49 protein-coding genes (1 of these 49 only partly in view) are annotated in these 57,283 nt (G+C 72.9%); 27 read left to right on the top strand and 22 right to left on the bottom strand.

From position 1 onward, the window contains the following. The 8 genes from ACFV9J_RS20230 to ACFV9J_RS20195 form a co-directional block, all read left to right on the top strand. A protein-coding gene (locus ACFV9J_RS20230) for an AraC family transcriptional regulator (protein ID WP_385356047.1) crosses the window boundary here: on the top strand, positions 1-655 show its 3' portion. It extends 287 nt beyond the left edge of the window; only the last 655 of its 942 coding nucleotides appear in the window; its start codon lies off the left edge, out of view; the stop codon is at positions 653-655. 107 nt (positions 656-762) lie between these two features. Further along, positions 763-2,172: a phytoene desaturase family protein gene (locus tag ACFV9J_RS20225; RefSeq protein WP_385356046.1), complete on the top strand. Its 1,410-nt coding sequence runs from the start codon at positions 763-765 to the stop codon at positions 2,170-2,172. Further along, complete coding sequence (locus ACFV9J_RS20220; protein WP_385356045.1) at positions 2,169-2,678, top strand: O-acetyl-ADP-ribose deacetylase; 510 nt, start codon at positions 2,169-2,171, stop codon at positions 2,676-2,678. Before ACFV9J_RS20225 ends, ACFV9J_RS20220 begins: the two co-directional genes overlap by 4 nt. A gap of 88 nt (positions 2,679-2,766) precedes the next feature. After that, positions 2,767-4,413 carry an ABC transporter substrate-binding protein gene (locus tag ACFV9J_RS20215; RefSeq protein ID WP_385356044.1) on the top strand — a complete coding sequence of 549 codons (1,647 nt, stop codon included), beginning with the start codon at positions 2,767-2,769 and terminating at the stop codon, positions 4,411-4,413. A 32-nt stretch (positions 4,414-4,445) separates the two neighbouring features. Continuing rightward, positions 4,446-5,414, top strand: a complete 969-nt coding sequence (locus tag ACFV9J_RS20210) for an ABC transporter permease (protein ID WP_385356043.1) — start codon at positions 4,446-4,448, stop codon at positions 5,412-5,414. Continuing rightward, positions 5,414-6,316, top strand: a complete 903-nt coding sequence (locus ACFV9J_RS20205; RefSeq protein ID WP_385356042.1) for an ABC transporter permease — start codon at positions 5,414-5,416, stop codon at positions 6,314-6,316. Before ACFV9J_RS20210 ends, ACFV9J_RS20205 begins: the two co-directional genes overlap by 1 nt. After that, positions 6,313-7,320 carry an oligopeptide/dipeptide ABC transporter ATP-binding protein gene (locus ACFV9J_RS20200; protein WP_385356041.1) on the top strand — a complete coding sequence of 336 codons (1,008 nt, stop codon included), beginning with the start codon at positions 6,313-6,315 and terminating at the stop codon, positions 7,318-7,320. The genes ACFV9J_RS20205 and ACFV9J_RS20200 overlap by 4 nt, the downstream gene beginning before the upstream one ends. Beyond that, on the top strand, positions 7,313-7,981 hold the full coding sequence (locus tag ACFV9J_RS20195) for an ABC transporter ATP-binding protein (protein WP_385356040.1): 669 nt from the start codon (positions 7,313-7,315) through the stop codon (positions 7,979-7,981). Before ACFV9J_RS20200 ends, ACFV9J_RS20195 begins: the two co-directional genes overlap by 8 nt. 22 nt (positions 7,982-8,003) lie before the next feature. Here ACFV9J_RS20195 and ACFV9J_RS20190 read toward each other — a convergent pair whose 3' ends face one another. Beyond that, positions 8,004-9,398, bottom strand: coding sequence for a ricin-type beta-trefoil lectin domain protein (locus ACFV9J_RS20190; RefSeq protein WP_385356039.1), 1,395 nt, complete (start codon positions 9,396-9,398; stop codon positions 8,004-8,006). A 293-nt stretch (positions 9,399-9,691) separates the two neighbouring features. On the opposite strand from ACFV9J_RS20190, the gene ACFV9J_RS20185 reads away from it, so the two are divergent. After that, positions 9,692-13,615: a glycoside hydrolase family 2 TIM barrel-domain containing protein gene (locus ACFV9J_RS20185; protein ID WP_385356037.1), complete on the top strand. Its 3,924-nt coding sequence runs from the start codon at positions 9,692-9,694 to the stop codon at positions 13,613-13,615. Between the two features lie 27 nt (positions 13,616-13,642). On the opposite strand, the gene ACFV9J_RS20180 is transcribed toward ACFV9J_RS20185, so the two are convergent. Further along, positions 13,643-14,005: an ArsR/SmtB family transcription factor gene (locus ACFV9J_RS20180; protein WP_385356036.1), complete on the bottom strand. Its 363-nt coding sequence runs from the start codon at positions 14,003-14,005 to the stop codon at positions 13,643-13,645. 101 nt (positions 14,006-14,106) lie between these two features. Here ACFV9J_RS20180 and ACFV9J_RS20175 point away from each other — a divergent pair, with 101 nt between their 5' ends. The 4 genes from ACFV9J_RS20175 to ACFV9J_RS20160 all read left to right on the top strand — a co-directional run bounded on the left by ACFV9J_RS20175 (position 14,107) and on the right by ACFV9J_RS20160 (position 19,198). Beyond that, positions 14,107-16,029, top strand: a complete 1,923-nt coding sequence (locus ACFV9J_RS20175; RefSeq protein ID WP_385356129.1) for a heavy metal translocating P-type ATPase — start codon at positions 14,107-14,109, stop codon at positions 16,027-16,029. A gap of 79 nt (positions 16,030-16,108) precedes the next feature. Further along, on the top strand, positions 16,109-17,593 hold the full coding sequence (locus ACFV9J_RS20170; protein WP_385356034.1) for an AlkA N-terminal domain-containing protein: 1,485 nt from the start codon (positions 16,109-16,111) through the stop codon (positions 17,591-17,593). A 58-nt stretch (positions 17,594-17,651) separates the two neighbouring features. Then, positions 17,652-18,146, top strand: coding sequence for a methylated-DNA--[protein]-cysteine S-methyltransferase (locus ACFV9J_RS20165; protein WP_385356032.1), 495 nt, complete (start codon positions 17,652-17,654; stop codon positions 18,144-18,146). A 182-nt stretch (positions 18,147-18,328) separates the two neighbouring features. After that, complete coding sequence (locus tag ACFV9J_RS20160) at positions 18,329-19,198, top strand: LLM class flavin-dependent oxidoreductase (protein ID WP_385356030.1); 870 nt, start codon at positions 18,329-18,331, stop codon at positions 19,196-19,198. 34 nt (positions 19,199-19,232) lie between these two features. Here the strand turns inward: ACFV9J_RS20160 and ACFV9J_RS20155 are convergent, their stop codons facing one another. Together ACFV9J_RS20155 and ACFV9J_RS20150 are read right to left on the bottom strand one after the other, a co-directional pair. Beyond that, complete coding sequence (locus ACFV9J_RS20155; RefSeq protein WP_385356028.1) at positions 19,233-19,958, bottom strand: Sir2 family NAD-dependent protein deacetylase; 726 nt, start codon at positions 19,956-19,958, stop codon at positions 19,233-19,235. Positions 19,959-19,998: 40 nt separating this feature from the next. Next, positions 19,999-20,493 carry an NUDIX domain-containing protein gene (locus tag ACFV9J_RS20150; protein WP_385356027.1) on the bottom strand — a complete coding sequence of 165 codons (495 nt, stop codon included), beginning with the start codon at positions 20,491-20,493 and terminating at the stop codon, positions 19,999-20,001. A gap of 187 nt (positions 20,494-20,680) precedes the next feature. Between ACFV9J_RS20150 and ACFV9J_RS20145 the strand changes: the two genes are divergently transcribed. After that, the gene (locus ACFV9J_RS20145) at positions 20,681-21,823 is read left to right on the top strand and encodes a glycerate kinase (RefSeq protein ID WP_385356128.1); all 1,143 of its coding nucleotides are present in this window, start codon (positions 20,681-20,683) and stop codon (positions 21,821-21,823) included. A 269-nt stretch (positions 21,824-22,092) separates the two neighbouring features. On the opposite strand, the gene pssA is transcribed toward ACFV9J_RS20145, so the two are convergent. The 9 genes from pssA to ACFV9J_RS20100 form a co-directional block, all read right to left on the bottom strand. Beyond that, positions 22,093-22,911, bottom strand: a complete 819-nt coding sequence (pssA, locus tag ACFV9J_RS20140; protein ID WP_031037634.1) for a CDP-diacylglycerol--serine O-phosphatidyltransferase — start codon at positions 22,909-22,911, stop codon at positions 22,093-22,095. Positions 22,912-22,933: 22 nt separating this feature from the next. Then, on the bottom strand, positions 22,934-23,590 hold the full coding sequence (locus ACFV9J_RS20135) for a phosphatidylserine decarboxylase (RefSeq protein ID WP_104631952.1): 657 nt from the start codon (positions 23,588-23,590) through the stop codon (positions 22,934-22,936). Between the two features lie 170 nt (positions 23,591-23,760). After that, positions 23,761-24,966, bottom strand: coding sequence for an acyl-CoA dehydrogenase family protein (locus ACFV9J_RS20130; RefSeq protein WP_385356026.1), 1,206 nt, complete (start codon positions 24,964-24,966; stop codon positions 23,761-23,763). Further along, positions 24,967-25,479 (bottom strand): MaoC family dehydratase, encoded by a 513-nt coding sequence (locus tag ACFV9J_RS20125; protein ID WP_385356025.1) that lies wholly within the window; start codon positions 25,477-25,479, stop codon positions 24,967-24,969. It lies immediately after the preceding gene. A 5-nt stretch (positions 25,480-25,484) separates the two neighbouring features. After that, positions 25,485-26,447, bottom strand: a complete 963-nt coding sequence (locus ACFV9J_RS20120; protein WP_385356024.1) for an HpcH/HpaI aldolase/citrate lyase family protein — start codon at positions 26,445-26,447, stop codon at positions 25,485-25,487. Further along, a complete protein-coding gene (locus tag ACFV9J_RS20115) occupies positions 26,444-28,471 on the bottom strand; it encodes a protein meaA (protein ID WP_385356023.1) in 2,028 nt (675 codons plus the stop codon). The genes ACFV9J_RS20120 and ACFV9J_RS20115 overlap by 4 nt, the downstream gene beginning before the upstream one ends. Before the next feature lie 18 nt (positions 28,472-28,489). Next, positions 28,490-29,833, bottom strand: coding sequence for a crotonyl-CoA carboxylase/reductase (gene ccrA / locus ACFV9J_RS20110; RefSeq protein WP_385356022.1), 1,344 nt, complete (start codon positions 29,831-29,833; stop codon positions 28,490-28,492). A gap of 335 nt (positions 29,834-30,168) precedes the next feature. Next, positions 30,169-30,984 carry a TetR family transcriptional regulator gene (locus ACFV9J_RS20105; RefSeq protein ID WP_385356021.1) on the bottom strand — a complete coding sequence of 272 codons (816 nt, stop codon included), beginning with the start codon at positions 30,982-30,984 and terminating at the stop codon, positions 30,169-30,171. Between the two features lie 136 nt (positions 30,985-31,120). After that, positions 31,121-32,926 carry a 3-hydroxyacyl-CoA dehydrogenase family protein gene (locus tag ACFV9J_RS20100; RefSeq protein WP_385356019.1) on the bottom strand — a complete coding sequence of 602 codons (1,806 nt, stop codon included), beginning with the start codon at positions 32,924-32,926 and terminating at the stop codon, positions 31,121-31,123. Positions 32,927-33,309: 383 nt separating this feature from the next. Here ACFV9J_RS20100 and ACFV9J_RS20095 point away from each other — a divergent pair, with 383 nt between their 5' ends. Next, entirely contained in the window at positions 33,310-33,903 is a 594-nt protein-coding gene (locus ACFV9J_RS20095; RefSeq protein WP_385356018.1) for an adenylosuccinate lyase, read from the top strand. A gap of 48 nt (positions 33,904-33,951) precedes the next feature. On the opposite strand, the gene ACFV9J_RS20090 is transcribed toward ACFV9J_RS20095, so the two are convergent. The 5 genes from ACFV9J_RS20090 to ACFV9J_RS20070 form a co-directional block, all read right to left on the bottom strand. After that, positions 33,952-34,497 (bottom strand): GNAT family N-acetyltransferase, encoded by a 546-nt coding sequence (locus tag ACFV9J_RS20090; protein ID WP_385356016.1) that lies wholly within the window; start codon positions 34,495-34,497, stop codon positions 33,952-33,954. Next, positions 34,494-34,892, bottom strand: coding sequence for a RidA family protein (locus ACFV9J_RS20085; RefSeq protein ID WP_385356014.1), 399 nt, complete (start codon positions 34,890-34,892; stop codon positions 34,494-34,496). The genes ACFV9J_RS20090 and ACFV9J_RS20085 overlap by 4 nt, the downstream gene beginning before the upstream one ends. Positions 34,893-34,962: 70 nt before the next feature. Then, positions 34,963-36,552 (bottom strand): alpha/beta hydrolase, encoded by a 1,590-nt coding sequence (locus ACFV9J_RS20080; protein WP_385356013.1) that lies wholly within the window; start codon positions 36,550-36,552, stop codon positions 34,963-34,965. Positions 36,553-36,731: 179 nt separating this feature from the next. Next, positions 36,732-37,031 carry a putative quinol monooxygenase gene (locus tag ACFV9J_RS20075; protein ID WP_385356012.1) on the bottom strand — a complete coding sequence of 100 codons (300 nt, stop codon included), beginning with the start codon at positions 37,029-37,031 and terminating at the stop codon, positions 36,732-36,734. A gap of 64 nt (positions 37,032-37,095) precedes the next feature. Continuing rightward, positions 37,096-38,142 carry an Rv2578c family radical SAM protein gene (locus tag ACFV9J_RS20070; RefSeq protein WP_385356011.1) on the bottom strand — a complete coding sequence of 349 codons (1,047 nt, stop codon included), beginning with the start codon at positions 38,140-38,142 and terminating at the stop codon, positions 37,096-37,098. 159 nt (positions 38,143-38,301) lie between these two features. Between ACFV9J_RS20070 and ACFV9J_RS20065 the strand changes: the two genes are divergently transcribed. From ACFV9J_RS20065 to ACFV9J_RS20055, 3 genes are all read left to right on the top strand, one after another. Then, on the top strand, positions 38,302-38,745 hold the full coding sequence (locus ACFV9J_RS20065; protein ID WP_385356009.1) for an SRPBCC family protein: 444 nt from the start codon (positions 38,302-38,304) through the stop codon (positions 38,743-38,745). 150 nt (positions 38,746-38,895) lie between these two features. Further along, positions 38,896-41,370, top strand: a complete 2,475-nt coding sequence (locus ACFV9J_RS20060) for an MFS transporter (RefSeq protein ID WP_385356008.1) — start codon at positions 38,896-38,898, stop codon at positions 41,368-41,370. A gap of 145 nt (positions 41,371-41,515) precedes the next feature. Beyond that, the gene (locus ACFV9J_RS20055; protein ID WP_385356006.1) at positions 41,516-44,020 is read left to right on the top strand and encodes a SpoIIE family protein phosphatase; all 2,505 of its coding nucleotides are present in this window, start codon (positions 41,516-41,518) and stop codon (positions 44,018-44,020) included. Here ACFV9J_RS20055 and ACFV9J_RS20050 read toward each other — a convergent pair. Further along, positions 44,017-44,268 (bottom strand): hypothetical protein, encoded by a 252-nt coding sequence (locus ACFV9J_RS20050; protein ID WP_385356005.1) that lies wholly within the window; start codon positions 44,266-44,268, stop codon positions 44,017-44,019. The two genes, ACFV9J_RS20055 and ACFV9J_RS20050, sit on opposite strands and share 4 nt — an antisense overlap. 208 nt (positions 44,269-44,476) lie before the next feature. On the opposite strand from ACFV9J_RS20050, the gene ACFV9J_RS20045 reads away from it, so the two are divergent. From ACFV9J_RS20045 to ACFV9J_RS20020, 6 genes are all read left to right on the top strand, one after another. Next, positions 44,477-45,199, top strand: coding sequence for a class I SAM-dependent methyltransferase (locus ACFV9J_RS20045; RefSeq protein ID WP_385356003.1), 723 nt, complete (start codon positions 44,477-44,479; stop codon positions 45,197-45,199). A gap of 123 nt (positions 45,200-45,322) precedes the next feature. Then, positions 45,323-46,156: a M55 family metallopeptidase gene (locus ACFV9J_RS20040; RefSeq protein WP_030178507.1), complete on the top strand. Its 834-nt coding sequence runs from the start codon at positions 45,323-45,325 to the stop codon at positions 46,154-46,156. Further along, entirely contained in the window at positions 46,149-47,474 is a 1,326-nt protein-coding gene (locus ACFV9J_RS20035; protein WP_385356001.1) for a M20/M25/M40 family metallo-hydrolase, read from the top strand. The genes ACFV9J_RS20040 and ACFV9J_RS20035 overlap by 8 nt, the downstream gene beginning before the upstream one ends. A 41-nt stretch (positions 47,475-47,515) precedes the next feature. Continuing rightward, positions 47,516-49,522: a prolyl oligopeptidase family serine peptidase gene (locus ACFV9J_RS20030; RefSeq protein ID WP_385355999.1), complete on the top strand. Its 2,007-nt coding sequence runs from the start codon at positions 47,516-47,518 to the stop codon at positions 49,520-49,522. Next, the gene (locus ACFV9J_RS20025; RefSeq protein ID WP_385355998.1) at positions 49,519-50,460 is read left to right on the top strand and encodes an LD-carboxypeptidase; all 942 of its coding nucleotides are present in this window, start codon (positions 49,519-49,521) and stop codon (positions 50,458-50,460) included. The genes ACFV9J_RS20030 and ACFV9J_RS20025 overlap by 4 nt, the downstream gene beginning before the upstream one ends. 9 nt (positions 50,461-50,469) lie before the next feature. Continuing rightward, on the top strand, positions 50,470-51,069 hold the full coding sequence (locus tag ACFV9J_RS20020; protein WP_385355997.1) for a GNAT family N-acetyltransferase: 600 nt from the start codon (positions 50,470-50,472) through the stop codon (positions 51,067-51,069). Here ACFV9J_RS20020 and ACFV9J_RS20015 read toward each other — a convergent pair. Further along, complete coding sequence (locus ACFV9J_RS20015) at positions 51,041-51,403, bottom strand: DUF6204 family protein (protein ID WP_385355996.1); 363 nt, start codon at positions 51,401-51,403, stop codon at positions 51,041-51,043. The two genes, ACFV9J_RS20020 and ACFV9J_RS20015, sit on opposite strands and share 29 nt — an antisense overlap. Before the next feature lie 156 nt (positions 51,404-51,559). On the opposite strand from ACFV9J_RS20015, the gene ACFV9J_RS20010 reads away from it, so the two are divergent. Then, positions 51,560-53,524, top strand: coding sequence for a DUF5107 domain-containing protein (locus tag ACFV9J_RS20010; protein WP_385355994.1), 1,965 nt, complete (start codon positions 51,560-51,562; stop codon positions 53,522-53,524). A gap of 35 nt (positions 53,525-53,559) precedes the next feature. Here the strand turns inward: ACFV9J_RS20010 and ACFV9J_RS20005 are convergent, their stop codons facing one another. After that, positions 53,560-53,907 carry a VOC family protein gene (locus tag ACFV9J_RS20005; RefSeq protein WP_385355993.1) on the bottom strand — a complete coding sequence of 116 codons (348 nt, stop codon included), beginning with the start codon at positions 53,905-53,907 and terminating at the stop codon, positions 53,560-53,562. A gap of 80 nt (positions 53,908-53,987) precedes the next feature. Here ACFV9J_RS20005 and ACFV9J_RS20000 point away from each other — a divergent pair, with 80 nt between their 5' ends. Then, positions 53,988-54,521 (top strand): phage holin family protein, encoded by a 534-nt coding sequence (locus ACFV9J_RS20000; protein WP_385355992.1) that lies wholly within the window; start codon positions 53,988-53,990, stop codon positions 54,519-54,521. 69 nt (positions 54,522-54,590) lie between these two features. Here the strand turns inward: ACFV9J_RS20000 and ACFV9J_RS19995 are convergent, their stop codons facing one another. Beyond that, the gene (locus ACFV9J_RS19995; RefSeq protein WP_385355990.1) at positions 54,591-55,553 is read right to left on the bottom strand and encodes an LLM class F420-dependent oxidoreductase; all 963 of its coding nucleotides are present in this window, start codon (positions 55,551-55,553) and stop codon (positions 54,591-54,593) included. A 185-nt stretch (positions 55,554-55,738) separates the two neighbouring features. Here ACFV9J_RS19995 and ACFV9J_RS19990 point away from each other — a divergent pair. After that, positions 55,739-57,283, top strand: a 1,545-nt coding sequence (locus tag ACFV9J_RS19990) for an NAD(P)/FAD-dependent oxidoreductase (protein WP_385355988.1), incomplete at its 3' end; no start/stop codon positions are given.

Raw genomic sequence — 57,283 nt, 5'->3', positions numbered from 1 at the left:
CTTCACCGCGGACCCCGAGTGCACCGCCCAGGACCTCGGCGGCATCCGCTGGGGCACCGACCCGGACGGCGCGACGGCGCTGATCGTGGGCGCCTACCGCGCCTCGGGCCACCGCCACGAACGGCTCCTGCGCACCCTGCCGCCCGTCCTGGTCGTCAACGAGGACGTCGAGGTCTGTGCCTGGCTGGAGACGGCCGCGGCCGACGCCGCCCGGCTCTCGGCCGGTTCCCAGGCACTGATGGACCGGCTCCTCGACTGGGCCCTGGTCTGCACGCTGCGCAACTGGTTCGACCAGGCCGGCGCCGACGCGCCCAGCTGGTACCGCGGTCTGGCCGACCCGGTCCTCGCCCCCGCCCTTCAGGCCTTCCACGACCGGCCCGCCCAGTCCTGGACGGTGGCGTCGCTCGCCGGCCGGGCGGGCGTCTCCCGGGCGCTGTTCGCCAAACGCTTCACCGAGCTGATGGGCCGCCCGCCCCTCGCCTACCTCACCGAATGCCGGATGGCCGACGCCGAGGCGCTGCTGGCCGACACCGACCTCAGCATCGCCCGGATCGCCAGGTCCGTCGGCTATGCCGACGCCTTCGGCTTCAGCGCCGCCTTCAAACGCCACCGGGGCCAGAGCCCCAGCACGTTCCGCGCCGCGGCGGCGGCCTGAACCCCGGCGCGCGGTCCCGCCCACCCGAGACCGTGCGCCGTCGGACCCCGGGCATATCCTGATCCCCAGTGGCCATCGGCTGACGAAGGGGTCCGAAGGTGCCGTCGATGCTCGATGCGGTCGTAGTGGGTGCGGGGCCGAACGGACTGACCGCCGCCGTGGAGCTGGCCCGCCGCGGCTTCTCGGTCGCCGTGTTCGAGGCGCGGGGCACCGTGGGCGGCGGGGCGCGCACGGAGGAGCTGACCCTGCCCGGCTTCCGGCACGACCCGTGCTCGGCCGCGCACCCGCTCGGTATCAACTCGCCCGCCTTCCGCGACCTCCCCCTGGAGCGGTACGGCCTTCAGTGGCTGCACCCCGGGCTGCCCATGGCGCACCCCTTCCCCGACGGCTCGGCCGCCGTGCTGTCCCGCTCGGTCGGCGAGACCGCCGCCTCCTTCGGAGCGCGCGACGCCGGCCCGTACCGCAGGCTGGTCGAGCGCTTCCTGCCCAGGTGGGACACGCTGGCCCGGGACTTCATGTCCCTGCCGCTGACCGCGCTGCCCCGCGACCCGGTCACCCTGGCCCGGTTCGGTCTGGTCGGTCTGCCCCCGTCGACCTGGCTGATGCGCCGCTTCCGCGACGAGAAGGCCAAGACCCTCTTCGCCGGGCTCGTCGCGCACGTCATGGCCCCGCTCGGCGGCTTCGCCACCGGCGCCATAGGCCTGGTCTTCGCCCTGGCCGCGCACGCCCGCGGCTGGCCCGTCGCCCGCGGCGGCTCCCAGTCCATCTCCGACGCCCTCACCGCGTACCTCCAGGACCTCGGCGGCGCCGTCCACACCGACTACGAGGTCAAGCGCCTCGACGACCTGCCGCCCGCGCGCGCGTACGTCTTCGACACCTCGCCCACGGCCCTGGCCCGCATCGCCGGCCTCGGCAGCCACTACGCGAACTACCGCTACGGCCCCAGCGTCTTCAAGATCGACTACGCGCTGGACGGGCCCGTCCCGTGGACGGCCGAGGAGCCGCGCAGCGCGGGCACCGTGCAGATCGGCGCCGACAGCACGGAGATCGGCGCAGCCCTGCACGCCGCCTCCGGCACGGACCGCGCACCCGAGCGGCCGTTCCTGATCACCGTGCAGCCCAGCGTCGCCGACCCCACCCGCGCCCCGGCCGGCCAGCACGTCTTCTGGGCCTACGGCCATGTCCCCAACGGCTGGAGCGGCGACCTCACCGACGCCATGGAACGCCAACTGGAGCGCTTCGCCCCCGGCTTCCGCGACCGCGTCCTCGCCCGAGCCACCGCCGGACCGGCCGAACTCGCCGCCCGCAACGCCAACTACGTCGGCGGCGACATCTCCTCCGGCGCGGTCTCCGGCCTCCAGCTGCTGCTGCGCCCCAAGATCTCCCTGTTCCCGTACTCGACCCCGCACCCGGCCGTGTTCATCTGCTCGTCGGCCACCCCGCCCGGCCCCGGCGTCCACGGCATGTCGGGCCACAACGCGGCGAAGGCCGTCTGGCGCAGGCTGAGGCAGACATGACCGGCATCACCCTCGTCCAGGGCGACATCACCCGCCAGAGCGCCGACGCGATCGTCAACGCCGCCAACTCCTCCCTCCTCGGCGGAGGCGGCGTCGACGGCGCCATCCACCGGCGCGGCGGCCCCGCGATCCTGGCGGAGTGCCGCAGGCTCCGCGCGGGGCACCTCGGCAAGGGCCTGGCCACGGGCCGTGCGGTCGCCACCACCGCGGGCGAGCTGGACGCGCGCTGGGTGATCCACACCGTCGGTCCCGTCTGGTCGGCCACCGAGGACCGCTCCGGCCTCCTCGCCTCCTGCTACCGCGAATCCCTGCGCACCGCCGACGAGTTGGGCGCCCGCACGGTGGCCTTCCCCGCCATCTCCACCGGCGTCTACCGCTGGCCGATGGGCGACGCGGCCCGCATCGCCGTGGAGACGGTGCGGGCCACCCGGACATCGGTCGCCGAGGTCCGCTTCGTCCTCTTCGACGCCCCGGCGTACCAGGCGTTCGCGGCACGGACGGGCTGAGCGCCGCCGGCACCCTCCCCACCTGGCTTGACGCTTTATTGCGAGTCATGTGCAATAGCTGCGCATCGACAACAAGCGTGGGGGAGACATGACAGCCCGTCGGACCAGTTGGACCCGTCGGACCCGTTGGACCCGTCGGACCGCCCGGAGCCTTCCGATACGGAGTGCCGCCGTCGCGGTGGCGTTCGCCGCCGGTGCGACCGCCTGTTCCGCGCCCTCGGGCGAGGGAGGGGACGGCGGCGGCGAGTCGGCCGAATCCGTCGTCATAGGCGTGGCCTCGGAACCGGACACCCTCAGCCCGCTGCTCGGCTACGGCAAGGACGGAAACTCCAAGATCTTCGACGGGCTGCTCGCCCGCGACACCGACCTGGAGCTGAAGCCCGCCCTCGCCGCCGCGCTGCCGAAGGTCACCGACGACGGCCGGACGTACACGTACACCCTGCGCGAGGGCGTGAAGTTCAGCGACGGCGAACCGCTGACGGCCCAGGACGTCGTCTACACGTACCGCACCGTCCTCGACGAGAAGACCAACAACACCGCCCGCAGCGAACTCGACGCCGTCGAGGACGTCCGCGCGAGCGGGGACGACACCGTCGTCTTCACCCTCAAGTACCCCTACGCGCCCTTCGCTGCCCGCACCGTCCTGCCCATCGTCCCCGAGCACGTCGCGGGCAAGCAGGACCCCAACACCGGCGACTTCAACACCGAGCCGGTCGGCACCGGACCGTACGTGCTCACCAACTGGAGCAAGGGCGAGAAGCTCGGCTTCAGGGCCAACCCGCACTACTGGGGCGACAAGCCCGCGGTGAAGTCGTTCACCATGGCCGTCATAGCCGACGACAACGTGCGCGCCACCCGGCTGCGCTCCGGCGACCTCGACGGCGCCGTCCTGCCGCCCAACCTCGCCGCCACCTTCGAGAAGGACGACGGCAGGCGCACCTACCGGGCCAGGTCCTACGACTTCCGGGCGGTCACCCTGCCCAGCGCCGGCAAGGTCACCGGCGACCGCGCGATCCGCCGGGCCCTGGACGCCGCCGTGGACCGGCAGGCCATGGTCGACAAGATCCTCGACGGCGCGGGCCGGCCGGCGTACGGGCCGCTGCCCGTCGACGACCCCTGGTACGAGCGCGCCATCGAGCGCCCGCGCGACCTCGCGAAGGCCGGGCGCATCCTGGACGAGGCCGGGTGGAAGCCCGGCTCCGGAGGCATCCGCGCCAGGGACGGACAGCGCGCCTCCTTCACCCTCTACTACCCCTCCGGCGACAAGGTCCGCCAGGACCACGCGCTCGCCTACGCCTCCGACGCCAAGAAGGCCGGCATCGAGGTCAAGGTGGAGGGCGCCACCTGGGAGGTCATCGAGCCGCGGATGAAGACCGACGCGGTCCTCGCGGGCTTCGGCAGCGTCGGCGACCCCGACTTCGGCCTCTACACCCTGCTGCACTCCTCGCTCGCGAACGACGGCTTCAACAACATGGCCGGCTACGACAACGAGGCGGTCGACGAAGCGCTCGACGCCGGGCGCCGCAGCCAGGACCCGAAGGTGCGCGCCGCCGCCTACGAGAAGATCCAGAAGGCGCTCGTGGCGGACCCGGGATACACCTTCCTCACCCACATCGACCACCTCTACGTCCTCGCCGACCGCTGGGACGGGCTGACCACCCAACTGGAGCCGCACGAGCACGGCTTCGCCAGCGGGCCCTGGTGGAACATCGAGGACTGGCAGCCGAAGAAGTGACCCGACCGGCCCGACGGCTGCCCTGGGGGGCGATGGCACGGCTGGCGGGGCGGCGCGCGCTGTTCGCCGTCCCCGTCGTCCTCGTCGTCACCTTCGGCGTGTTCGCGATCGCCGCCGCCTCGCCCTTCGACCCCGTCAAGGCCTACGCCGGCACCGCCGCGCTCGGCGCCGACCAGGAGACCCTGGACCGGCTGCGCGAGAACCTCGGCGTGGACGAGTCCTTCGTCGCCCGCTGGTGGCACTGGCTGACCTCCGCACTCACCGGCGACCTCGGCCACTCCAGCGTGCTGCGGCAGCCGGTGACGCAGGTCATCGGTGAACGGCTGGTCTGGTCCGCGCTGCTGTGCGCCGTCGCCTTCGCCGTCGCCGTCACCCTCGGCATGCTCCTCGGCGTGCTGGCCGCCCGCCGGCCGGGCTCGGTGCTCGACCGGGCCGTCACCTCCCTCGCATACACCCTGGAGGCGGCGCCGGTCTTCTGGATCGCGCTGCTCGCCGTGTGGCTGTTCGCCCTCCAGTGGGACGTGCTGCCCGCCGGCGGTCTGACCGACACCGCCAGCCAACACGTCACCCCGGGACAGGTCGCGGGCCACATCGTGCTGCCCGCCGGGGTGCTCGCCGTCTCCCAACTGCCCTGGTTCACCCTCTACGTGCGCCAGGGCGTCGGCGACGCACTCGCGGAGGACCCGGTGCGCGGTGCCCGGGCCCGCGGACTGGGGGAGGGCACCGTCCTGGTCGGACACGCGCTGCGCTCGGGGCTGCTGCCCGTGCTCACCCTGATCGGCTCCCGCGTTCCCGAACTCATCACCGGCGCCCTGCTGGTGGAGAGCGTCTTCAGCTGGCCGGGTATCGCCGCGGCCACCGTCGAGGCCGCCACCGCCGTCGACTTCCCGCTGCTCGCCGCCCTGACCGTACTGGCCACCGTCGCCGTACTCGCCGGCAACCTGCTGGCCGACCTGCTCTACGGACTCTTCGACCCGAGGGTGAAGCTCAGTGAGATGTGATGTTCGTGGCTGAGACCGCCGCCGAGAAGACGGAGGCTCCCGCACCGGCCTGGCGCTCCCGCGGCGGCGACCGCCGCTCCACCCGCACCCTGCGGCTGCGCACCTCCGCCGTGCTGCTGACCGCGACCGTGCTCGCCGTGCTGCTCGTGCCGCCGCTGGTGCAGCTCGACCAGCAGGCCGTCGACCTGGCCGCCAAACTGGAAGCACCCGGCTGGGCCCACCCCTTCGGCACCGACGACGTCGGCCGCGACCTGCTGCTGCGCTGCGTGTACGGCCTGCGCGTCTCCCTGCTCGTCGGGGTGGCCGCCGCGCTGACCGCGACGGTCGTCGGCACCGCCGTGGGCGCCACCGCCGGTGCGCTCGGCGGCTGGGTCGACCGGGGCGTCATGCGGGTCGTCGACGCCCTGTCCTCCGTGCCGCACCTGCTGATGGGCATCTTCATCGTCGCGATGTTCCGGCCGGGCGTCTGGCCGGTGGTGGCCTCCGTCGCGCTCACCCACTGGCTGTCCACCGCGCGCATCGTCCGCGCCGAAGTGCTGTCGCTGCGCGCCCGCCCCCACATCGACGCGGCCGTCTCCGGCGGCGCGTCCCGGTGGCGGGTGGCCGTGCGGCACCTGCTGCCGGGCGTGCTGCCGCAGGCCGCGCTGGCCGCCGTACTGATGGTGCCGCACGCCATGTGGCACGAGTCGGCGCTGTCCTTCCTCGGCCTCGGACTGCCCACCCACACCGCGAGCCTGGGCAACCTGATCCAGGAGGCGCGGGGTTCACTGCTGGCCGGGCAGTGGTGGCCCACCCTCTTCCCCGGCCTGTTCATCATCGTGCCCACCCTCGCCGTCGCCGGTCTCGCGGGCGCCTGGCGGGAGCGGATCAACCCGCGCCGCCGATCGGAGCTGATGCTGTGACCGGGCGAGCCCCCGTGCTGTCGGTGCGCGGACTGTCCGTGCGGTTCCTGATGCCGGGCGGGCGCCGTGTCGCCGCCGTCACCGACGCCCACTTCGACGTGGCGCCCGGCGAGTGCCTGGCCCTGATCGGCGAGAGCGGCTGCGGCAAGTCCGTCCTCGCCTCCGCCCTGCTCGGCCTGCTGCCCGGCAACGCGCAGACCGCGGGCCGCGCGCTCCTCGGCGACCTGGACCTGCTCGCCGCGGACGAGCGGACCTTCGCCCGCACGGTGCGGGGACGGCTGATCGGCCTGGTCCCGCAGAGCCCCGCCGCCCACCTCACCCCGGTCCGCACCGTCCGCTCGCAACTGGAGGAGACGGTCGCGGAACTCACCGGCGTCCGCGGCGGACGCGGGGCCCTGCGCGAGGCCGCTCAGGCCGCCGCCGAGCGCGCCGCGTTCCCAGCGGACCACCTCGACCACCATCCGCACGAACTCTCCGGCGGCCTCGCCCAGCGCGCCGCCACCGCCCTCGCCCTGGTCGGCGACGCCCCGCTGCTGCTCGCCGACGAGCCGACCACCGGGCTCGACCGGGACCTGGTCGACCGCACCGTGGACGAGCTGCGACGACATGTCGACAACGCCGAGGGCAAGAGCGCCCGGGGCGACGCCGGGAGCCGCGCCCTGCTGATGATCACCCACGACCTGGCCGCCGCCGCACGCATCGCCGACCGCATCGCCGTGATGTACGCCGGGCGCATCGTCGAACTCGCCGACGCCGGCGCGTTCTTCGGCACCCCCGGCCCACGCCACCCCTACAGCCGCGGCCTGCTCGACGCGCTGCCCGACCGTGCCTTCACCCCCATCCCCGGCCTGCCGCCCGAACTCGGCGCCCTCCCGGCCGGCTGCGCCTTCGCCGCCCGCTGCGACCGGACCACCGACGCCTGTGCCGACCTGCCCCCGCTGCGCCACGCGGTGGCCTGCCACCACCCGCACGCCGCGCTCACGGAGGCCGCCGACCGTGCTTGAACTGCGCACCGTCACCGCCGGATACGCGAGGAACGCTCCGGTGTTCCGGGACGTCTCCCTGTCCGTCGCGCCGGGAGAGGCGGTCGGCCTGCTCGGCCCCAGCGGCTGCGGCAAGTCCACCCTCGCCCGCGTCGCGGCCCTGCTGCACCAGCCCGACGCGGGAGCGCTGCACCTCGACGGCACCCCCGTACGGCGCTGGCGGCACCGCGCACCACGGGAACAGCGCACCGCCTTCGGCGTCGTCTTCCAACAGGCCCGGCTCTCCGCGGACCCCCGGCTGCGGCTGGCCGACCTGATCGCCGAGCCGCTGCGCGCCACCGGCCGCCGGGAGGGCGCCGCCGACCGTGTCGCCGAACTGTCGGCGACCGTGGGCCTGACCGCCGACCTGCTGACCCGGCGCCCGCACGAGGTCAGCGACGGCCAGTTGCAGCGCGCCTGCCTGGCCCGCGCCCTGGTGCTGCGCCCCCGCTGGCTGGTGTGCGACGAGATGACGGCGATGCTCGACGCCTCGACCACGGCCGCCCTGGTGCGGGTCGTGGAGGACTACCGGGCCGCCACCGGCGCCGGCCTGCTGGCCGTCGGCCACGACCGGGTCCTCCTCGACCGCTGGTGCGACCGCACCGTCGAGTGGGCGTCCCTGGTTGCCGCGGCGGAGCGCTGACCCGCGGCCCGCCCCGGGGCCGTCAGCGCGTGCTCCACTTCTGGTTGTCGCGGCCGCTGCACTCCCAGAGCTGGAGCCTGGCGCCGTTGCCCGTCTTCTCGTCGACGACGTCCACGCACTTGTTGGCCTGCACATTGACCAGGTCCCGGGGGCCGGCCAGGATGAACTGCTGCGCCGGGTTGCCGCTGCACACCGCCACCTGGACCACCGTGCCGTTGGCCGTGCCGCCCCAGGTCGCGTCCATGCACAGGCCCAGCGAGCGGATCGTGCCGTCGGGACGGAAGTCCCACTTCTGCCAGTTCTTGCCGGTGCAGTCCGCGATCTGCAGCGGCGCACCGTCCCGCCACTTGTGGCCCGCCACCTCGATGCAGCGGTTCGAGGCGTGACCGTAGATGGTCGTGCCCGGGGCGACGGGCTCAGACGCCTCGGCGTCCGGCTTCTCGTCGCCGCCGCCCCCGCCCGACGTCTCCTTCTCGGGCTTCTCGCGCTTCTCGGGAGCCGGTGCCTCACCGCCACCGGCTCCGCCGTCGTCCTGTGGCTCCCGGGTGGGCGGCTGCTGCGCCTGCGGCTGCTCGGCGGGCGCGGACCCGGCGGTGCTGGGCAGCAGCTCCGGGGTCGCGCTGGGACTGGGTGCCAGCGCGGCGCCCGCCTGCTGGGTCTGCTCGGTGGCACTGGTGCGGACCTGCGGCTTGTAGGCGATCCAGACCATCACGAAGGCGATGGCCAGCGCCATCGCGATGCCCAGGAACGTCGCCAGCCAGCGGGGCAGGAACCCGCGCTGCACAAAGGTCCCCTCGACATCGGTCGGTTCCACCCCCGACCGGCGCACCGCCAGCTTGTACGGCCGCTCCTGCTTCGCCCCGAACCAGGTGATCTGCCGCGGCTTGAGCGTCGTCTCGACGAACGCCGCACGCCCCGGCTCGATCTGCACGTTCGAGGGCCGGATCTCGTACGAGAGGTGGTCGCCGGTGTCGCTTCCGGTGAGCGACGCCGTCACCTTCGTGTTGCCGAGGTTGTCGACCGCCAGCCGCGGCCGGCCCCGGAACCGCCCCTTCACCGTGACCGGCACCAACTCGGCGCGCACCTCGGAGAACGCCGTGATCGTCAGGTTCCCCTCCGGAACCGTCACCGCGTCGGGGTGCTCCGTCGGCGTGATCCGCACCGCGTACGGATGGGGGCCCGCCACCGCGTCCGGCGTCCGCGGCGGGGCGAAGGTCAGCTCCACGGTGCCGGTCGTGCCCGGATACAGGCGCAGCGTCTGCGGCTCGACCGTCGTCCAGGGCGCCATGTCCCCGACCGGTTCGAACCGGTACTCGTCCACCACGTCACCGGTGTTGCGCACCCGCAGTCGTACGCGCGCACTGCTGCCGGGGTCCACGGTCGCGGACGCGGGCTCCAGGGAAGTCCACAGGCTCACGGGGGGACGTTACGTGGTGATCCGGTCACCGTCAGGAGCCCCAGGGGCAGACCCGGGTGCCCCAAAGGCCCGGACCACGTGACCGATCGTCCCGAGGGCCGTCCCGACGACCCCGTGTTCACCAGGAACAAACAAACTCCGACGGGGTAATTGATTCGGTTGTGTTCGGGTTCTAGGGTGACCCGTGACTCAGTAGTCGCCGCGTCACCGGCAGTTGCGTTCCACCCCCAAGGCAACTGCTCTCCCAGCACCGTGCGTTGAGCCGCCCCCGAAGCCCACGGAAGGCCACGGTCATGCCGCACTCGCCCGTGTCACCCGCCGGATCCCCCGCCCCTCAGCCCCGCCGGCCCCGCCCGGTCGTCAGCCGCCGCCGTCTCCTGGAGGGCGGTGCCGCCGTCCTCGGCGCCCTCGCGCTGTCCGCGTCGCCCCTCACGGCACAGGCGGCCGTACGGCGGGCGGCGGCCGACGAGCCGCCGGAGTGGAACGACTTCGGCGTCTTCCGGCTCGGCACCCAGCCGCCGCACGCCACGCTCACGCCGTACGAGGACGTCAAGCAGGCCATCGACGGTGACCGCGCCCGCTCGCCCTACCGGCTGAGCCTGGACGGCACCTGGAAGTTCGCCTACGCCGACCGCCCCGAGGACCGGGACGCCGACTTCCACCGCACCGACGTGGACGACGGGGACTGGGAGACCATCCCGGTCCCCTCCGTGTGGCAGCTGCACGGCCACGACTTCCCCATCTACCTGAACATCACCTACCCGTACTGGGGTCCCAACGGCCTCGGCGAGGAGCCGCGGCCGCCCGCCGCGCCGACCCGCTACAACCCGGTCGGCCAGTACCGGCGCACCTTCACCGTCCCCCGTGACTGGACGGGCCGTCGCACCTTCCTCCACTTCGAGGGCGTGAAGTCCGCGCACTACGTCTGGATCAACGGCGAACTGGCCGGTTACGACGAGGACTCCTACACGCCCTCCGAGTACGACGTCACCGACCTGCTCAAGCCGGGCACCAACCAGATCGCCGTCGAGGTCTACCGCTACTCCGACGGCGACTGGATGGAGGACCAGGACATGATCCGGCTGAGCGGCATCTTCCGCTCGGTCCACCTCTACTCCACCCCGGCCGTGCACCTGCGCGACTTCAAGCTCGACACCCCGCTCGACGACACCTACACCGGCGCCGAACTGGCCGTCACCGCGAGTGTGCGGGCGTACGGAGAGGGCGGCACGGGCCGCTACACCGTCGAGACCCAGCTGTACGACGCGCGCGGCCACGCCGTCTGGTCCCGGCCGTTGCGGCAGCCCGTCGACGTCGGCGAGGCCCGCGCGGGCGAGGACGTCACGGTACGGGCCGCGAAGGCGGTGCCGAAGCCCCGGCTCTGGTCGGCCGAGCACCCGAACCTCTACACGGCCGTACTGCGCCTCAGGGACCCGGCGGGCAAGGTGACCGAGACCCTGTCGCACCGAGTGGGCTTCCGCGAGTTCGCGCTCAAGGACGGACTGATGCGGATCAACGGCGAGCCGGTGTCCTTCCGCGGCACCAACCGCCACGAGATGCACCCCTCCCGCGGCACCGCGCTCACCCGCGAGGACATGGTCGAGGACGTCAAAATCATCAAGCGGATGAACATCAACAGCGTCCGCACCTCGCACTACCCCAACAACCCGTACTGGCTGGAGCTGGCCGACGAGTACGGCCTCTACCTCGTCGACGAGACCAACCTGGAGACCCACGGCATCCGCGACGAGTACCCCGGCGACCATCCCGACTGGACCGCCGCCTGCGTGGCCCGCGCCCAGAACATGGTGCACCGCGACAAGAACCACGCCTCGGTCGTCATCTGGTCGCTGGGCAACGAGGCGGGCGGCGGCTCCACCTTCACCGCCATGCACGACTGGATCCGCTCCTACGACGACACCCGCGTCATCCAGTACGAGGGCGACGACCGCCCCGGCGTCAGCGACATCCGCTCGGAGATGTACGACAGCCCGCAGTGCGTCGAGCAGCGCGCGAAGGACACCTCCGACACCCGGCCGTACGTCATGATCGAGTACGCCCACTCGATGGGGAACTCCACCGGCAACTTCAAGAAGTACTGGGACATCGTCCGCCGGTACGAGGTCCTCCAGGGCGGCTGGATCTGGGACTTCGTCGACCAGTCCCTCTACACACCCGTCCCCGCCCGCACCCTGCTCACCGAGGCCGGGCCCGCCGGGCTGCGCGGGGAGATCCTCGCCACCCGCGGCACCCTCGACCGGGACAAGGGCCTGTCCGGCATCACCGTCTTCGAGCGCCACGACAGCCTCGACCTCACGGGCTCACTGACCCTGGAGGCCTGGGTCACCCCGCACGTGACGGGCTACCACCAGCCGATCCTCGCCAAGGGCGACACCCAGTACGCGCTGAAGCAGAACGGCCGGACCCTGGAGTTCTTCATCCACTCCGACGGCCAGTGGATCACCGCGAACTGGACCGTGCCGGCGGACTGGACCGGCCGCGAGCACCATCTCGCGGGCGTCTTCGACGCGGACGCCGGGACCCTGACCCTCTACGTCGACGGCGTCGAACGGGCCACCCGCACCACCGACCGGCGCCCCAGCAGCAACACCGCGCCCCTCGCCCTCGCCTCCGACGCCGACAACCAGGTACGGGAGTTCAGCGGCACCGTCCGCCGCGCCCGCGTCTACGCCCGCGCCCTCGACGCCGCCGAACTGGCCTCCGACGGCCGCGGACCCGGCGACGACGGCGTGCGGTTCTGGTTCGACGCGGCCACGGTGAAGACCTCGACGCGGCGCCCCCGGGACAAGACGTTCCTCGCCTACGGCGGCGACTGGGGCGACAACCCCAACGACGGCGCCTTCGTCGCGGACGGCATCGTCACCGCCGACCGCGGCCACACCGGCAAGGCCGCCGAGGTCAAGCGCGTCTACCAGGCGATCGACGCCGCCCGCACCCCGGGCGGTGGCCCCGGCGCCGTCACCCTCACCAACGAGTACCTCTTCACCCGCCTGCGCGAGTTCGACGGCCACTGGGAACTCGTCGCCGACGGCGAGGTCGTACGGCGCGGGAGGCTGACCCGGGACCAACTGGACGTGGCGCCGCGCTCCAGCAAGGACATCACCGTCCCCGTCAGGCTGCCGGGCCGCCCCGGCCCGGGTACCGAGTACTTCCTCCAGCTCTCCTTCACCACCAAGGAGTCCACCCCGTGGGCGAAGGCGGGCTTCGAGGTGGCCCGCCGACAGCTCCCCGTCGAGGCCGACGTGCCGGCGGTGACCCCGGCCCGCCCGGCGAGCGTGCCGGTCCTGCGCCACGAGGACCGCGACCAGGACGTCGAGGTCACCGGCAAGGGCTTCTCGGTCACCGTCGACAAGCGCACCGGCACCATCACCTCCTACGAGGCCAGGGGCACCCGGCTGATCACCTCCGGGCCGGTGCCCAACTTCTGGCGCGCGCCCACCGACAACGACAAGGGCAACGGCCAGCACACCCGCAACCAGACCTGGCGCGACGCGGGCGCCCGCCGCAAGGTCACCGGCGTCGCCGTGCGCGCGCTCGGCGACCGGGCCGTCGCGATCAAGGTCACCGGCACGCTGCCCACGTCGGTGGAGTCCACGTACGCCACCACCTACACCGTGTTCGGCAACGGCGAGATCAAGGTCGACAACAGCCTGCACCCGGGCGCCGCGAACCTGCCCTACCTCCCCGAGGTCGGCACGATGCTGTTCCTGCCGAGCGGCCTGGACCGCGTGCACTGGTACGGCCGCGGCCCCGAGGAGAACCACTGGGACCGCAACGACGGCACGGACGTCGGCCTCTACTCCGGGACCGTCGCCGAGCAGTGGACGCCGTACATCCGCCCGCAGGAGAACGGCAACAAGACCGACGTCCGCTGGATCGCCCTCACCGACCGCCACGGCGTGGGCCTGCTCGCCTCCGGCGAACCCCTCCTGGAGGCCAACGCGTCGCACTTCACGCCGGAGGACCTGTCGGCCGGGGTGCGGCACGACTACCAGCTCACCCCTAGGGACGAGGTCGTCCTGCGCCTGAACCACCGGCAGATGGGCGTCGGCGGCGACAACAGCTGGGGCGCGCACACCCACGACGAGTTCAAGCTCTTCGCCGACCGGGACTACGCGTACACCTACCGGCTGCGCCCGCTCACCGACGTGCGCGACGCGACGCGCGCCGCACGACGGCCGACGGCGGCGGAGTAGCGGACGGGAGCCGGGGGAGCGGCGCCGTCAGCCGGCGGCGTCGCTGATCCCCAGCCGCAGGTGCTCCACGTGGTAGACGGCCTGGTCGAGCAGCCCGGCGACATGGTCGTCGTGCAGGGCGTACACCACCGAACGGCCCATGCGCTCGCCGACCACCAGACCGAGGTTGCGCAGCAGCCGCAGCTGGTGCGAGCAGGCCGACTGCTCCATGCCGACCTCCGCCGCCAACTCGGTGGCGGGCAGCGGCCCTTCGCGCAGCCGGGCGAGGATCAGCAGCCGGGACGGGGTGGACAGGGCCTGGAGGGTCGTGGCGACCTTCGCGACGTTGTCCGCGTCCAGGCGCACCCGCTCGGCGGCGTCCTGCGCGGTGGTGGCGGCTCCGTGACCCATGCCGTCATCTTACGCATCCACCTGGAGGGCTCCCCGGTAACACATGAACACATGAACGGATGAACGAATGAATTAATGAACGAGTCTTCATGTGTTCCTGTATGGTGTGCCGCGTGTCCACCACCCTCGCCCCAGCTCCGCGGACCGCGCCCGCCACCGCACCGCCGCCCCGCCGCCGCACCCGCGTCCTCGCCCTGCCCGAGGCCCGCTGGGCGCTCGTCTCCCTCGTCGCCTTCCTCGCGGCCCTGCCCCTCGACCTCGGCTCGGCCCCCGCCTGGACGTACGGCCCGCTGTACGTGCTCGCCTACGCCGCCGGCGGCTGGGAGCCCGCACTCGAAGGACTGCGGGCGCTGCGCGAGAAGACCCTGGACGTCGACCTGCTGATGATCGTCGCGGCGCTCGGCGCGGCCGCCGTCGGGCAGGTCCTCGACGGCGCCCTGCTGATCGTCATCTTCGCCACCTCCGGCGCCCTGGAGGCCCTGGCCACCGCCCGCACCGCCGACTCCGTGCGCGGCCTGCTCGACCTCGCGCCCACCACCGCGACCCGCCTGCGGGAAGGCGGCGAGGAGACCGTCCCGGCCGCCGACCTCGCCGTCGGCGACCTGGTCCTGGTCCGGCCGGGAGAGCGGATCGGCGCCGACGGCACGGTCGTCGAGGGCGCCGGGGAGGTCGACCAGGCCACCATCACCGGCGAGTCCCTGCCCGTCCTCAAACGCCCCGGCGACGACGTCTTCGCCGGCACGCTCAACGGCACCGGCGCCCTGCGCGTCCGCGTCGGGCGCGACCCGGCCGACTCGGTCATCGCCAGGATCGTCACCCTGGTCGAGGAGGCGTCCCGCACCAAGGCGCCGACCCAGCTGTTCATCGAGAAGATCGAGCGGCGCTACTCGGTCGGGGTGGTCGTCGCCACCCTCGCGGTCTTCGGCATCCCGCTCGGCTTCGGCGCCGACCTCACGGACGCCCTGCTGCGCGCCATGACCTTCATGATCGTCGCCTCGCCGTGTGCGGTCGTCCTGGCGACCATGCCGCCGCTGCTCTCGGCCATCGCCAACGCCGGCCGGCACGGGGTCCTGGTCAAGTCGGCGGCCGCCATGGAACGCCTCGGCGAGACCGACACCGCCGCCCTCGACAAGACCGGCACCCTCACCGAGGGGACCCCCGAGGTGACCGCCGTAACCCCCGTGGCCGGTGGCGATGCCGACGAGGACGCCCTCCTAGCCCTCGCCGCCGCGGCCGAGTACCCCAGCGAACACCCGCTGGCCCGCGCGATCGTGGCCGCCGCCCGCGCCCGGGGACTGCGCATCGCGCCCGCCGGCGACTTCCGGGCGGCCCCCGGCCGCGGCGTGACGGCCGTGATCGACGGCCGCACGGTGCAGGTCGGCCGCGCCGATCCCACCGAGGCCGCCGCGGGCGCCGAAACCACCGTCCGCGTCACCCGCGACGGCGCCCTCCTCGGCACCCTCGCCCTCACCGACCGCCTCCGCGCCGACGCCGCCCGGGCCACCACCCGGCTCACCGCTCTCACCGGCACCGCCCCCACCCTGCTCACCGGCGATCACGCGCCCGCCGCCGCCCGCGTGGCCGACGCGACCGGCATCACCGACGTCCGCGCCGGACTGCTGCCCGAGGGCAAGGTCGAGGCCGTACGGGAACGGGAGCGGGCCGGCCGCAAGGTGCTCTTCGTCGGCGACGGCGTCAACGACGCCCCCGCGCTGGCCGCCGCACACGCCGGCGTCGCCATGGGCGGGGCAGGCTCCGACCTGGCCCTGGAGACCGCCGACGCGGTCGTCGTGCGCGACGAGCTGACGGCCGTACCCGCCGTCGTGGACCTCTCCCGGCGTGCCCGCCGGCTGGTCGTCCAGAACCTGGCCGTCGCCGGGGTCTGCATCATGGTCCTCGTCCTGTGGGACCTGATCGGCCACCTTCCGCTGCCGCTCGGTGTCGCGGGCCACGAGGGCTCGACCGTGTTGGTCGGCCTGAACGGCCTGCGGCTGCTGCGCGAGTCGGCCTGGCGCCCGGAGTGATCCGCGGGACCCCAGCACGCGGCACCTCCATGTCGGATTCCCGCCAGCCCCGGCCCGGCCGGTGCACCATCCTGGACGCATGCAGACGGGAATGCACACCGACACCGAGCGCTGCGTGCGCGCCGTCCGGTCGAAGGACGCGCGCTTCGACGGCTGGTTCTTCACGGCCGTCCTGACGACCCGCATCTACTGCCGGCCCAGCTGCCCGGTGGTGCCGCCCAAGCCCGAGAACATGACCTTCTACCCGAGCGCGGCGGCCTGCCAGCAGGCCGGGTTCCGGGCGTGCAAGCGCTGCCGCCCGGACACCAGCCCCGGCTCGCCCGAGTGGAACCTGCGCGCCGACCTCACGGCCCGCGCCATGCGCCTGATCGCCGACGGCGTCGTGGACCGCGAGGGCGTGCCCGGCCTCGCCGCCCGCCTCGGCTACAGCACCCGCCAGGTCGAACGCCAGCTCCTGGCCGAACTGGGCGCGGGCCCCCTCGCCCTCGCCCGGGCACAGCGCGCCCAGACCGCCCGGCTGCTGATCGAGACCACCCCGCTGCCCATGGCGGACCTCGCCTTCGCGGCCGGCTTCTCCTCCATCCGCGCCTTCAACGACACGGTCCGCGAGGTCTACGCCCTCTCCCCGAGCGAACTGCGCACCCGCGCCCCCAGGAACCGCCCCGCCCCCACCACCCCCGGCGCCCTGACCCTCCGCCTCCCCTTCCGCACCCCCCTCAACCCCGACAACCTCTTCGGCCACCTCGCCGCCACCGCCGTACCCGGCGTGGAGGAGTGGCGGGACGGCGCGTACCGGCGCACCCTGCGCCTCCCGTACGGTCACGGCATCGTGGCCCTCACCCCGAACCCCGACCACATCGCCTGCCGCCTCACCCTCAGCGACCTGCGCGACCTGACCGTCGCCATCAGCCGCTGCCGGCGCCTGCTCGACCTGGACGCCGACCCGACGGCGATCGACGACCAGCTGCGCGCCGACCCGCTGCTCGCGCCGCTCGTCGACAAGGCCCCCGGGCGGCGGGTGCCGCGCACGGTGGACGAGGCGGAGTTCGCCGTACGGGCCGTGCTCGGCCAGCAGGTCTCCACCGCCGCCGCCCGCACCCACGCCGCCCGCCTGGTCACCGCGCACGGCGACCCGGTGGACGACCCCGAGGGCGGCCTCACCCACCTCTTCCCGTCCACCGAGGCGCTGGCGGCGGTGGACCCGGAGACCCTGGCGATGCCCAGGACCCGCCGCACCACCTTCACCACCCTGGTCGCCCACCTGGCCGACGGCTCCGTCAACCCGGGCGTCGAGAGCGACTGGGCCGAGACCCGCGCCCGGCTCCTGGCCCTCCCCGGCTTCGGCCCCTGGACCGCCGACGTCATCGCCATGCGCGCCCTCGGCGACCCCGACGCCTTCCTCCCCACCGACCTCGGCATCCGCCGCGCCGCCGCCGAACTGGGCCTGCCCTCCACCCCGGCCGCGCTCACCGCCCGCGCGGCGGCCTGGCGGCCCTGGCGGGCGTACGCCGTCCAGTACTTGTGGGCGACCGACGACCACCCGATCAACTTCCTGCCGGTATAAGTCGGCATTAGCCCGTATTGGCCCGTATCAGCCCGTTCGAGGAGCCGGAGCGAAACCCGTGAAACAGCACACCGTGATCGACAGCCCCTACGGCGCACTCACCCTCGTCGCCGAGGACGGCGCCCTGTGCGGCCTCTACATGACCGACCAGCGCCACCGCCCGGCGGAGGAGACCTTCGGCGCACGCGACGAACGCCCCTTCGCCGAGACCGAGGAGCAGCTGGAGGCCTACTTCACCGGTGAACTGAAGGACTTCACCCTCGGCCTGCGGCTGAACGGCACCCCCTTCCAGCGCACGGTCTGGGCACAGCTCCAGAAGATCCCGTACGGCGAGACCCGCACCTACGGCGAACTCGCCGCCGACCTCGGCAACCCGGCCGCCTCCCGCGCCGTGGGCCTCGCCAACGGCCGCAACCCGATCGGCATCATCGTCCCCTGCCACCGCGTCATCGGCGCCGGCGGCGGCCTCACCGGCTACGGCGGCGGCCTGGAGCGCAAGCAGCGGCTGCTGGACTTCGAACGCGGGGCGGCGGGACCTCAGGCCCTGTTCTAGCCGCGCGGGCCCCGGGCGAAAACGCGTTGCCCGCGCGCCACGGGGCCCGTTACGCTCACCGGACTTCGAAGACCACGCTCTCCCGAACGATGCCGCAGATGGGGAGCAGGCCCGCGCACAGCAGCCCGGGACCACGGAGGGGCGGCGCCACTTATCGGCATGCCCTCCGGAGGACCGCACCCATGCATTCCACGCACCGCCCGCACATCGGCCTCGGCCTGCCCGTCGACGACCCCGCCCTGCTGCCGGCCTGGGCCCGGCGCGCCGACGCGCTCCCGTTCAGCACGCTCGGCCTGCTCGACCGGCTCGTCTACGACAACCCCGAACCCCTGATCACCCTCGCGACCCTGGCGGGCGCCACCTCCCGCATCCGCCTGCAGACCGAGGTGCTGATCGCCCCCGTCCACAACACCGCGCTGCTCGCCAAGCAGACCGCCACCCTCGACCGCCTGTCGGACGGCCGCTTCACGCTCGGCATCGGAGTCGGCGGGCGGGCCGACGACTGCCTCGCCGCCGGCATCGACCTCCACCGCCGGGGCCGCCGCCTCGACGAGCAGCTGACCCTGCTGCGCCGCACCTGGGACGGCGAGCCCTACGGCCGCGACGTCGGCCCCATCGGGCCCCGCCCCGCCACGCCCGGCGGACCGCGGGTGCTGTTCGGCGGCTTCGCCCCGGCCGCCCTGGAACGGGTCGGCCGGTTCGGCGACGGCTTCCTCGGCGCCGCGCTGCCCGCCGCGCACATGGACGGCCTGTTCCGCCAGGTCGAGGCGGTCTGGCGGAAGTACGACCGCCCGGGCCGGCCGCGCCTGGTCGCCCAGGCGAGCGTCGCCCTCGGCCCCGACGGCACGGTGGAGCGGGCCCGGCGCAACCTCGGCGACTACTACGCCTTCACCGGGCGCGCCGAGTACATGACCAAGGGCCTGCTCACCACCGCGCGGGAGATCCGCGCCGCCGTCGACGCCTTCCGGGACATCGGCGCCGACGAGGTCGTGCTCTACTGCTGGTCCTCGGACCCCGACCAGGTCGACCGCCTCGCCGACACCCTGTTCTGACGGGCCTGCGGCTCCCGGTTCCCGCCGCCGCGGCTCAGCCCAGCCCGCGCAGCAGCTCGGGCAGGGCCGAGCCGATCGGCTCCCGGACCACCTCGTCGGCCAGCTCGTCGTACGGCGTCGGTTCGGCGTTCACGACGACCAGCCGGGCCCCGTGCGCGACGGCGACGCCGGCCAGCCCGGCGGCGGGCTCCACCCGGAGACTGGTGCCGACCGCGACGAACACCTGGCACGCCTTGCTGATGGCGGCCGCCTCGCCCAGCACCACCGGGTCGAGGCGCTCGCCGAACATCACGGTGGCCGACTTCAGAATGCCGCCGCACTCCAGACACGGCGGGTCGGCCTCACCGGCCTCGATCCGGGCCAGCGCGTCCGCCATCGGCCCCCGGGCCCCGCAGCCGGTGCACACGTAGGCGCGCGCGGTGCCGTGCAGTTCGAGGACCTTGCGGGCGGAGAGCCCGGCGAGCTGGTGCAGACCGTCCACGTTCTGCGTGAGCACACGGACCGGTACCCCGCGCCGCTCCAGGTCGGCCACCGCGCGGTGCGCCGCGTTCGGCTCGGCGTGCAGCGCGGCGCTGTCCCGCCGCATCAGCCAGGAGCGCCGCCTGATCTCCGGATCGCCCATGTAGTACTCGTACGTGACGAGCTTCTCGGCCTCCGGGTCGCGCCGCCACAGACCGTTCGGACCGCGGTAGTCGGGAATGCCGGAGTCGGTGGAGACGCCGGCACCGCTGAGGACGGCGACGAGAGGCTTGCCGGTCATGCGGTCGAGGGTAGGGCGCCCAGGTGCGGTCGGCGAACGGTTATCGGTCGACCCGCACACCGTCCTCCAGCTCGGCCGTGCCGGAGCCGTCCGCCAGTACGTCCAGCGCGGCCAGCACCCGGCCGTGCAGGGAACCGAGCAGGTGGTCGCCGAGTTCCCCGCGCGGCACCAGCCGCCAGGACAGCAGCTCCTCCTCCTGCAGCCGGATCGCCTTGAGGTCGTCCTCCGACAGGACCCCGCCGTCGTACAGGTACGCCACGATCGGTGGCCTGCCCGGCCCGTTCGACCAGTCCACCGCGAGCAGCCGACCGATCCGCGCGTCGAGTCCGATCTCCTCCAGGGTCTCCCGCCGCGCGCCCTGCCGCGGACTCTCCCCGTCCCCGGACTCGATCGTCCCGCCGGGCAGCGCCCACCCCTCGCGGTAGTTGGGCTCGACGAGCAGCACGCGCCCCGCGGCGTCCCGGAAGACCGCGGCGGCACCGGCGAGGACGCGGGGCAGTCCGGCGATGTAGGCGGCGTAGTCAGCAGTGGTCATCCCGGAAGCGTAACGAGCGGCCCGGCCCCGGGCCCGGCGCACTCCCGGAGCGGGTGCACGGCGGGTTCCACGGTGTGGGCAGGGCATGACGGCGCGGGCGTCCTCCGGTTAGGGTCGCAGCGGCGCGACTGCCTTGACGTGCGCAAGGCTCGAAGAGCAAGGGGAGAGCAAGGTGGCTGACGCTGCTGTGGACGGGACCCGCCGGGTACTCGTCGCCGCGGACAAGTTCAAGGGCTCGCTGACGGCCGTCGAGGTCGCCGAGCGCGTCACGGCCGGACTGCGCCGCGTCGTGCCGGACGTCCTGGTCGAGGCGCTGCCCGTCGCCGACGGCGGCGACGGCACGGTGGCCGCCGCGGTCGCGGCCGGGTTCGAACGCCGGGAGGTACGGGTCGCCGGTCCCCTCGGCGACGAGGTGACGGCGGCGTACGCGCTGCGCGAGGACACCGCCGTCGTGGAGATGGCCGAGGCCAGCGGCCTCCAGCGGCTCCCGGAAGGCGTCCTCGCACCGCTGACGTCGTCCACGTACGGCTCGGGCGAGCTGCTGCGGGCCGCGCTGGACGCGGGCGCGCGGACGATCGTGTTCGGGGTCGGCGGCAGCGCCACCACGGACGGCGGCGCCGGGATGCTGGCCGCGCTGGGCGCGCGGTTCCTGGACGGGGACGGCGAGCCGGTCGCGCCCGGCGGGGGCGGTCTCGCGGGGCTGGCCTCGGCCGACCTGTCCGGTCTCGACCCGCGCCTGTCGGACGTGGAGCTGGTGCTCGCCAGCGACGTCGACAATCCGCTGACCGGGCCGAAGGGCGCCCCGGCGGTCTACGGGCCGCAGAAGGGTGCCTCGCCGGACGACGTGACGGCCCTGGACACCGCCCTCGCGCACTTCGCGAAGGTGCTGGAGCGGACGGAGGGCGTGGGCGCGCGTGCCGCCGGGTACGCCGCGTCGCCGGGCGCGGGTGCGGCGGGCGGCATCGGGTTCGGCGCGATGCTGCTGGGTGCGCGGTTCCGGCCCGGCATCGAGGTGATGCTGGACGTGCTGGGCTTCGCGCCTGCGCTGGCGCGGGCGGACCTGGTGATCACCGGGGAGGGCTCGCTGGACGAGCAGACCCTGCACGGGAAGGCGCCGGCGGGCGTCGCGGCGGCGGCGCGGGCCGCGGGCAAGGAGGTCGTCGCGGTGTGCGGGCGGCTCGCGCTGCCGGCGGAGGTGCTGGGGCGGGCCGGGATCCGGCGGGCGTATCCGCTGACGGATGTGGAGCCGGACGTCGCGAAGTGCATCGCGGACGCGGGGCCGATCCTGGAGCGGGTGGCGGAGTCGATCGCCAGGGACTTCCTGGCCTAGGGGAGTCTCGCCCCCGCCGCCCCTTCCCATTCCCGACCCTGGGGGCTCTGCCCCCAGACCCCCGTTTTCGGCCCTGAACGGGCCTCGTCCTCAAACGCCGGACGGGCTGGGAGGCTCACCCCTCTCCCCACCGAGTCGGGCGGTGGGTGGGCATAGGCCCGGGGGTCTGGGGGCGGAGCCCCCAGGGACGCCGACACCGACGCCGGGCGCGCACAAACAGAAGGGCCCCGAACCCAACCCGGGTCCGGGGCCCTACCGACGTTCACACGTCACGGAAGCTGCGCGGCCCGCGCCTCCCGCCGATTGTCACGGAAGTTGTTCACCCTGCGAGCCGTGGCGAACAGGGGGATCACCGCCCCCATCACCAACTGCAGCGCACACCCCGTCTGCAGCAGCAGCTGCCCGCTCGGCGCGTCGAACGCCCAGCCGGCCAGCAGCCCCATCGACAGGACGATCCACGACAGCATCGCCACCGCGAGCCGCCCCCGCGGCTTCGGGTACTCGACCCGGCTCACCATCAGCCAGGCCGTGCCGATGATCGCCAGCAGCGTCGCCACGAACGGCAGCTCCAGCAGCACGATCGACACCACCGTCAGCGCCCCGAACGGCGACGGCATGCCCTGGAAGGTGCCGTCCTTGACGGTGACGCAGGAGAACCGCGCGAGCCGCAGCACCACCGCCAGCAGCACCACGATCGCCCCCACCGCCGCCACCCGCTGGTAGGCGTCGTCCGCGACCATGCCGTAGACGAGGACGAAGTACGCCGGTGCGAGGCCGAAGCTGATCAGGTCGGAGAGGTTGTCCAGCTCCGCGCCCATCGGCGAGGACCGCAGCTTGCGGGCGACCAGACCGTCGAACAGGTCGAAGATCGCCGCGCACAGCATCAGGATGACCGCGGTGGCCGCGCTGTGCCGGGCCATGCCCGACTCGTCGCTGCCCATGAGGTGCGGGATCAGGATGCCGGTGGTGGTGAAGTACACCGCCATGAAGCCGCACGTGGCGTTGCCGAGCGTGAGCGTGTCCGCTATCGACAGGCGGAGCGAGAGCGGCATCTCCTCCTCGTCGTCCACCTCGTCGGCCTCCGGCACCCATCCGGCCTGGGTCTGTGGATCAATCACGGTCAATTCGAGTCACCCCAGCCACCGTCTTCTGACCCACCTCGACGTCGACCTCCACACCCTCCGGCAGGTACAGGTCGACGCGGGAGCCGAAGCGGATCAGACCGACCCGCTCGCCCTGCTCGACCTTCGTGCCCTGCGGCACGTACGGGACGATACGGCGGGCCACCGCGCCGGCGATCTGGATCATCTCGATGTCGCCGAGCTCGGTGTCGAAGTGCCACACGACGCGCTCGTTGTTCTCGCTCTCCTTGTTGAAAGCGGGAACGAAGCCGCCCGGCACGTGCTCGACCGACGTCACCGTGCCCGACAGCGGGGCGCGGTTGACGTGGACGTTGAGCGGGCTCATGAAGATCGCGACGCGGGTGCGGCCGTCCTTCCACGGCATGATGCTCTGCACCACACCGTCGGCGGGCGAGACGACCCGGCCCTGGGTGATCTCGCGCTCGGGGTCGCGGAAGAACCACAGCATCCCCGCCGCGAGCGCGGTGGCGGGGACGGCGACGGCCTTGGCGGCGCCGGAACGGCGGGCCCGCAGGAGGCTGACGGCTGCGGTGGCGACGGTCGGCAGAAGCCACGGCGAGGCTCCGCGCGCGAGGCGTACGCCGGCGAGGCTGTCGCGAGGTGCAGAGGTTTGGCTGTGGGGCATGGATGACCTTCGTAGCGGATGATGCCGCGCTATGACGGGGGACGGCGGCTTTCCGGCGATCGTAGCGGCTCCGCGCCGCAACTGGGTAAGCCAGGAAGCTGAGTCGGCGGCCGAAGACTGCCTACGGGGTGTGACCTTCTTCTCCAAGAAAACACCCCGTATCCGGACATCTAACCCTGGAATCGATACTCTTCGAGCAGTCGGCGGCCGATGATCATTTTCTGGATCTCGGCGGTGCCTTCACCGATGAGCAGCATCGGCGCCTCGCGGTAGAGGCGCTCGATCTCGTACTCCTTGGAGAAGCCGTACCCGCCGTGGATCCGGAAGGCGTCCTCGACGACCTCCTTGCAGTACTCGGAGGCGAGGTACTTGGCCATCCCCGCTTCCAGGTCGTTTCGTTCGCCCGAGTCCTTTTTGCGCGCAGCGTTCACCATCATCGCATGCGCCGCCTCCACCTTGGTAGCCATCTCCGCGAGCTTGAACTGGATGGCCTGGTGCCGGGCGATCTGCTTGCCGAAAGTGTGACGCTGCTGGGCGTACCGGACGCCGAGTTCGAAGGCACGCTGAGCGACGCCGCAGCCACGGGCCGCCACGTTGACGCGGCCGACCTCGACGCCGTCCATCATTTGGTAAAAACCTCGTCCGGTGACACCGCCGAGCACCCGATTGGCCGGAATGCGCAGGCCGTCCATGATCAGCTCGGTGGTGTCGACACCCTTGTAGCCCATCTTGTCGATCTTGCCGGGGATGGTCAGCCCCGGGCGGACCTCGCCGAAGCCGGGCTCCTTCTCCACCAGGAAGGTCGTCATCGACTTGTGCGGGGCCGTGCCGTCCGGGTGACCCTCGTCACTCTTCACCAGGACGGCCACCAGCGACGACGTACCGCCGTTCGTCAGCCACATCTTCTGGCCGTTCAGGACGTACTCCTCGCCGTCCCTCACCGCCTTCGAGGAGATCGCCGAGACGTCGGAGCCCAGCGCCGGCTCGGACATCGAGAAGGCGCCCCGGATGTCGCCCGCGGCCATGCGGGGCAGGAAGTGGTCCTTCTGCTCCTGCGTGCCGTGCTGCTTGAGCATGTACGCCACGATGAAGTGCGTGTTGATGATGCCGGACACCGACATCCAGCCCCGGGCGATCTCCTCCACGCACAGGGCGTACGTCAGGAGCGACTCGCCCAGGCCGCCGTACTCCTCGGGGATCATCAGCCCGAACAGGCCGAGTTCCTTGAGCCCGTCGACGATGTCCTGCGGGTACTCGTCCCGGTGCTCCAGCTCGGTGGCGACCGGGATGATCTCCTTGTCCACGAAGTCCCGGACGGTGGAGAGGATCTCCGTCTGGACGTCCGTCAGACCGTGGGTCTGGGCGAGGCGGCTCATCTACTTCCCCTGTTCCTTCAGCTCGGGGCGGCCCGGCTGCTCGCCGCCGCGCTCCTTGGTGTACGTCTCCGTCGGCACCATCACCTTGCGGCGGAACACGCACACCAGGGTGCCGTCCTGCTTGTAGCCCTTGGTCTCGACGTGGACGATGCCGCGGTCGTTCTTCGACTTCGACGGCCACTTGTCGAGCACCGTCGTCTGGCCGTACAGCGTGTCGCCGTGGAAGGTCGGCGCCACGTGCTTGAGCGACTCGATCTCCAGGTTGGCGATCGCCTTGCCGGAGATGTCCGGGACGGACATGCCGAGCAGGAGCGAGTAGATGTAGTTGCCGACCACCACGTTCCTGCCGAAGTCCGTCGTCTTCTCGGCGTAGTTGGCGTCCATGTGGAGCGGGTGGTGGTTCATGGTGAGCAGACAGAACAGGTGGTCGTCGTACTCCGTGACCGTCTTCCCGGGCCAGTGCTTGTAGGTCGCCCCGACCTCGAACTCCTCGTAGGTGCGTCCGAACTGCATCGCCCTCAGCCCTCCGGGATCTCGAACTTCGACGTGCGCCGCATCCCGGCCGCACGCCCCTTGCCGGAGACGACCAGCGCCATCTTGCGGCTGGCCTCGTCGATCATCTCGTCGCCGAGCATCGCCGAGCCCTTCTTGCCGCCCGCCTCGGACGTGTAGTAGTCGTACGCGTCCAGGATCAGCTCGGCGTGGTCGTAGTCCTCCTGGGAGGGCGAGAAGATCTCGTTGGACGCCTCGACCTGGCCCGGGTGCAGCACCCACTTGCCGTCGAAGCCGAGGGCGGCGGCGCGCTGTGCCACCTCGCGGTAGCCGTCCACGTTGCGGATCTGCAGGTAGGGGCCGTCGATCGCCTGGAGGTCGTTGGCGCGGGCGGCCATCAGGATCTTCATCAGGATGAAGTGGTAGGCGTCCGCCGGGTAGCCGGGCGGCTGCTCGCCCACGACCAGGGACTTCATGTTGATGGACGCCATGAAGTCGGCCGGGCCGAAGATGATGGTCTCCACGCGCGGGCTCGCCTGGGCGATCTCGTTGACGTTGTTCAGGCCCTGGGCGTTCTCGATCTGCGCCTCGATGCCGATCCGGCCGACCTCGAAGCCCATCGTCTTCTCGATCTGGGTGAGGAGGAGGTCCAGGGCCACGACCTGCTGGGCGTCCTGGACCTTCGGCAGCATGATGCAGTCCAGGTTCGGGCCCGCGCCCTCCACCACCGTCACGACGTCCCGGTACGTCCACTCGGTCGTCCAGTCGTTGACGCGCACGACGCGGGTCTTGCCGGTCCAGTCGCCCTCGTTGAGGAACTTGACGATGGTGTGCCGCGCCTCGGGCTTGGCGAGCGGCGCGCAGGCGTCCTCCAGGTCCAGGAAGACCTGGTCCGCCGGGAGGCCCTGGGCCTTCTCCAGGAAGCGCGGGTTGCTTCCCGGGACCGCCAGACAGGAGCGCCGGGGGCGGAGACGGTTGACCGTGGTCATGCGGGGACCTCCAGGGGGTCGAGCTTGTTCGCGTACCGGATCTCGTCGACGATCCGGCCGATGATGCCGGTGATGTCGAAGTCCTTCGGGGTGAAGACCGCGGCCACTCCCGCGGCCCGCAGTTCCTCGGCGTCACCGTTCGGGATGATGCCACCGGCGATCACCGGGATGTCTGTGGCACCGGCCACACGGAGCCGTTCGAGTACGTCCGGCACCAGTTGGGCGTGCGAGCCGGACAGGATGGACAGGCCCACCGCGTGCACGTCCTCCGCGAGGGCGGCGTCCACGATCTGCTCCGGGGTGAGCCTGATGCCCTGGTAGACCACCTCGAACCCGGCGTCCCGGGCGCGCACGGCGATCTGCTCGGCGCCGTTGGAGTGGCCGTCCAGGCCGGGCTTGCCGACCAGGAAGCGGAGCTTGCCGACCTCCATCTCCTTGGCCGTCAGCTCCACCTTGCGGCGCACCTCGGACAGGGCCGAACCCTCCTCCGCGGTGACCGCGACCGGCGCCGAGGACACGCCGGTCGGCGCCCGGAACTCGCCGAAGACCTCGCGCAGCGCCCCGGCCCACTCGCCGGTCGTGGCGCCGGCGCGGGCGCACTCCAGCGTGGCCTCCATGAGGTTGCCGGTGCCGCGCGCGGCCTCCTTCAGCTTCTCCAGCGCCTTGCAGGGGCGCGGGTGGTTGAAGGGCGGCTGGTAGCGGGAGTCGCGCCAGTTCTCCAGCGAGGCGACGACGCGGGCCTCCACCGCCGGGTCGACCGTCTGGATCGCGGTGTCCAGGTCGGCGGTCAGCGGGTTGGGCTCGGTGCCCTCGAAGGCGTTGACACCGATGATCTTCTCCTCGCCCGACTCGATCCGCGCCCGGCGCTCGGCGTGCGAGGCGACCAGCTGCGACTTGAGGTAGCCGGACTCCACGGCGGCCATCGCGCCGCCCATCTCCTGGATGCGGTCGATCTCCGCGAACGCCGACTCGACCAGCTCGCCGACCTTCGCCTCGACCACCTTCGAGCCCTCGAAGAGGTCCTCGTACTCCAGCAGGTCGCTCTCGTGGGCCAGCACCTGCTGGATGCGCAGCGACCACTGCTGGTCCCAGGGGCGGGGCAGGCCCAGGGCCTCGTTCCAGGCCGGCAACTGCACGGCACGCGCCCGTGCGTCCTTGGAGAGGGTCACGGCCAGCATCTCGAGGACGATCCGCTGGACGTTGTTCTCCGGCTGCGCCTCCGTCAGGCCCAGGGAGTTGACCTGGACGCCGTAGCGGAAGCGGCGGTGCTTGGGGTTCTCGATGCCGTAGCGCTCGCGGGTGACGCGGTCCCAGATGCGGCCGAAGGCGCGCATCTTGCACATCTCCTCGACGAAGCGCACGCCCGCGTTCACGAAGAAGGAGATGCGGCCGACCACGTCGCCCATCCGCTCCTGCGGCACCTGACCGCTGTCGCGCACCGCGTCGAGCACGGCGATCGCGGTGGACATCGCGTACGCGATCTCCTGCACCGGCGTGGCGCCCGCCTCCTGCAGGTGGTAGCTGCAGATGTTGATCGGGTTCCACTTGGGCAGGTGGGAGACCGTGTACGCGATCATGTCGGTCGTCAGGCGGAGCGACGGCCCCGGCGGGAAGACGTGCGTGCCCCGGGACAGGTACTCCTTGACGATGTCGTTCTGGGTCGTGCCCTGGAGCTTGGTGACGTCCGCGCCCTGCTCCTCCGCGACGACCTGGTAGAGCGCCAGCAGCCACATGGCCGTGGCGTTGATGGTCATCGAGGTGTTCATCTGCTCCAGCGGGATGTCCTGGAACAGCCGGCGCATGTCACCGAGGTGCGCGACCGGCACGCCGACCCGGCCGACCTCGCCGCGGGCGAGGACGTGGTCGGAGTCGTAGCCGGTCTGGGTCGGCAGGTCGAAGGCGACCGACAGACCCGTCTGCCCCTTGGCGAGGTTGCGCCGGTACAGCTCGTTGGACGCCTCGGCCGTGGAGTGACCGGCGTAGGTGCGCATGAGCCACGGCCGGTCCTTGTGACGCTCAGTCATGGGTGGCCTCCGCCGTCCTCAGATGTTCCGGAAGCGGTTGATGGCGTCGAGGTGCTGGGCGCGCTTCTCGTGGTCGCGCACGCCCAGGCCCTCCTCGGGCGCCAGGCAGAGCACGCCGACCTTGCCCTGGTGGGCGTTGCGGTGGACGTCGTGCGCGGCCTGGCCGGTGTCCTCCAGGGAGTACACCTTGGAGAGCGTGGGGTGGATCTTGCCCTTGGCGATGAGGCGGTTGGCCTCCCAGGCCTCGCGGTAGTTGGCGAAGTGGGAGCCGATGATGCGCTTCAGGGACATCCACAGGTAGCGGTTGTCGTACTCGTGCATGTAGCCCGAGGTCGAGGCGCAGGTGGTGATGGTGCCGCCCTTGCGGGTGACGAACACGGAGGCGCCGAAGGTCTCGCGGCCGGGGTGCTCGAAGACGATGTCGATGTCCTCGCCGCCGGTGAGTTCGCGGATGCGCTTGCCGAAGCGCTTCCACTCCTTCGGGTCCTGGGTGTGCTCGTCCTTCCAGAACTTGTAGCCCTCGGCGTTGCGGTCGATGATCGCGTCGGCGCCCATCGACCGGCAGATGTCGGCCTTCTGGTCGCTGGAGACGACGCAGATCGGGTTGGCGCCGCCGGCGAGGGCGAACTGGGTGGCGTAGGAGCCGAGTCCGCCGCTGGCGCCCCAGATGAGCACGTTGTCGCCCTGCTTCATCCCGGCGCCGTTGCGCGAGACGAGCTGGCGGTACGCGGTGGAGTTGACCAGGCCGGGAGCGGCGGCCTCCTCCCAGCTGAGGTGGTCCGGCTTCGGCATCAGCTGGTTGGACTTGACCAGCGCGATCTCCGCGAGTCCGCCGAAGTTGGTCTCGAAGCCCCAGATGCGCTGCTCGGGGTCGAGCATCGTGTCGTTGTGGCCGTCGGAGGACTCCAGCTCGACGGAGAGGCAGTGCGCGACGACCTCGTCGCCCGCCTGCCAGGCGTTGACGCCCGGGCCGGTGCGCAGGACGACACCGGCGAGGTCGGAGCCGATGACGTGGTACGGCAGGTCGTGGCGCTTGGCGAGGTCGCTGACCCGGCCGTAGCGCTCCAGGAACCCGAAGGTGGACAGCGGCTCGAAGATCGAGGTCCACACCGAGTTGTAGTTGACCGAGGAGGCCATGACGGCCACCAGGGCCTCGCCGGGGCCCAGCTCGGGCACCGGCACGTCGTCCAGGTGGATCGACTTGCGGGGGTCCTTGTCGCGGGTCTCGAGGCCCGCGAACATCTCGGTCTCGTCCTTGTGCACGGTGATCGCGCGGTACGACTCGGGGAGCGGCAGTGCGGCGATGTCGGCCGGCGTGGAGTCGGGCGACTGGATCGCGTCCAGGATGTCCTTCACGGTCACGGTGTTGCCTCCGGCGGTGAGCGCCCTGAGGGAGGGGCGCTGAGGGTTACGTCGGTGCTGCTGAGGTGAGGGTGTGTGCCTGTGACGCAGGCGTTCGGGCGCGCAGGGGGATGAGGTGCGGGGACAGCCCGGACACCTTCAACGTATGACACCGCGTGTCACCCCGCAAGGCACTGAGTGCCAGAAACTGTTCTCAGATGAATTCTTTACGCGACAGATGAGCGATGATCGATCGAATCATCTCCCGCCGAAGGGGAAAAACGGGCGCCGACATGCAAAAACGGCCACCCGGTGGGTGGCCGTCGTCACAGTGCGGAACAGTGCGGAGGGGGCGGTCAGCGCTCCTTGAGTGCCTGCTCGATGGTGCGCATGACCTCGTGCAGCGGCGCGTCGGTGCGCGCCACCGTCACCAGCACCTCGCCCTGCACGGAGGCCGAGGAGGCGGCGGGGCGGGCGGGGGAGGCCGTGCTGCGGCCCGCCCCGATGCCCGTGCCGAAGGTCTTCCGCACGATCGCGAAGGCGTGGTCCAGCTCGGCCTCGACGTCGCCCTGCCCGTCGGCCCGCAGCCAGCGCCGCAGCACGTGGTTGTGCGCGGTCACCACGGCGGACGCCGCGACCTCCGCGAGCAGCGGGTCGTCGCCCGCGTCGTCGTCGTGCGCGTGCTCGTCGAAGTGGCCGAGCAGATAGCGGGTGAACAGCCGCTCGTAACGGGCCACCGACGCGATCTCCGCCTCGCGCAGGGTGGGCACCTCGCGGGTCAGCTTGTAGCGGGCCACCGAGATCTCCGGCCGGGCCGCGTACATCTTCATGACTTCCTTGATGCCGCGGCACACCGTGTCGAGCGGATGCTCGTGCGCGGGCGCCGCGTTGAGCACCGCCTCGGCCCGCACCAGGGTGTCGTCGTGGTCCGGGAAGATCGCCTCTTCCTTGGAGCGGAAGTGGCGGAAGAAGGTGCGGCGGGCGACCCCGGCCTGGGCCGCGATCTCGTCGACGGTGGTCGCCTCGTACCCCTTGGTCGCGAACAGCTCCATCGCCGCCGCCGCCAGCTCCCGGCGCATTTTGAGCCGCTGGGCGGCGGCCCGGCTGCCGGCCGCGCTCTCCGGCGCGTCGGACGTGGCTGAGGTACGTGAGGACTTGGCGGGCTGGGGCATGACCCGAACGTACTGCATGCGGGCGCAATCACGCGCGTGACCGGGGATTCCCCCGCCCGCGCGGGGCGGGGGAGACCCGGCCGGATCGAGCAGTCCGCCCCAGTCCTCCTCGGACCGCGGCCAGTCGCCCGGCGGCTCAGCGGCGGGCATGCTCGCGGAAACCGCGGCCCGTCTTGCGGCCGAGGCAGCCCGCGGCCACGAGGTGTTCCAGGAGCGGCGCGGGAGCCAGCCCCGGGTCGCGGAACTCCCGGTGCAGCACCTTCTCGATGGCCAGCGACACGTCGAGTCCGACCACGTCGAGCAGCTCGAACGGGCCCATCGGGTAACCGCCGCCCAGCTTCATCGCCGCGTCGATGTCGTCGAGGGTCGCGTAGTGCTCCTGCACCATCTTGACCGCGTTGTTGAGGTACGGGAACAACAGCGCGTTCACGATGAACCCGGCCCGGTCGCCGCAGTCCACGGCGTGCTTGCGCACCCTGGCGCAGACCTCGTGCACGGTGGCGTGCACGTCGTCGGCGGTCAGCACCGTGCGGACCACCTCGACCAGCTTCATCGCCGGGGCCGGGTTGAAGAAGTGCATCCCGATCACGTCCTGCGGGCGCGAGGTGGCGCGGGCGCAGGCGACGACCGGCAGCGAGGACGTGGTGGTGGCCAGCACCGCGCCGGGCTTGCAGACCTTGTCCAGCGCGGCGAACAGCTGCCGCTTGACCTCCAGGTCCTCGGCGACGGCCTCCACGGCCAGGTCGACGTCGGCGAAGTCGTCGTAGGTGCCCGTCGGCGTGATCAGTTCCAGCGTCCGCGCGGCCGCCTGAGCGGTCATGCGTCCCTTGTCGACCGACCGGGACAGGGACTTCCCGATCCGGGCCTTGGCCGTCCGCGCCTTCTCCGCGCTGCGGGCGGCCAGCACCACCTCGAACCCGGCCTTGGCGAACACCTCGGCGATGCCGGACGCCATGGTGCCCGACCCGGCCACACCGACCGCGCGGACCGTCCGCCCGGCGACCGGGGCTGCGCCCGTGCCCGGCGTCAGCGCGTCCGGCACCACGACCGCGCTGCCGGGCGCCTCGTAGGTGTAGAAGCCGCGCCCGGCCTTGCGCCCCGTCAGGCCCGCGTCGCTGAGCTGTCTCAGGATCGGGGCGGGGGCGTGCAGACGGTCCCGGGAGGCGGCGTACATGGCCTCCAGGACCGTGCGCGCGGTGTCCACGCCCACCAGGTCGAGCAGGGCCAGCGGCCCCATCGGCAGTCCGCAGCCGAGCCGCATCGCGGCGTCGATGTCCTCGCGGGAGGCGTAGTTCGCCTCGTACATCGCGGCGGCCTGGTTGAGGTAGCCGAACAGCAGCCCGTCCGCGACGAAGCCGGGCCGGTCGCCGACCGCGACCGGCTCCTTGCCCAGGTCCAGGGCGAGGTCGGTGACGGCCGCGACGGCGGCGGGCGCGGTCAGCACCGAGGAGACGACCTCGACCAGCTTCATCGCCGGCGCGGGGTTGAAGAAGTGCAGGCCGAGCACCCGCTCCGGGCGGGCCGAGTCGGCGGCCAGCCGGGTGACGGACAGCGCGTTGGTGCCGGTCGCCAGGATCGCCTCCGGACGCACGATCCCGTCCAGTTCCCGCAAGACCCGCTGCTTGATCTCGTACGACTCCGGGACCACCTCGATCACCAGGTCGGCGCCGGCGGCGGCCCGCAGGTCGGTGGAGGTGCGGACGCGGCCCAGGGCGTCGGCGCGCTCCTGCCCGGTCAGGCGCCCGCGCTCGACGGCGCGGGCGGTGGAGGACTCCAGCGCGGCGACCGCCTTGACGGCCTGCGCCTCGCTGACGTCGATGCCGATGACCTCGCGGCCGGCCCCGGCCAGGATCTCGGCGATGCCGGTGCCCATGGTGCCGAGGCCGACGACGGCGACGGTGCGGAGCGGGGACAGAGGGGTGTCGGACAGGGGAGTGGCCATCGAGGGACTCCAGGAATGAGGGGTGACGACGGGAACACGCCTGGGTACGCCGTGGAGCGCACCGGGTGCGTGAGAAGGAGAAGGAAGGGAGTGCGGGTGTTGCCGGGCCTGCTCGCGCACCCGCCCGGTGCCGTCCTGAGGGGCGTGCACACGCCCGCCCGGCGGCCTGTGACCGGCCCTGTCCCGAGGCCGAGTCCTGATGCGGTACCCGAGGTACCGGACCGACTGCCCTCCCGGTGGTTGCGTCACCAGACCACCGTGAGGAGTTGCCGCGGGTGGGTGACCCGCTCGTCTGAGGTTAACCCGCGGGTAACGAGCGCGCCAGCCCTCGACGTTCGTGATGTACGTCCCAGACGGGGTGTGACGCCCCTAACCTCGGAGTCATGGACGAAGAGTTGCGAGCGCTCACGGAGCGCTTACGGGCCGAGTCGGCGGCGTCGGGTGTTCCGGAAGCCGCGGCCGTCTACGACCGGCTCGTGGCGACCGGGGACCGGGACGAGCTGGCCGCCGTGCTCACCGAGCCCGGACACCCGCTGTGGGCCCGGGAACTGGCCGCGTTCCGGCTGGGGGTGGCGGGGGACCGGCGGGCCTTCGAGTCGCTCGTACTCCTGCTGAACCACCGCGACCCGCCCCGCTGTGCCTCGGCCGCGCACGCCCTGGCACGCCTGGGCGACCCGCGTACCGCCCGCGCGGCCGCGGCCCTCGCCACCAACGAACTGCGGGTCGCCTACGCCCTGCACCCGGTACGGCTGCTGGTCGAACTGCGGGCCCCCGAGGCGGTGCCCGCGCTGATCACCACCCTGGAGCGGCGGCTGCGCCCGCACGATCCGTACCGGCGCGTCGCGCTCGCCTGCGTCGAGGGACTCGGTGCCCTCGGCGACGACCGTGCCGGCCCCGTCCTGAACGACGCCCTCGCCCACCCGGCGCTGGCGCAGGCGGCGGTGCGGGCCCTGGCGCGCATCCCGGGGCAGCGGTGAGGCACCGGCCGGTGCCGGGCCGGTGCCGGTCTTTGTGGTGACGCTCCGTCAGCCGTTCAACGGCCGGGCGTACCGCACCTCGGGCACCGCGACGCCCTCCACCTCGAAGGGCTCCTCGGCGCCGTCGGGGCGAAAGCCCGCCCGCTCGTAGAACCGCCGGGCGCGGGCGTTGCCCTTGAGCACCCACAGGAGCATGCGCGCGTGCCCGGCGCTCTCGCACTGGCGCACCGACTCCTGCATCAGCGTCCGCCCGACGCCCGTGCCGAGCCGTCCGGCGTCGACGTAGAGGGCGTACAACTCGGCGTCCGCGGTGCGTGCCTCGCCGTCCCGGTAGGGACCGTGACAGGCCCAGCCGACGACCTCGCCGCCCGCGTCCTCGGCGACCAGGTTCACCAAGCCCGCCGGGGGCCCGGCGAACAGGGCGCGGCGGCGCTCGGCGTCGGCGGCGGGATCCATCGCGTCGAGGTACGGCTGCGGCATCAGGCCCCGGTAGGCGCTCTGCCAGCCCCGGACCCGGATCCGGGACACCCGGTCGCAGTCCGCGAGGGCCATCTCCCGCACCCGCACCGGCACCCGCGCCTGCGGACCGCTCACGGCGCCACGACCGCGAACGCCTCGATCTCCATCAGGAACTCCGGCCGGACCAGCGCGGCCACCTGCACCGCGGAGGCGGCCGGCAGCCGGTCGTCGGGTATGTGCTCGGCGCGGGCGGCGCGGATCGCGCCCATGTGGGCCATGTCCGTGACGAAGAAGGTCAGCTTCACCACGTCGTCGAAGGCCGCCCCGGCCGAGGCCAGGCACCGGCGCAGATTCTCGAAGACCTGGCGGGCCTGGGCCGCGGGGTCGCCCTCGCCGACCACCCACCCGTCCTCGTCCAGGGCGAGCTGCCCCGAGACGGCCACGAACCGACCGGTGCCGAGGACGACATGGGTGTACTGCGCGGCGGGCGCGACGCCCTCGGGGGCCGGGATCCTGGTCAGTTCACTCATGCGTCCATCGTGGACCACGCCACTGACAACGCCGCCGACGGGGTGCGCCCGACGTGCGACGACGGGACGGCTAGCCGCGGAAGCCGAGCAGCCCGTGCAGGGTCGAACCCCGCGAGGACGTGGAAGCCGCCTTGTACTCCAGCGGCTTCGGGTCCGGCAGCGCCGGGCACACCGCGTCCGCCTCGCCACCGCCGCCGCGCGGCACCGTTCCGTCGGTCAGGTAGGCGGCCAGGTGCTCGTCCAGGCAGTCGTTCCCGCTCAGCGTGATGCCGTGGTTCCCGCCGCCCTCCTCGACGACGAGGGCGGAGTCGCGCAGCAGCCGGTGCGCGGCGACGCCGCCCTCGTACGGCGTGGCCGCGTCGCCGGTCGCCTGGAACAGCAGGACCGGGGGCAGCTCGCCGTTGGCGACGTCCACCGGCTGCCGGGACCCCGTGGGCCAGAACGCGCACGGCGCGTTGTACCAGGCGTTGTTCCACACCATGAAGGGTGCCTTCTCGTACAGGTCCCAGCTGTCGTCCCGCCACTCGTCCCAGTCCCGCGGCCAGGCGGCGTCGCGGCACTGCACCGCGGTGTAGACGCTGTAGCCGTTGTCCCCGGAGGCGTCCAGGGCACCGAAGTTCTCGTACGCCTCGACCAGCGGGCCGGTGTCCTCGTCGTTCACGTACGCGGCGAACGCCTCGGCCAGGTAGGGCCAGTAGCCGTTGTAGTACCCGCCCGGCATGTAGGTGTCCTCCAGCTCGGAGGCGCCGACCTTCCCGCCGGCCGGCCGCTCGGCCAGCGCCGTCCGCATGGCGTACCAGGAGGCCTCGACCCGCTCGGGGTCGCTGCCCAGACCGTAGGCCGCGTCGTGCTCGGCGATCCAGGCCAGGAACGCCCGGTGGCGGTCGTTGAAGGCGAGATCCTGGTTGAGGTTGGCGTCGTACCAGACGTCGTCCGGCCCGACGACGGAGTCCAGGACCAGCCGCCGCACCCGCTGCGGGTAGAGCTTGGCGTAGACGGCGCCCAGATAGGTGCCGTACGAGTAGCCGAAGTAGTTGAGCTTCTCCGCGCCGAGCGCCGCGCGGATCGCGTCCACGTCCCGCGCCGCGTCGACCGTGTCGATGTACGGCAGCACGTCCGCGTACTTCTGGCCGCAGGCGTCGGCGAAGGACTTCGCGCGGGCGAGGTTGGCCTGCTCGACGTCCGGCGTGTCCGGCAGCGAGTCGGGACGCACGGGGTCGAAGTGACCCGGCCGGCAGTTCAGCGCGGGAGTGCTCTTCCCCACGCCGCGCGGGTCGAAGCCGATGACGTCGTACTGGGCGGCCACCTTCGCGGGCAGCGACGACGCCACGAACCCGGCGAGCGTCAGCCCGCTGCCTCCGGGACCGCCGGGGTTCACCAGCAAGGGGCCCTGGTACGTCCTGGCGGTGTGCGGGACGCGGGACAGCGCCAGCGTGATCTGCCTCCCGCGCGGACGCGCGTGGTCGAGCGGCACCTCCAGGGACGCGCACTGGAGCGTCGGGTAGTCCTCCGTGGCGCACTTCTCCCAGTGCGGGCCCGCCGCGGGCGCCGCGGGTGCGGGGTGCGTGGACCGTGGTGCGCTCGCGTCGGCGGGGACGGCGGTGACGGTCCCGGCGGCGATGACGGCGGCGCCGCACAGCACGGCTGCGCGTTGTCTCATGGCGTTCTCCCAGGACTCCCAGGACGGCGGGGCTGCGGTCCGCGCGGGTCGCGGTCCTCGCCGGATCGTCCCGGGGAGCGCCTTCGGAAGAACGAGACCTGTCCATACTTGACCCGATTGGGTCGGAAGATGCCCTCCAATGCTCTTACTCGGCCGCTCCGGGTGGGCTCACGGTGCCGTCAGAGCCCGAGCCCGCCCGCGACCGACAGCTCCTGCTTGGTGAACTCCCCCGTCAGCATGGGCATGGCCCGGCCGATCGCGTCCTTCGCCTCGGGCAGTTCCAGCGAGGCGTCGTGATGTTCCCGGGTCCGCCACACCTCGGTCACCCAGATCGTCGTCTCGTCGTCTTCGGACAGACCCACGAGATAAAGCTCGCATCCGGCGTCCCGCAGACCGTCGGCGGCGCTCAGGAGAAGGGAGACCACCTCGTCGCGGAGGCCGGGCCGGGTCTTCATCGAAGCGATGCAGCCGTAGGTCATGGAGGGATCCCTTTCACTCTGGGCGGGGCCGGCTTCTCCGGCCGGAGCGCGTACCCGAAGGCTGTCAGATGAGGGAAAGCTGCACCGGCTCCGGAGGCGCGGGTTCGGCCGGGTGCGAGTGCTCCGGCTCCGCGATCCTTCGCGGCATCCCCGCGCGCGCGGGACCGATGCCGTACTCGCGGGCCAAGTCGTGCACCTGACGCGTGATCCTGCGCTGGTACCACTTCGGGGCGTAGGCGCCGTCCGCGTACAGCCGCTCGTACCGGCGGACCAGGTGCGGGTGGTGCTGCCCGAGCCAGGCCATGAACCACTCGCGGGCCCCCGGCCGCAGGTGCAGCACCAGGGGTGTGACCGAGGTGGCGCCGGCGGCGGCGACGGCTCGCACGGTGGCCCTGAGCTGGGCCGGTTCGTCGCCGAGGAAGGGGATGACCGGTGCCATCAGCACCCCGCAGCCGATGCCGCGCTCGCCGAGGGTCCGGACGACCTCCAGCCGGCGCTCCGGGGCCGGGGTGCCCGGCTCCACGGTGCGCCACAGCTCCGCGTCGGTGAAGCCGACCGAGACCGAGATGCCCACGTCCGTCACCCGGGCCGCCCGCGTCAGCAGGTCCAGGTCGCGCAGGATCAGCGTGCCCTTGGTGAGGATCGAGAAGGGGTTCGCCCGCTCGGTGAGGGCCTCGATGATGCCCGGCATCAGCCGGTAGCGGCCCTCCGCGCGCTGGTAGCAGTCGACGTTGGTGCCCATCGCGACGTGCTCGCCCTGCCAGCGGCGCGAGGCGAGCTGGCGGCGCAGCAGCTCGGGCGCGTTCACCTTGACGACGATCTGGGAGTCGAAGCCGAGCCCCGTGTCGAGGTCCAGGTAGCCGTGGGTCTTGCGCGCGAAGCAGTACACGCACGCGTGCGTGCAGCCCCGGTAGGGGTTCACCGTCCACTCGAACGGCATGCGCGAGGCCCCCGGCACCCGGTTCAGGATCGAGCGGGCCCGCACCTCGTGGAAGGTGATGCCTCTGAACTCGGGCGTGTCGAACGTGCGGGTGACGACGGCGTCCGCGCCGAACAGCGCGGTGTCCGCCGCGCGGGCGTGGTCGGAGTCCGTGAGGTTCTCCCAGCGCATTGAGGCCTCCTCGGTAGCACTGGCGACACAATAGAACAGTTGTTCCCTTGATCGTGCGGACGAGTCGCGCGGGGCCGCTTCGCGCCCCCCGATTTGGTGGCCGGGCGGCGGGGTGGTTGGCTTGCCCCGAACCCGAGAACCAGGCCCTGGAGGAACCCGATGGCGCAGGTCGAGGCGACGACGGAGCGGATCGTCGCAGCGGACGCGGAGACGGTGTTCGACACCCTCGCCGACTACAGCGGCACCCGCGAGAAGCTGCTGCCCGAGCACTTCAGCGAGTACGAGGTCCGGGAGGGCGGCGACGGCGAGGGCACCCTCGTGCACTGGAAGCTCCAGGCCACCAGCAAGCGCGTCCGTGACTGCCTGCTGGAGGTCACCGAGCCGACCGACGGCGAGCTGGTCGAGAAGGACCGCAACTCCTCCATGGTCACCACCTGGCGGGTCACCCCGGCGGGCGAGGGCAAGTCCCGGGTCGTCGTGCTCACCGCCTGGCAGGGCGCGGGCGGCGTCGGCGGCTTCTTCGAGAAGACCTTCGCCCCCAAGGGCCTCGCCCGGATCTACGACGCCCTGCTCGCCAAGCTCGCCGCCGAGGTAGAGAAGTAGCCAAGGGGCAGACACGGGGCGGCTGTTGGTCGCCTCACCGGTTCGAGTGATCTCCGCGCGAACCCGCCGTACGTCCGTAACTCGTCGCACTTGTTCGCAGTTGTCGCCTCAGGCGGCAAATGTGAGCAGGTGTGACGAGGGGAGCGGTACGTGGGCGGGATCACTCTGGTGCAGGACCCGGTAAGGGATTCCGCACAGGACGAACCGGTCGTCGCGGCCCAGGCACCTCCTGGGCCTCCCGTTCCCGGGCCGGACGGGGCGCGGGACGCGGGGCTGAGCCCGCGCCGGGTGCGGCTGGTCTTCGTCGGGCTGATGCTGGCGCTGCTGCTCGCCGCCCTGGAGCAGATGATCGTCGCCACGGCGCTGCCGAAGATCGTCGGTGAGCTGCACGGTCTGGACAAGATGTCCTGGGCGATCACCGCGTACCTGCTCACCTCGACCGTCGGACTGCCCATCTACGGCAAGCTCGGCGACCTCTTCGGCCGCAAGGGCGTCTTCCAGTTCGCCATCCTGGTCTTCGTCGTCGGCTCCGCGCTCGCCGGACGCGCGCAGACCATGGACCAGCTGATCGCCTTCCGCGCGGTGCAGGGCGTCGGCGCGGGCGGCCTGATGATCGGCGTCCAGGCGATCATCGCGGACATCGTGCCGCCTCGCGAACGCGCCCGGTACATGGGCCTGATCGGCGCCGCCTTCGGACTCGCCTCGGTCGCCGGGCCGCTCCTGGGCGGCTACTTCACCGACCACCTCTCCTGGCGCTGGTGCTTCTACATCAACGTGCCCTTCGGCCTGGTCACCATGGCCGTCGTCGCCGTCGTCCTCAAGCTGCCCAGGCCGCGGGTCAAGCCGCGCCTCGACATCCTCGGCGCCCTGCTGCTCGCCGCCGCCTCCACCTGCCTGGTGCTGCTCACCAGCTGGGGCGGCACCGAGTACGCGTGGGGCTCGCGGGTCATCCTCGGCCTCGGCGCCGGAGCGGTCGCGGCCACCCTGCTCTTCCTGGTCGCCGAGCACTTCGCGCCCGAACCCCTGATCCCGCTGCGCCTGTTCCGGGACTCCATCTTCAACATCACCGCCCTGGTCGGCCTCGTCGTCGGCGTCGCCCTGTTCGGCGCCGCCAGCTACCTGCCGACCTTCCTCCAGATGGTCGACGGCGCCACCGCCACCGAGTCCGGCCTGCTGATGCTGCCGATGATGGGCGGCGTCGTCGGCGCCTCGATCATCTCCGGACAGCTCATCAGCCGTACCGGTCACTACCGGATCCACCCGATCCTCGGCAGCGCGCTGTCCGTCGTCGGCATGTGGCTGCTCTCCCGCCTCGGCACCGACACCTCCCGGCTGCACTACAGCATCTGGATGGCGGTCCTCGGCGCCGGCATCGGCCTGGTGATGCCCGTCCTGGTCCTCGCCGTCCAGAACTCGGTGCGCCCCACCGACCTGGGCACCGCCACCAGCGCCAACAACTACTTCCGGCAGATCGGCGGCAGCGTCGGCGCGGCCGTCTTCGGCACCCTCTTCGCGGGCCGGCTCACCGACGCCCTGGCCGACCGGATCCCCGCCGAAGCGGGAGTCGACCTCCCCGACGCCGAGGCCATCACCCCCCAGCTCGTCCACTCCCTGCCCCCGGCGCTGCGCGACGCCTACATCGGGGCGTACGCCGACGCCATGCCGCGGATCTTCCTCTACCTGGTGCCGGTGCTCGTCCTCGGGCTCCTCATCGCCCTCTTCCTCAAGGAGAAACCCCTGGTGTCCCACAACGCCCCCGTCACCGACCCGGAGACCGCCCAGCACGCCCAGCACGCCCAGCACGCCCAGCACCCCCCGCAGCCGCAGCCGGCCGCCCAGGTCCCGCCGGCCCGGTCGCCCTACGCCGGCGGCATCCCCGTCTGCGGCACGGTGCAGCACCCCGACGGCACCGTCGTGCCCCGCGCGGCGCTCACCCTCATCGACGTCGGCGGACAGCAGATCGGCCGGGGCGCCAGCGGCGACGACGGACGGTACGCGCTGGCCACGCCCGGCTCCGGGGCGTACGTCCTGATCGCCGCGGCCGGCGGCCACCAGCCGCAGGCCGTCTCCGTGACCGTCGGCGAACGCCCGGTGGAACTGGACGTGGTCCTCGGCGGGGCCGGACGCCTCGCGGGCAGCGTCATGACCGCCGACGGCAGCCCCGTGCGCGACGCGACCGTCACCCTCACCAACGTCCACGGCGAGGTCGTCTCCACCACCCGCAGCGGCCGCGAGGGCGGCTACGTCATCACGGAGCTGGTGGCCGGCGAGTACACCCTCGCCGCCAGCGCCCCCGCCTTCCGCCCGGCCGCCCTGCCGGTCAGCGTGCAGGCCGCCCGCGAGACCCGCCAGGACGTCGAACTGGCCGGCGGCGCCGTGCTGCGCGGCACCGTGCGGGCCAGTGGCGGACGGATCGTCGAGGACGCGCGCGTGACGCTGCTCGACGCCGCGGGCAACGTGGTGGACACCCTCACCACCGGCCCGGACGGCACGTTCCGGTTCGTGGACCTGTCGTCCGGCGAGTACACCGTCATCGCCGCCGGTTACCCGCCGGTCGCGACCGTGCTCCAGGTGGCCGGCGGCGGCCGGACGGAGCGCGACCTGCAACTCGGCCACGAGGACTGAGACCGGCCACCGGCGCGCGGGCGCGCGCCGGTGTGTTCGCGCGTCACCAATTCCCCCGTTGCCGCACATGGTCACCGGCCACCCCCGTACGGTGGTGACGGCGACACAGATCTTGCGGAGCCGTGGGCAGAGAGGGCCTGACGCCATGGACCATGGCACCGAGCGGGACGCACCTCCCGGCCACCGTGCCGGACCCGGCACCGTGCCGGCCGACCCCGTGACGGGCCGCGTCCCGCTGGCCGTCGTCGTGGTGGACCGCGACGGACTGGTGTCCCACTGGAGCCGTGGCGCACGGCGGCTGTTCGCCCTGCCCAAGGAAGAGGCGATCGGACGGCCCGCCCCCGATCTGCTGCCCGTCTCGGGCGTGCTTCCCGAGGACACGGAACCGGACGGCGCCGGGCACGACGACCCCTACCGCTCCTACACCGCCCACGACGGCCTGGGGCCCGGCCTGGAGTCCTCCCTCGACGGGCGGCTGTCCTACCCCGCCGCGGGCCGCGCCCGGCTGACCGTGCGGGCCGACGACCGCGTCGACGTGCTCTGGTGGGCCTACCCCCTGGTGGGCCCCGGTCCGGAGCGGCTGCTCGTGCTGGCCGCCGACGCGGACGGGCTGCGGCGGGACTGCGCCGACGGGGCAGACGACGGCGCCGGGCCGGCCGTCGTCGAGCGGATCGCACCCGCGTTCGCCCTGCACACCGACTTCCCCGGTGCCGACGACCTCGCCCGCCGGCTCCCCGAGATCCTGCCCAGCATGAGCGTCGGCGAGAGCGCCCGCATCGTCGCGCAGGTCCTCGAACTGGGCTATCCCGTACTGGAGTTCAGCCAGCACGACCGGGTGCCCGTCACCCCCGACTGGGGCGTGCCCCGGCGGGCCGAGCGCCGGGCGCGGCGGGAACGGGCCGCGCGGGCGCTGGCGGCCGGTGAACCGGTGCCGGACGAGCTGCGGGACGAGGCCGAGGACCTGGAGTACGCCGCGGTCCGCGAACGCCTGGAGTTCCTCAACGAGGTCAGCGGCGCGATCGGCACCTCGCTGGACCTCTCGCGGACCATCGTCGAGGTGAGCCGGGCGGTCGTCCCGCGCTTCACCGACGTCGCCGGCACCTATCTGCGGGAACAGGTCGTGGCCGGGGAGGGCTTCCCCGACGGCGCGCCCGACACGACGACGATGTGGCACCGGGTCGCCCTGGAACACACCGACGAACCCGGCCGCTGGGACGACGTCGTACCGGTCGGCGAGGCCATGCCCTTCCCGGCGCACACCCCCTTCTTCCAGTGCATGACCACCGGTGAGCCGGTCCTGGTGCCCCGCATCACCGAGGAGATGGGCCACGCCATCGCCTCCCAGTTCGAGAAGCGGGACATCCGGCCGCTCATCACGGGCCGCTCGATGCTGCTGGTGCCGCTGAAGGCCCGCACCGTCGTCCTCGGCTTCATGATCCTGCTCCGGCACCCGGAGCGGCCCGTCTTCAACGACATGGACCGCGTCACCGGCGCCGAACTCGCCGCCCGCGCGGGCCTCGTCCTGGACAACGCGCGCATGTACACCCACCAGGAGAACGTCGCCGAGACGCTCCAGGACAGCATGCTCCCGCACATCCCCGCGCGGCTGGCCGGCTGCGACATCGCCACCCGCTACCTGCCGGGCACGCTGCTCGGCCGGGTCGGCGGCGACTGGTTCGACGCGGTCAAGCTGCCCGGCGCCCGCACCGCCCTCGTCGTCGGCGACGTCATGGGGCACGGTCTCAACTCGGCCGCGATGATGGGCCAGTTGCGCACTGCCGTCCAGACCATGGCCGGCCTCGACCTGCCGCCGGCCCAGCTCCTGCGCAACCTCGACGACCTCGCCCAGCGGCTCGGCGACACCCACCTCGCGACCTGCCTGTACGCCGTGTACGACCCCATCGCCGGGGAACTGCACCTCGCCAACGCCGGCCATATCCCGCCCGTCCTGGTCCGCGCCGCGGACGGCGCCAGCGAGCTGATCGACCTGCCGACGGGTGCGCCGATCGGCGTCGGCGGGGTGCCCTTCGAGTCGGTCCGGGTCCCCGTGGCGCCCGGTGACCGGCTGGTGATGTGCACCGACGGCCTGGTGGAGGTGCGCGGCGAGGACATCGGCGTCGGCCTCGCTACCCTCTGCGAGTCCGCCGCCCACCCGGCCGCGTCCATGGACGACGCCTGCGACACCATCATCCGCGCCCTGGGCACCGGCGGCGGCCGCAAGGACGACGTCGCCCTGCTGATGGCCCGGCTGACCGGCGTCGAGCCCGACGCCGTCGCCGAGTGGCGCCTCGGCCGCGACCCGGCGGAGGTGGGCCGCGCCCGCGCGGCGGTCCGCGAGCAGCTCCACGACTGGGGGCTGCCGAAGCTGGCGGCCCCCGCCGAGCTGATGGTCAGCGAACTCGCCACCAACGCCGTACGGCACTCCCACGCCCGCCCCGTCGCGCTGCGCCTGGTACGCGCCGACACGCTGCTGTGCGAGGTGGACGACGACGACCACGAACTGCCCACGCTCAAGAGCGCGGGCCCCGACGACGAGACCGGGCGCGGTCTGCGCGTCGTCAGCACCCTCGCCCGCGAATGGGGCGCCAGCCGCACCGGCGCGGGCAAGACGGTGTGGTTCGAACTGACCCTGCCCGCCCGGCACCGCTAGCGAGAGCGCCGCGCCGCCTTGCGCTGCAGGGACTCGCGGCGGGTGCGCAGTTCGCGCTGCCGGCGTCGGCTCTTCTTGCGCCGCTCGGCCCGCGCACGAGCCCGCGGGTCCCTGAGCTTCGTATGGTCCAGCCTGGTCAAGTACCAGATGACGCCGCAGAACACGCCCAGGAGGAGCACGCCGAGGACGGCGGCGAGCACCGGTGGCATGTCCGCGACCTCGATGTCCCGATACCTTCCGACCCCCATGCCGTCCCCCCGCCCCGGTTGCCGCCCGCGTCGCCCGGACCGGGCCGACCGTCTGCAAGTTACCCGATCGGGCCCGGCGGCCGAATCCGCCCGGCGCGAACTACCGGTGAAGGAATGCGCCCGGCGCTTGTGGCCGTGCGCCGGGCGCGATACACCGTACGGACCCGTCGTCGGCGGGTCGTACGGCGTCGCACCTGGGGAGACGGGCATGAGCGTGACGAGTCGGTACCGGGACGCCTGGGAGGGCTTCTGGAACGAGGCCTCCGGGGACCGGGGGGCGGTGTTCTGGGACGCGGAGCCGACGCTGACCGCCGGTCGCCACCTGGCCCACTTCGAGCCGCACCTGGCCGACCCCGCCCTGCCGCTGATCGACCTGGGCTGCGGCAACGGCACCCAGACCCGCTACTTCGCCGAACGCTTCCCGCACGTGGTCGGCGCCGACCTCTCCGCCGCCGCGCTCGGCCACGCCCGCCACGCCGACCCGGCCGGACTGGCCGCGTACCGGCAACTGGACGCCGCCGACAAGGCCGAGGCCCAGGCGCTGCACGCGGAGCTGGGCGACGCCAACGTCTACGTCCGGGGCGTCCTGCACCAGTGCGAGCCCGACGACCGGCAGCCCCTGGCCGACGCACTCGCCGCGCTGCTCGGCGAACGCGGCCGCGCCTTCCTGGTCGAGCCCTCCCAGGCGGCCAAGACCGTCCTGATGGGCCTGGCCCAGGGGCCCGAGGGGCCGCCCGCCAAACTCGCCCCCGTCCTGCGCCACGGTCTGACCCCCGGCGCCGTCCCCGACGAAGCGGTGCCCGAGCACCTCCGCGCGGCGGGCCTCGCCGTCCTGGCGAGCGGTGAACTCCCGCTGGTCACCACGGAGTACACGGCGGACGGCACCCGCATCGAACTGCCGTCGACGTGGGTGGTGGCGGGTACCGCCTAGGGAGCGGGGACTTCCGAGAAAGCGCTGATCGTAGGCCGTACGGGCCCCTTTTAGTGGTCCAGACCACCGGTGGTTATCCACAGCCCTGGCAGAGGTGGCCGGGCAGCGCGTACGGTTCGGGCCATGAAGATCCTCATCAGTGCCGACATGGAGGGCGCCACCGGCGTCACCTGGCCGGCCGACGTGCTGCCGGGGACGCCGCAGTGGGAGCGGTGCCGGTCGATGTTCACCTCGGACGTGAACGCGGCCGTGCTCGGCTTCTTCGACGGCGGAGCCGACGAGGTGCTGGTCAACGAGGCGCACTGGAGCATGCGCAACCTCCTCCTGGAGCGGCTCGACGAGCGCACCGAGATGCTCACCGGGCGGCACAAGGCGCTGTCCATGGTGGAGGGCGTCCAGCACGGAGACGTGGACGGCATCGCGTTCATCGGGTACCACGCGGGCGCCGGCATGGAGGGCGTCCTCGCCCACACCTACCTCGCCAACCAGCTCACCGGCGTCTGGCTGAACGACGTACGGGCCAGCGAGGGCCTGCTCAACGCCCACGTGGTCGCCGAGTACGGAGTGCCCGTGGTCCTGGTCACCGGCGACGACGTGGCCTGCGAGGACGCGCTCGGGTACGCGCCCGAGGCGCGCAAGGTCGCGGTCAAGGACCATGTGTCGCGATACGCGGCGGTGTGCCGTACGCCCGCCAGGACCGCCGCCGACATCCGGGCCGCGGCCAAGGAGGCCGCCGCGCTCGCGGTGCGGCACGAGCCGGTGAGCGGCGGACCGTTCACCCTCGCCCTGGAGTTCGACGCCGAGCACCTGGCGGCGGCCGCGACCGTGGTGCCCGGGGTGGCACAGGTCGGGGAGCGGAAGGTGGCGTACACCCACGACACGATGTTCGAGGCGATCCGGACGTTCAAGGCGGTCACGACGATCGTCTCGGCGGCGGTGGAGGAGCAGTATGGCTGAGCACACGGGCACCGACACGGGCGCGCAGGCGCTGGACGAGGTCGTCCGGTTCACCTCCGAGCTGATCCGGATCGACACCACCAACCGCGGCGGCGGCGACTGCCAGGAGCGGCCGGCCGCCGAGTACGCCGCCGCGCGGCTCGCCGAGGCCGGGATCGAGCCCACACTCCTGGAGCGGACCGCGGGCCGCACCAACGTCGTGGCCCGCATCGAGGGCACCGACCCGTCGGCCGACGCGCTGCTGGTCCACGGACACCTGGACGTGGTGCCCGCCGAGGCCGCCGACTGGAGCGTGCACCCGTTCTCCGGGGAGATCCGCGACGGCGTCGTCTGGGGACGCGGCGCGGTCGACATGAAGAACATGGACGCGATGATCCTCGCCGTCGTCCGAGACTGGGCCCGGCGGGGCGTGCGGCCCCGGCGGGACGTGGTGATCGCCTTCACCGCGGACGAGGAGGCCAGCGCCGAGGACGGCTCCGGCTTCCTCGCCGACCGGCACGCCGCCCTGTTCGAGGGCTGCACCGAGGGCGTCAGCGAGTCCGGGGCCTTCACCTTCCACGACGGGGCCGGGCGGCAGTTCTACCCCATCGCCGCCGGTGAGCGGGGTACCGGCTGGCTCAAGCTCACCGCGCGCGGGCGCGCCGGACACGGTTCGAAGGTGAACCGTCAGAACGCGATCACCCGGCTCGCCGCCGCGATCACCCGTATCGGCGCCCACGAGTGGCCGCTGCGCCTGACCCCGACCGTGCGCGCGGCCCTGACCGAGATCGCCGCCGTCTACGGCATCGAGACCGACCTGAGCGACGTCCACGCCTTGCTGGACAAGCTCGGCCAGGCGGGCAAGCTGGTCGAGTCCACCGTCCGCAACAGCAGCAACCCGACCATGCTGGACGCCGGGTACAAGGTCAACGTCATCCCGGGAGAGGCCGTCGCCCACGTCGACGGGCGGTTCCTGTACGGCGCCGAGGACGAGTTCCGCAGCACCCTCGACCGACTCACCGGGCCGGACGTGGACTGGGAGTTCGTCCACCGCGAGGTGGCCCTCCAGGCTCCGGTGGACTCGCCGACGTACGCCCGGATGCGTGCGGCCGTGGAGGAGTTCGCGCCCGAGGGGCACGTCGTGCCGTACTGCATGTCCGGGGGCACCGACGCCAAGCAGTTCTCCCGGCTCGGCATCACCGGATACGGGTTCGCGCCGCTGAAGCTGCCCGAGGGCTTCGACTACCAGGCCCTCTTCCACGGCGTGGACGAACGGGTCCCGGTCGAGGCGCTGCACTTCGGAGTCCATGTCCTCGACCGTTTCCTGCGCACGGCGTAAGACCCCGGCACCGCCCGGACGAGCAAGCAGCTGGAGGAGAAATGGGGGAGTCAGTGCGGACTCTGTCATACGGATCGTGGCCCTCGCCCGTCGACGCGGCCCTCGCCGCCGCGCACGACGGACGGCCCGACGACGTCGGATTCGTCGGTGACGAGGTGTGGTGGACCGCCCCCCGGCCCACCGAGGGCGGGCGGCGCACCCTGGTGCGGCGCCACGCCGACGGCACCGAGGAGCCGGTGCTGCCCGCGCCGTGGAACGTGCGCAGCCGCGTCATCGAGTACGGCGGCCGGCCCTGGGGCGCGGCCACGACCGACTCCGGCCCGCTGGTGGTCTTCGTGAACTTCGCCGACCAGCGGCTGTACGCCTGCACCCCGGGCGACGGCGAGCCGCGGCCGCTGACGCCGCTGTCCGCGGTGGGCGGCGGGCTGCGCTGGATCGAGCCGGATCCGCGTCCCGAGCGCGGCGAGGTGTGGTGCGTCCTGGAGGAGTTCACCGGCGAGGGGCCCACCGACCTGCGCCGCGTGCCGGTGGCGGTGCCGTTGGACGGCTCCGCGGCCGACGACCGGGGCGCGGTCCGTGAACTGGCCCCCGAGCGGCACCGCTTCGTCACCGGACCCCGCCTCTCGCCCGACGGGCGCCGCGCCGCCTGGCTGGCCTGGGACCACCCCCGCATGCCCTGGGACGGCACCGAGCTGATCGTCGCCGAGGTCGGCCCCGAGGGCACCTTCCAGGAGGCCCGGACCGTCGCCGGCGGGCCCGAGGAGTCGATCGCCCAGGCGGACTGGGCCCCGGACGGCACGCTGCTGTACGCCTCCGACCGCACCGGCTGGTGGAACCTCTACCGCGACGGGCGGCCGCTGTGCCCCCGCGAGGAGGAGTTCGGCGGGCCGCTGTGGAAGCTCGGGCAGCGCTGGTTCGCGCCCCTGGACAGCGGCCTGATCGCGGTTCTGCACGGCCGGGGCGCCGCCGTCCTCGGCATACTCGACCCCGAGACCGGCGAGGTCGTCGACGCGGCGGGCCCCTGGACGGAGTTCGCGCCCACCCTCGCCGCGTACGGCGAGCGAAGCGAGATGGGGGTCCCCCCGCCCGGAGGGTGGGGGAAGGTCGTCGCCGTCGGCGCGAGCCCGCACAGCGGATACGAGGTCGTCGAGCTGGACGCCCGCACCGGCCGCGCCCGGGTGATCGGCGCCCCGCACGAGGACGCCACGGACCCGGAGTTCTACCCGCGGCCGCGGATCCGTACCTTCACGGGACCGGGCGGACGGGAGATCCACACCCACCTCTACCCGCCGCACCACCCCGGCTGCCGGGCCCCGGACGGCGAGCTGCCGCCGTACGTCATCTGGGCGCACGGCGGCCCCACCAGCCGTTCCCCGCTCGTCCTCGACCTGGAGATCGCCTACTTCACCTCCCGCGGCATCGGTGTCGCCGAGGTCAACTACGGGGGTTCCAGCGGCCACGGCAGGGAGTACCGCAACCGGCTGCGCGAGCAGTGGGGCGTGGTCGACGTCGAGGACTGCGCGGCCGTCGCCCTCGCCCTCGCCGACGAGGGCACCGCCGACCGGGCGCGGCTCGCCGTGCGCGGCGGCAGCGCCGGCGGCTGGACGTCCGCCGCCTCACTGGCCACCACCGACGTCTACGCCTGCGGCACGATCAGCTACCCGATCCTCGACCTGACCGGCTGGGGGACCGGCGAGACCCACGACTTCGAGTCGCAGTACCTGGAGAGCCTGATCGGCCCGTACGCCGAGGTCCCGGACCGCTACACCGACCGGTCGCCCGCCGAGCACGCCGAGCGCGTCACCGCCCCGTTCCTGCTGCTCCAGGGGCTGGACGACGTGATCTGCCCACCCGTGCAGTGCGAGCGGTTCCTCGACCGCATGGCGGGCCGCGGAGTACCCCACGCCTACCTCGCCTTCGAGGGCGAGGGGCACGGATTCCGCCGCGCGGAGACCATGGTGCGCGCCCTGGAGGCGGAGCTGTCCCTCTACGCCCAGGTCTTCGGGCTGACCCCGCCCGGCGTCCCGGTCCTGGAGCTGACCCGATGAGCCGGGTGCGGGAGCTGGTCCGTCCGCCCCGGCTCGCCCCCGGCGCCCGGGTGGCCGTCGTCGCGCCCAGCGGCCCCGTGCCCGAGGAGCGGCTGCAGGCGGGGCTCGACGTGCTGCGCGGCTGGGACCTCGACCCGGTCGTGGCGCCGCACGTCCTGGACCGGCACAGCACCTTCGACTACCTCGCGGGCACCGACGCCGACCGGGCCGCCGACCTCCAGGCCGCCTGGTGCGACCCGGCCGTGGACGCCGTGCTGTGCGCCCGCGGCGGATACGGCGTCCAGCGCATGGTGGACCTGCTCGACTGGGAGGCGATGCGCGCGGCCGGTCCCAAGGTGTTCGTCGGCTTCAGCGACATCACCGCGCTGCACGAGGCGTTCGCCACCCGCCTCGGCCTGGTCACCCTGCACGGACCGATGGCGGCCGGGATCGACTTCATCAAGAACGCCCGGGCCCAGGAGCACCTGCGGGCCACCCTGTTCGCCCCGGAGACGGTCCGCGTGATCACCTCCGGCGGCACACCGCTGGTGCCCGGCCGGGCCCGGGGCGTCACCCTGGGCGGCTGCCTCGCGCTGCTCGCCGCCGACCTGGGCACCCCGCACGCCCGGCCCTGCGCGCGCGGCGGGCTGCTGTGCCTGGAGGACGTGGGGGAGGAGACGTACCGCATCGACCGCTACCTCACGCAGTTGCTGCGCGCCGGCTGGCTCGACGGGGTCGGCGGCGTGCTGCTCGGCTCGTGGGCAGAGTGCGAGCCCTACGAACGGCTGCGGCCCCTGCTGGCCGACCGGCTCGGCGGCCTCGGCGTGCCGGTCGTCGAGGACTTCGGGTTCGGGCACTGCGAGGGGGCGCTGACCGTCCCGTTCGGCGTCCCGGCGGAACTCGACGCGGACGCGGGCACCTTGACGCTGGACCGGCCGGCGCTGTGCCGCCCGGCGTAGGCTGACCCCATGCCGCACACCCCGCCCCGCCACCTCGCCGAGGGCCCGCGCGTGGGCATCCGGCACTTCAGCCACGCGGACGCCGCCGAGTTCACCGCCCGGGTACGCCAGAGCAAGGACCTGCACCACCCCTGGCTCTTCCCGCCGGAGAGCGTCCAGGCGTACGAGGCCTACGCGGGCCGGCTCATCGAGGACCGCACCAAGGCCGGGTTCCTGGTGTGCGAGAAGGGCACGGAGGCGGCGGACGGGGCGGACGGGGTGGCGGCCCCGGTGCCGGACGGCGGCTCCATCGCCGGGTTCGTCAACATCAACAACATCGTCGAGGGCGGCTTCCTCAGCGGCGCGCTCGGCTACGGCGCCTTCGCGCACGCGGCCGGCCGGGGGCTGATGCGCGAGGGGCTGGACCTCGTGGTGCGGTACGCGTTCGGGCCGATGCGGCTGCACCGGCTGGAGATCAACGTCCAGCCGGGCAACGCCGCCTCGATCGCACTGGCCCGCGCCTGCGGCTTCCACCTGGAGGGCTTCTCACCGAGGATGCTCTACATCGACGGCGCCTGGCGCGACCACCAGCGCTGGGCGATCACCGCCGAGACCGTGACTTCCGGTTGATCTTCATCGTGTCGAGGTCCGTCACCGTGGACCTCAGATCGCGGAACCCGTAGCCGAGACCGCGCAGCACGCCCTCCGCCCGGTCCTCCGCGATCGCGCCCGCCATCTCCTCGCCGTCCGCCGCGTCCGACACCACCACGTAACGCATCGAGAAGTGCTTCAGCGGCGCGGGCTCGTAGGACAGCGACCCCTCCTCGGTGAACCGCATGCTCGCCATCCCGTGCTCGCCCGCCTCGGCGAGCAACCGGGCACGGGCGACTTCGGTCAAATCCTCCCAGGTGCCCCGGACGATCACCCGGTAGGTGTGCCGCTCACTGACGGACTGCTCACTCACGTGCGTCTCTCCTTCGTCTTCGTACGCGCGCCGACCGCCCGACCCTAAGCCTGCGCCCGCACCGCGCCACAGCGGATTAAACGTGAGTCACGTCGCCCCGGCCCGCCCGGCGGAGCCCCTGTTCACCGAGTCGGGGAGCGGCTTCCATGGGGAACCGTGACGACGATCCGACGCGAGGTACTGACCCTGCCCGCCGCGCCGCTGGGGCCGGACAACCCCCTGCCGCCGCTGCGCCCCCTGGACGAGGCCCACCGCATCGACGACCGGGACCGGGCGGGCCTGCCGCGCGACATGGCCCGCCAGATCGGCTACGAGCCCCTGCGCAGCCTGCTGCCCGCCCAGGTCCGGGACGGCTACGGCCGCGGGCGCGAACCGCGTGGGCTGGACGCCCTCGTCATCGAGAACGAACGGCTGCGGGCCACCGTCCTGCCGGGCCTGGGTGGCCGCATCGCCTCCCTCCACCACAAGCCGACCGACCGCGAACTGCTCTACGTCAACCCGGTCCTCCAGCCCGCCAACTTCGCCCTCAACGGCGCCTGGTTCTCCGGCGGCATCGAATGGAACATCGGCGCCACCGGCCACACCACCCTGTCCTGCTCGCCCGTGCACGCCGCGCGCGTCCCCGCCCCCGACGGCGGGGAGATGCTGCGCCTGTGGGAGTGGGAGCGGCTGCGCGACCTGCCCTTCCAGGTCGACCTGTGGCTCCCGGAAGGCTCGGACTTCCTCTACGTCGGCGCCCGCATCCGCAACCCGCACGAGCGCCCGGCGCCCACCTACTGGTGGTCCAACATCGCCGTCCCCGAGGACCGCCGCGTCCTCGCCCCCGCCGACGAGGCCTGGCAGTTCGGGTACGAGCGCAGGCTCCGCCGGGTCCCGGTGCCCGAGTACGACGGCGCCGACCGGACGTACCCGCTGAACAGCACCTACGCCGCCGACTACTTCTACGAGGTGCCGGACGGCCGGCGCCGCTGGATCGCCGCGCTCGACGAGGACGGCCACGGACTGGTGCAGACCTCGACCGACCTGCTGCGCGGCCGCAAGCTGTTCGTGTGGGGCACCGGTCCCGGCGGACGCCGCTGGCAGGAGTGGCTCACCGAACCCGGCACCGGCGGCTACTGCGAGATCCAGGCCGGACTCGTCCGCACCCAGCTCGAACACGTCAGGCTGGAGGCGGAGAGCGAGGTGTCCTGGCTGGAGGCGTACGGGCCGCTCGACGCCTCGCCGGAGGGCGACTGGCACACCGCGCTGCGCCGGGCCGAGGACCGGCTGGAGGCCGCCCTGCCGCGGGCCGACGTCGACGCCGCGTACGACGCCTGGCGGCCGTACGCCGACACCGAGCCCGGCGAACGCCTGGCCACCGGGTCGGGCTGGGGCGCGCTGGAAGTGCTGCGGACCGGCTGGAAGCTGCCCGGCACACCCTTCGACGAGGACACCCTCGGCGAGGAGCAGCGGCCCTGGCTGCACCTGCTGCGCGCCGGGTCGCTGCCTGAACCGGAACACCACCAGCCGCCCGGCGGGACGCTGGTCGCCCGGCCCTGGCGGGACATGCTGGAGACCACGGCCGCCACCCCCCTCGCCGAGTACCACCTCGGGGTCGCCCAGTGGCACGGCGACGACCGGGCGCAGGCCGTGCGCAGTTGGGAGCGCGGCCTCAAGTCCGCCACGGACCGCTGGCCGTTGCTGCGCTGCCTCGCCGTCGCCGACCAGGAGGACGGCCACGGCGAGCGCGCCGCCGACCGGTACACGGAGGCCTTCGACGACCTGTGCGCACGCCGGACCGACGCGGCGGAGAAGGGGGACGGGCGATGGGCGGCCGTCACCGCCGCGCTGGGCCGGGACGCGATCGGGGCGCTGCTCGCGGCCGGGCGCATCGTGGACGCCCGGACCGTGTGGGACCGGCTGGACCCCGCGACGCGGGCCCGCGGCCGGTACCGGCTGACCGAGGCCGAGCTGCTGGCCGCGGAGGGCCGGCGCGAGGACGCGCGTGCCGTGTTCGCCGAGGGCTTCGAGGTCGCCGACCTGAGGGAGGGCGCCGACGGCATCGGTCTGCTGTGGGCGCGGCTGGACGACGCACCGCTCCCGGCCCGCTACGACTTCCGGATGTGGCCGGACGGGGAGTGAGCCCCGCCCGGCCCCTCGGGTGACGTGCCGGGGCCCTACTGCTGCCGGTCCACGTACTCGTAGATCGCCCCGTCCGGGTGCCGGGCGATCAGGTTGCGGCCCCCGGGCGTGGCGACCGGGCCGGCGATGATGTCGGCGCCCAGCGAGCCGAGTACGTGACGGGTCTCCTCGACGTCCGACACGGCGATCGTCGCGGCCACCTTGCGCAGCACCTCGAGTTGGGACTCGGGCCCGCTCATCAGCAGGAAGCAGCCGATGGCGGCGACCTGGACGCCGCCGCGTTCGAAGCGGAGGGCCTCGCCGCCGGCCAGACCCTCGTAGAAGGGGATCGCCTTGTCCAGGTCGTCGACGTAGATGCGCAGTGTGGCTCCCAGAATGTCCATACGGACGAGCCTAGTTGGGTCGGCCGGGCGCCCACTCCCGGTCCGGCCATGGAAGCCGGACCGGCGGGTACCCGCAACCCATGGACCGCATGGATCACTTGGAACACCTGGACAGGCAACTGGTCGACGAACTGGCGCAGGTGGCACGCGAGACCGTGCGCGACGAACTGCGAGAACAGACCCGCAGGCAGCGCCGCAAGGCCACGCTGTACGCCGCGTCCGGCACCGCCGCCCTCTACGCGGGCGCCGCCGTCGCGCTGGCCGTGGGACTGGCGCTCGCCCTCGCGCTCCCGGGCTGGGCCGCCGCGCTGATCACGGCCGCCCTCCTGGCCGTCGTGGCGTATCTGCTGCGGGGTGCGGCCCGGCCGCACCCGTCGCGCCCGGGTTCGGCACCCGGCACCGCCGGGCACGACCACGTCCCCGGCGGTGGCGCGCCCGCCGCGCCCCCGGGCGGACTCGGTGTGCCGTACCCGCCGATGCCACCCGTGGCTCCCGGCGGTGTGGGCGGCGCGACCGGCGCCCCGGGCGCGGGCACACCCGCACCGGGCGGCACCGGTCCCGCGGCACCGCGCCAGGACGACCTCGACCCCGAGAACAAGCGCCCTCGCGGCTGACCGGCCGCGCACCGGGGTACGCCCGCACGGACGGCGTCCGTGCGGGCGTACCCATGTCCTTCGCGCGTGTCAGGCGCCCTGCTGGAGCTGCGGCAGCACCTTGGTGCGGTAGAGGTCGAAGAAGCCGCGCAGGTCCGGGCCGATCTGGTTGACGTAGACCCGGTCGAAACCGGCGTCGGCGAACTGCTTCAGCTCCGCCACGTGCTCGTCCACGTCGTCGCCGCACACCCGGCTGTCGCGGACCATGTCCTCGGTGACCAGGGTCTGCGCCTGCTCGAAGTGTTTCGGCGAGGGCAGCACCTGACCCAGCTCGCCGGGCAACTGCTCGTTGGCCCACAGCCGGTGCACGGTGCGCACGGCCGCGTCCTTGTCGGTGTCGTAGCAGACCTTGGTGCCGCCGCTGACCAGCTTCCCGCCGCCCCCGCCCTTGCGGTACTGCTCCACCATCGAGGCGTCCGGCATCATCGTGATGTAGCCGTCGCCGACCCGGGCCGCCAGCTTCGTCGCCGCCGGGCCGAAGCCCGAGATGTCGATCGGGACCGGCTCGTCGGGCACCGTGTACAGACGGGCGTTCTCCACCGTGTAGTGGGTGCCGTGGTGGTTGACCTCCTCGCCGGTGAGCAGCCGGCGCATGATCAGGATGGCCTCCTCCAGCATCTCCAGGCGTATGTGCGCGGCCGGCCAGGCGTCGCCGAAGATGTGCTCGTTCAGTGCCTCGCCGGTGCCGACGCCCAGCCGGAACCGGCCGTCGGTCATCACCGCGCTGGTCGCCGCGGCCTGCGCCACCACCGCCGGGTGGATGCGCACGGTCGGGCAGGTCACCGCCGTCTCGATCGGCAGCGACACGGCGTCGGACAGGGCGCCGATCACCGACCACACGAACGGGCTCTGGCCCTGTTCGCCGTTCCAGGGGTGGTAGTGGTCGGAGATCCACAGCGCCTGGAATCCGGCCTGCTCGGCCATCCGGGCCTGCTCGATCAGCTCCGCGGGACCGTACTGTTCGCACGAGAGGAAATAGCCGTACTCGGGCATGAGGGGGTGCCTCCGGACAGGGAGCGGGGGTGGGTCCGGGGGCCGGGTACCCGGGCGCGGTGCCGGAAACCGGCGGCCCGGCGGCTTCCCCGCGGGCGTGCCGCGACTTCCCCGCGGACGTTTGGGCGCCCCGGCCCAGGGGACGCGGAAGGCTCACGAGGTACGCGACAGCCCGGAGGCGAACCGTGAGCCGACCCCGCATCGTGATCGTCGGTGCCGGCTTCGCCGGGTACCGGACGGCCCGCACCCTGTCCCGGCTCACCCGGCACCAGGCCGACATCACCCTGCTCAACCCGACCGACTACTTCCTCTACCTGCCCCTGCTGCCCCAGGTCGCCGCCGGAATCCTGGAACCGCGCCGGGTCAGCGTGTCCCTGTCGGGCACGCTGCCGCACGTCCGGCTGGTGCTCGGCGAGGCCGACGGCATCGACCTCGACGGGCGCACCGTGCACTACACCGGCCCGGAGGGCGAGGAGGGCACCCTGGCCTACGACCGGCTGGTGCTCGCCGCGGGCAGCGTCAACAAACTGCTGCCGATCCCCGGCGTCGCCGAGCACGCGCACGGCTTCCGCGGGCTGCCGGAGGCGCTCTACCTGCGCGACCACGTGACCCGGCAGGTGGAGCTGGCCGCAGCGGCGACCGACCGGGCGGAGTGCGCCGCCCGGTGCACCTTCGTCGTGGTCGGCGCGGGATACACCGGCACCGAGGTCGCCGCGCACGGCGCGATGTACACCGACGCACAGGTCCGCAGGCATCCGATGCGGACCGGCATGCGGCCGCGCTGGATGCTGCTCGACGTGGCGCCGCGGGTCATGCCCGAGATGGACGAACGGCTCTCCCGCACCGCCGAGCGGGTCCTGCGGCAGCGGGGCGTCGACGTGCGGATGGGGACCTCCGTGAAGGAGGCCACGCACGACGGGGTCGTCCTGACCGACGGGTCCACCGTCGACACCCGCACACTCGTGTGGTGCGTGGGCGTGCGGCCCGACCCGCTGGTGGAGTCCCTGGGGCTGCCCATGGAACGCGGCCGGCTGCTCGTCGACCCCCACCTCCAGGTGCCGGGCCGGCCCGAGCTGTTCGCCTGCGGTGACGTGGCGGCGGTGCCCGATCTGAACCAGCCGGGCCAGTACACGCCGATGACCGCGCAGCACGCCTGGCGGCACGGCAAGGTCTGCGCCCACAACGTCGTCGCCTCGCTCGGCCGCGGGCAGCGGCGGGCCTACCGCCACCGTGACATGGGGTTCGTCGTGGACCTCGGCGGCGCCAAGGCCGCGGCCAACCCGCTCGGCCTGCCGATGTCCGGCCCGGCGGCGGGTGCGGTCACCCGCGGCTACCACCTCGCGGCGATGCCGGGCAACCGCGTGCGGGTCGCCGCCGACTGGCTGCTCGACGCGGTGCTGCCCCGGCAGGCCGTTCAGCTGGGCCTCGTACGGTCCTGGTCGGTGCCGCTGGAGTCGGCGTCACCGGAGGTCGCGCGGGTGCCGGGGCGTCCTGAACGGACCGGGAAGGAGACCGGGACCGCCGGGACCGCCGGGACCGCCGGGAAGCATGCCGACGGCGACGAGGCGAAGAAGCAGCCCGGCGGCGAGCCCGCGAAGAAGCAGCACAGCGACGAGCCCGCGAAGGGGCAGCCTGGCGGCGAGCCCGCGAAGAAGCAGCACAGCGACGAGCCCGCGAAGGGGCAGCCTGGCGGCGAGCCCGCGAAGAAGCAGCACAGCGACGAGCCCGCG

Origin of the sequence: Streptomyces sp. NPDC059906 (assembly GCF_042730645.1) — a bacterium.
GTDB lineage: Bacteria > Actinomycetota > Actinomycetes > Streptomycetales > Streptomycetaceae > Streptomyces > Streptomyces rubrogriseus.
This window is presented reverse-complemented; position numbering and strand designations above follow the sequence as displayed.

Coding starts and splice junctions, on each gene's coding strand:
- ACFV9J_RS20095 (WP_385356018.1), top strand. CDS start 33,310: ATGGACGAAGAGTTGCGAGCGCTCACGGAGCGCTTACGGGCCGAGTCG.
- ACFV9J_RS20185 (WP_385356037.1), top strand. CDS start 9,692: ATGCCGCACTCGCCCGTGTCACCCGCCGGATCCCCCGCCCCTCAGCCC.
- ACFV9J_RS20120 (WP_385356024.1), bottom strand. CDS start 26,447: ATGACCACGGTCAACCGTCTCCGCCCCCGGCGCTCCTGTCTGGCGGTC.
- ACFV9J_RS20070 (WP_385356011.1), bottom strand. CDS start 38,142: ATGCGCTGGGAGAACCTCACGGACTCCGACCACGCCCGCGCGGCGGAC.
- ACFV9J_RS20220 (WP_385356045.1), top strand. CDS start 2,169: ATGACCGGCATCACCCTCGTCCAGGGCGACATCACCCGCCAGAGCGCC.
- ACFV9J_RS20205 (WP_385356042.1), top strand. CDS start 5,414: ATGTTCGTGGCTGAGACCGCCGCCGAGAAGACGGAGGCTCCCGCACCG.
- ACFV9J_RS20005 (WP_385355993.1), bottom strand. CDS start 53,907: ATGGACATTCTGGGAGCCACACTGCGCATCTACGTCGACGACCTGGAC.
- ACFV9J_RS20040 (WP_030178507.1), top strand. CDS start 45,323: ATGAAGATCCTCATCAGTGCCGACATGGAGGGCGCCACCGGCGTCACC.
- ACFV9J_RS20065 (WP_385356009.1), top strand. CDS start 38,302: ATGGCGCAGGTCGAGGCGACGACGGAGCGGATCGTCGCAGCGGACGCG.
- ACFV9J_RS20000 (WP_385355992.1), top strand. CDS start 53,988: ATGGACCGCATGGATCACTTGGAACACCTGGACAGGCAACTGGTCGAC.
- ACFV9J_RS20125 (WP_385356025.1), bottom strand. CDS start 25,479: ATGCAGTTCGGACGCACCTACGAGGAGTTCGAGGTCGGGGCGACCTAC.
- ACFV9J_RS20055 (WP_385356006.1), top strand. CDS start 41,516: ATGGACCATGGCACCGAGCGGGACGCACCTCCCGGCCACCGTGCCGGA.
- ACFV9J_RS20050 (WP_385356005.1), bottom strand. CDS start 44,268: ATGGGGGTCGGAAGGTATCGGGACATCGAGGTCGCGGACATGCCACCG.
- ACFV9J_RS20225 (WP_385356046.1), top strand. CDS start 763: ATGCTCGATGCGGTCGTAGTGGGTGCGGGGCCGAACGGACTGACCGCC.
- ACFV9J_RS20105 (WP_385356021.1), bottom strand. CDS start 30,984: ATGCCCCAGCCCGCCAAGTCCTCACGTACCTCAGCCACGTCCGACGCG.
- ACFV9J_RS20210 (WP_385356043.1), top strand. CDS start 4,446: ATGGCACGGCTGGCGGGGCGGCGCGCGCTGTTCGCCGTCCCCGTCGTC.
- ACFV9J_RS20175 (WP_385356129.1), top strand. CDS start 14,107: ATGGTGTGCCGCGTGTCCACCACCCTCGCCCCAGCTCCGCGGACCGCG.
- ACFV9J_RS20180 (WP_385356036.1), bottom strand. CDS start 14,005: ATGGGTCACGGAGCCGCCACCACCGCGCAGGACGCCGCCGAGCGGGTG.
- ACFV9J_RS20045 (WP_385356003.1), top strand. CDS start 44,477: ATGAGCGTGACGAGTCGGTACCGGGACGCCTGGGAGGGCTTCTGGAAC.
- ACFV9J_RS20150 (WP_385356027.1), bottom strand. CDS start 20,493: ATGACCACTGCTGACTACGCCGCCTACATCGCCGGACTGCCCCGCGTC.
- ACFV9J_RS20170 (WP_385356034.1), top strand. CDS start 16,109: ATGCAGACGGGAATGCACACCGACACCGAGCGCTGCGTGCGCGCCGTC.
- ACFV9J_RS20115 (WP_385356023.1), bottom strand. CDS start 28,471: ATGACTGAGCGTCACAAGGACCGGCCGTGGCTCATGCGCACCTACGCC.
- ACFV9J_RS20075 (WP_385356012.1), bottom strand. CDS start 37,031: ATGACCTACGGCTGCATCGCTTCGATGAAGACCCGGCCCGGCCTCCGC.
- ACFV9J_RS20130 (WP_385356026.1), bottom strand. CDS start 24,966: ATGAGCCGCCTCGCCCAGACCCACGGTCTGACGGACGTCCAGACGGAG.
- ACFV9J_RS20100 (WP_385356019.1), bottom strand. CDS start 32,926: ATGGCCACTCCCCTGTCCGACACCCCTCTGTCCCCGCTCCGCACCGTC.
- ACFV9J_RS20160 (WP_385356030.1), top strand. CDS start 18,329: ATGCATTCCACGCACCGCCCGCACATCGGCCTCGGCCTGCCCGTCGAC.
- ACFV9J_RS20025 (WP_385355998.1), top strand. CDS start 49,519: ATGAGCCGGGTGCGGGAGCTGGTCCGTCCGCCCCGGCTCGCCCCCGGC.
- ACFV9J_RS20030 (WP_385355999.1), top strand. CDS start 47,516: ATGGGGGAGTCAGTGCGGACTCTGTCATACGGATCGTGGCCCTCGCCC.
- ACFV9J_RS20135 (WP_104631952.1), bottom strand. CDS start 23,590: ATGCCCCACAGCCAAACCTCTGCACCTCGCGACAGCCTCGCCGGCGTA.
- ACFV9J_RS20080 (WP_385356013.1), bottom strand. CDS start 36,552: ATGAGACAACGCGCAGCCGTGCTGTGCGGCGCCGCCGTCATCGCCGCC.
- ACFV9J_RS20085 (WP_385356014.1), bottom strand. CDS start 34,892: ATGAGTGAACTGACCAGGATCCCGGCCCCCGAGGGCGTCGCGCCCGCC.
- ACFV9J_RS20215 (WP_385356044.1), top strand. CDS start 2,767: ATGACAGCCCGTCGGACCAGTTGGACCCGTCGGACCCGTTGGACCCGT.
- ACFV9J_RS20035 (WP_385356001.1), top strand. CDS start 46,149: ATGGCTGAGCACACGGGCACCGACACGGGCGCGCAGGCGCTGGACGAG.
- ACFV9J_RS19995 (WP_385355990.1), bottom strand. CDS start 55,553: ATGCCCGAGTACGGCTATTTCCTCTCGTGCGAACAGTACGGTCCCGCG.
- ACFV9J_RS20155 (WP_385356028.1), bottom strand. CDS start 19,958: ATGACCGGCAAGCCTCTCGTCGCCGTCCTCAGCGGTGCCGGCGTCTCC.
- ACFV9J_RS20020 (WP_385355997.1), top strand. CDS start 50,470: ATGCCGCACACCCCGCCCCGCCACCTCGCCGAGGGCCCGCGCGTGGGC.